Raw genomic sequence first — 57,671 nt, 5'->3', positions numbered from 1 at the left:
GGGATTTGATCGGGTGATCCCAGTTCAGGCCGAAAATCAAATCGCCAAAGGTGACGTCAGCACCGTTGGCAACAAGCGCCTCCGCCATCCCAAACCTGTCTACACCACAAACCATCAGCACTTTCTTGCCCTGAAAATCTATGATCTTATCAGCGGCAAGCCTGTTAATCAAAATCCGTTCCAATGAATTTTTCAGCCCGCTGCCATCGAGCACAGGCGTTTTTCTGACATTTTCTATAAGCCTGGCCGATTCACGAAAAGTATAACGCCGGCCGCCGGCATAGACATAAAGATCGGTCCCGCCTAATCCCAGCGCGTCTACCTGTCCGTCAAGTTCTTCCAGAAGCTGCCGGGCTTTCTGCAAATTCCCGTCAGTTCCCAGCCGTTCTATCACAAAGGTCTGCCCCTTAAGCTGCAAAGTACTTTTAGCATTGCGCTCAGAAGATCCTAAACTTACACTTACGATATGTTTACAGCTGCATTCAGTTGTCTGAGAGGCAATCATTATTCTACTTCTTTCTCTAAAAAACTTGTCCCTGATGACATATCATTTTAGCATATTTAAAGTGTTCCTACAATATTTGCTACTAGATTTCGTATTTTCTTATTTATTTTAACCGCTTTCAAATGCCAAATTTTTCTGCGGCGTCAAGATATTCTGCCAGCAGCTTTTTAAAATCAGCATAAGTTTCTATCTGGTGGAACCTGCCACGGTATTCTGCCGCTTTGGGCATACCTTTCAGATACGCGCCGATATGCCGCCGCATTTCTTTAACGGCCACAAGTTCATTTTTATATGCTATCAGCATTTCCAAATGCCTCAGCGCCAAAGCAAGTTTTTCCTGCAAAGACGGTTCCGGCGGCACGGGCTGACCCGACAAAGCAGCCTGCAGGCTGCGAAACAGCCAGGGATTACCATCGGCGCCGCGTCCCAGCATCAGTCCGTCGCAGCTGGTTTCTTCCAGCATCCGCAGACCGTCGTCTACGGTAAAAATGTCACCGTTGCCGATAACAGGTATCTTTACAGCCGCCTTGACCCTGGCGATGACCTGCCAGTCCGCCTTGCCGTTATAAAATTGTTCCCGCGTCCTGCCGTGTACTGTCACAGCAGCTACGCCGGCTTTTTCCGCCAGCCGGGCGATCTCTTCGGCATTGATATGCCCGGAGTCCCAGCCAGCCCGGATTTTTACAGTGACCGGAACAGTAACGGCATCAGCCATTCGCGCCAGGATCTCGTAGGCCAGCTGCGGATCTTTCATCAAAGCCGAGCCCTCTCCGTTATTGACGACCTTGGGCACCGGACAGCCCATATTAAAGTCGATCGCATCCGCGCCTCTGGCGGCAACTATCCTTGCCGCTTCAGCCAATTCTGCCGGAACAGAACCAAAAAGCTGGATCGCCGTCGGTCTTTCACCCGGATCGATGCGCAGCATATCGAAAGTCTTGACATTTTTATAGAGCAGTCCCTTAGCGCTGACCATTTCCGAAACAGTCATCCCGCAGCCCAGTTCTCTGCAGATAACGCGAAACGGCAGGTCTGTGATCCCGGCCATAGGCGCCAGCAGCAGCGGGACAGCCAAATTTAAAGTACCGATCTGCATAATCCACTCCCAATTTAAAATACTATAGAATAAGACCCGCCAAGCAGCGGGTCTTAGCTTATTTGGAATTTTTCTCGTGAAGGATACGTAGTCCATCCAGTGTAAGGAACGGTTCCACTACGTCGATAGAGTCGGATTCAGCCGCCATCGTATTGGCAAAGCCGCCTGTAGCGACGACAAAAGCCGAGCCGCCCAGTTCTTCCTTCATATGCCTGACTATACCGTCCATCTGGCCGACAAAACCATAGATGACGCCTGCCTGCATCGCGTTGACCGTATTGCGTGAAATAACGTTTTTCGGTTTGATAAGCTCGATACGCGGCAATTTAGCTGTTCTCTGGAACAGGGCCTCGGTAGAAATACCAATACCAGGCGCAATCGCTCCGCCTAAATATTCTCCTGTAGGCAGCAATGCGCAAAAGGTAGTCGCAGTACCGAAGTCAACGATGATCATCGGCATGCCTTTTTTACTGTATTTATCGAAAGCGGCGACAGCGTTGACGATACGGTCAGCGCCGACCTCTCTGGGATTATCATAACGCAGCGAGATACCGCTTTTGATGCCTGGGCCTACCACCATCGGCGTCAGCTCAAAGTAGCGTTCGCACATATGGCAGAGCGGTACGATCAGCGGCGGCACAACACTGGAAATAATGATTGCTTTGATCTGGTCCATGGGCATCCGTGTATAATTGAACATACTGCGTAATAAAATACCATATTCATCGGCAGTTTTGCTGCGATCTGTAGAAAAGCGCCAGTGACAAACCAGTTCTTTATCATCAAAAACACCTGCTACGATATTGGTATTGCCTACATCAATTACTAATAACATTCATGTTCCTCCTCAAGGAGCTTATTTAGTCCGTTCAAGCAGACCTGCCAGGAATAAAGCCTTGCGCACTTTGGCTCCGATAAGAGCCGCGGCCGCCGCCTTCATTATATCAAACGGTAAAAACGGCACAACCGCTAACAGCACGGCCTTGTCCCAACTCATGGGTTTTTGCAGAAAATACTGGAAACTAAGTTTGAAGCCAACAAGCCCTATTGCATAGCAAACGAGCATCCCGACGCACATATACATAAGATTTTTCAGATAACCAGCTTCCAGATCACGCTCAGTAAGATACCCTACCAGCCACGCCGTGACGATAAACGCAACGATAAACCCTCCGGTCGGACCGACCAGCATTACGGCGCCGCCCTGCCCCTGATTGAATACTGGCAGTCCCACACAGCCGAGCAGCATCCACACACACATACTGACAGCGCTCAGGCGGCTGCCCAGCAGCATACCTGCCAACAGCACGACCAAAGGCTGCATCGTAATGGGAACCGGCCCAATCGGAACTATGATATAGGCGCTGATGATCATCATCGTCACAAAAATCCCGGCCAGCAGCATTTCCCTGATCTTCATTACGCATATTCCCCCTGCCTGGCCCGGGCAGGACGAATAGAGACATCTCCGGCGATGACTTTTTCGATTCTGCCATCTGCGCGTTTTACCATCAAAAGACCGTCTTCATCTATATCGACAGCTTCGCCGATATAAGTCTCGTCAGGCGCGATGACCTTGACCTGCTGACCCAGAGTCGCAGAGTAGTGCTTCCATTCTTCCAGCACCGGTTTAAAGCCTTCCTGCAAAACCTTTTCGTATAATTCTTCCATATAGCCCAGCACATCAGTCAGCAGCTCGACCCTGCTGACAGGTTCCCGGGCAACATCGGCCAGCGATACTGCCGTTGCGCGCAGTTCTTCCGGCACCATTTCTTCAGGCACATTGACATTGATACCCGTACCGATAACGATATAGTTGATCTTGCCAAACTCAGCGCTCATTTCCGTCAAAATGCCCACCAGTTTTTTGCCTTCCAGCAAAACGTCGTTGGGCCATTTGATAGAGGCCTGCACGCCCTGATACTTATTGACTGCTTTCACGACAGCGATCGCCGCCAGCAGCGTGCATTTGGATGCTTCCTGAGGCATGAACGGAGGCTTCAAGACCACCGAAAACCATACGCCTCTGGCAAAAGGCGAAAACCAGCCGCGTGACAGACGTCCTTTACCGGAATTCTGCTCCTCCGCGATCACTACCAGCCCGTCCTCGCAGCCTTCGCCGGCGAGACGTTTCGCCAGTTCGTTCGTAGACGTCGTCAATTCACAGTAATGGATATGATGCCCCAGCCATTTGGTTTTCAAATTGGCGACTACCTCAGCAGGCTTCAGTCTGTCAGGCACTTCCTTCAGGATATAGCCTTTTTTAGGCACTGATTCAATAGTATAGCCCTCATTTTTTAAAGCCTGGATATGCTTCCAGACAGCCGTACGCGATACTGCCAGTTCCTGAGAAAGAACCTCGCCCGAAACCGGTTCTGGCATTTTACCGCGCAATATTTCTAAAATGCGTTCCCGCATATCATCACACTCCCACACAATGTTATCCTTAGATTAGCACCGGGTTAACCAAAAGTCAAGTCACAGAAAAACCGTCCCCGGAACACAGGGGACGGTTTTAGATTACAGACTATTGCTCACTGGGAGCTGCAGAAGTTTCTGCAGGCTGCACCTCTGCCGGCTCTGAAATTCCGATCTCAGAAGTATTTTCTTCTTTTGATAAAATTTTACCGTATTTCATCAGCTGATCGATTTCTTCGCCTTCCAAAGTTTCTCTTTCAATAAGTGCATCCGCGATCAAATGCAGTTTATCCATATTTTCATTCAACAGGCTTTCTGTTTTCTGATAAGCCTCATCGATAAATTTACGGATCTCTTTATCGATCTTGGCAGCGACTTCTTCACTGTAGTCCTTGTCTCTGGCAATGTCGCGGCCCAGGAAGACCTGGTCCTGACGATGTCCAAAGGTCATCGGACCCAGTTCAGGGCTCATGCCGTATTCACAGATCATCTGACGCGCAAGCGAAGTAGCACGCTGCAGGTCATTGCTGGCACCGCTGGAAATCTCTTTCAGCACCAGGGCTTCAGCAACGCGTCCGCCTAAAAGCACCTTCAATTCGTCCAGCATTTCACTGCGGGTCGCATAATAACGGTCTTCTTTGGGCAGGCTCAGTGTATAACCGCCGGCACGGCCGCGCGGAATAATCGTTACTTTATGGACCGGATCAGTATTATCAAGCAGCATACCCACCAGGGTATGACCGCCTTCGTGATAAGCAGTCAGACGTTTTTCTTTGTCGCTGATCACACGGCTGCGGCGTTCAGGACCCATGATAACACGCTCAGCCGCTTCTTCCATTTCCGGCATATCGATTTTATTCTTATTTTTACGGGCAGCCATCAAAGCTGCTTCGTTGACCAGATTGCTCAGATCAGCACCTGTAAAGCCAGGCGTTCTGCGGGCAATGACCCCAAGCTCAACTTCAGGGCTGATGGGTTTGCCTTTGACATGGACTTTCAAAATCTCCTGACGCCCTTTGATGTCAGGACGGTCGACGACGATCTGCCTGTCAAAGCGTCCCGGACGCAAAAGTGCCGGGTCAAGGATATCGGGACGGTTGGTCGCGGCGATCATAATGATGCCCTCATTAGCGCCAAAGCCATCCATTTCTACCAGCAGCTGGTTCAGAGTCTGTTCGCGTTCATCGTGACCGCCGCCCAGACCTGCGCCGCGCTGACGGCCCACAGCATCGATCTCATCAATGAAAACGATACAGGGCGCGCTCTTTTTAGCCTGTTCGAACAGGTCGCGGACACGGGAAGCGCCTACGCCGACAAACATTTCTACGAAGTCAGAACCGGAAATACTGAAAAACGGTACGCCGGCTTCACCTGCAACAGCCTTTGCCAGCAGTGTCTTACCTGTACCAGGCGGCCCGTAAAGCAAAACGCCCTTCGGGATCTTGGCGCCAAGATCATTATATTTCTTCGGATGCTTCAGGAACTCGACGACTTCTTCCAATTCCTGCTTGGCCTCATCGGCACCGGCAACATCTTTAAAAGTGATCTTGATATTATCTTCGTCATAACGGCGGGCACGGCTCTTGCCAAAATTCATCACCCGTCCGCCACCGCCCTGGCTTTGCTGCATCAGCATAAACCAGATACCTACGATCAAAAGCATCGGCAGCAGCGAGCTCAGGATCGTCGTCCACCAGGGTGGCTGCGGCGGCAGCTCGGCTTTGATTTCAATATCACGGGCACGTAAAGTCGGGATCAGGCTGTCATCGCTGGGAGCAACAGTTGAAAAATCCTTGCCATCCTTCAGCTTACCGCTGATGACATTATCAACTATCGTTACCTGTTTGACCTCGTCCTGCTGCACGTGCTTCATAAACGCACTATAAGTGATGTCTGTTTTGCTGACTGTGCTGGCCGAATAATAATCGATCATCCAGATCGCCACAATGATGATCAGCAAATAGAACGTCACGTTTTTAAAAAATCTATTCAAGGAATTGCTCCTCCTTCCACTGGATCGTCTACCAAATTACAGTAACGTCATTTTTTTATTATAATATAGATGTGGAAATTCTACAACCATTACTCAATAAAATCATGTACGTGCGTAAACACAGGGCTTTAAAACACCGATATAAGGTAAATTTCGGTAGTTGCCGGCATAATCCAGACCATAACCGACAGCGAACTCATCGGGAATGCAAAAGCCTACATAATCCGCACTTTTACCATTGACGCGTCTGGCGGTCTTGTCACACATCACCGCAGTTTTGACCGAAGCAGGCTTATGCTGCTGCAGCATACAGCAGACAGCTTCCAGGGTCAGCCCTGTATCGATGATGTCATCAACTAAAATCACATGCCGCCCGGCCAGTTTCTCAGAAACGTCCAGCTTGACGCTGACGTTACCGCAGCTGCTGGTACTGTTGCCGTAAGAAGATGCGACCATAAAATCGATCTTAACCGGCATACCCATTGCCAATGTCAGATCAGTAGCAAAATAAGCCGCCCCTTTTAAAAGCGCTATTACCACTACGTCTTTGCCGGCATAATCTTTTTTCAGCTGCGCGCCCAGTTCCCGGACCCGCGCTTTTATTTCTTCCTCGGTCAGCAATATCTTGCCAATATCTTCATGCATGTCCACTACTTGTCATCTCCCGGAGTTAAATATTCAAGATCCAGCGTCAGCCAGGCTGCGCAGTCCTGTTCATGCCATCCTGCTGCCCGCAGTCCCGGCAGCCACAGTACCTGCTGCCCGCAGGCTACCAAAAGCTGGCGTTCCCTCTGCTTTGGGGGCACTTTTTCATCATTAAAATATTTTTTTAATTTTTTACTGCCCGGCGACCCGGCCGGAAAAAATCTGTCGCCTTCCCGCCGCTGCCGCACTTCCAGCTGACCGCACTGCAGCAAATGCCAGGGATATGCTGCGGCGTGACCGGAAGGTCTTGCACTTCCCTCCAGGTAGCCCAGGCTCAAAATACCCTGGGGAAGTTCCAGCCGCAGCACGCCAGCCTGCCGCAGTTCCGCTAAGGAAACAGCATAGCACGGCTCTGTTGCTGCTGCCTGCCGTTCCAAAGCAGTGACCGTAAGCCGCCCATAACTGTAGACAGCACAGGTTTTACCAGGCAGCATGATGCTTTTATTACTATTGCCTTTAGACGCTAACTCGAGCATCTGCCGCGTCTGCTGATATGTCAGCAAACCTTCCGCACCCAGCTTTTTCCACATCAGCCTGACAAGACGCGTCTGCAGCGCCGCAGGCAGCGCAAGCAGCCATGCTGCTTCACAGCAGCAGGAAGTATCATCCTGCTGCACATACCGCTCAAATTTCTCTGCCGCCATTGCATCTAAACAAGCCGCGTCCACGGCAACTGACGCCGCCGTCTGTGCCAAAGCCTGTTTGACATTCGGGTTGAACTCCTGTTCCAGCAACGGCAGCAGCACATGCCGCACCTTATTGCGCGTATAATGCAGATCCATATTACTGCTGTCAGTACGGTAAGACAGCTCCCGCAACGCACAGTATGCTTCCAGAGCCGCACGGCTCACCTGCAAAAACGGCCGCACCACACGGTCATTGCGCGCGCGCATCCCGCTCAGGCCTGCCGCGCCGCTGCCGCGCAGCAGATGCAGCAGCAGAGTTTCTGCCTGATCGTCACGGTGATGCGCCGTGACGATACAGTCAGACTGATATTTCTCAAGACACCCAAATAACGCCTCATAACGTAATTTACGGGCCGCATCCTCTAAAGACAGCTTCCGGGCCGCAGCAAATGCTTTAACGTCTACCCGCAGCACTTCACAGGCAACCTGCCGCGCCCGGCAAAATCCCGCAACAAAGCCGGCATCAGCCAATGCCTCGCCGCCACGCAGACCATGCTCTATGTGGCAAACGACCAGCTGATACCTTTGCTTCTCCCGCAGCAGCAGCAGTGCGTCTGTCAACGCAAGCGAATCGGCCCCGCCGCTGCAGGCAATAATGATCTTGCTGCCGCCAGGCAGATTTTTTTGCACCTGGCGCAGAATTTCAGTAATTTGCCTGTGTTCTTTCATGGTTTCACCTGTTATTTATCAACCAAATAAAAAAGGCACCTCTGGAGGAAGTGCCTTTTTGGACATTATCTGTCGCGGCTGGCGCCACGGCCGCCGCGCTTAGACTCCGTATTGCGTTTCAGATCTAATAATCTGTCATCGCTGTCTTTTAAAAAGCGCGATAGTTTATCTTCAAAGGTAGCCGGAGGCACCACTTTAGGTGCGCGACGATCCTGATTAACCGGACGCTGCGGCTTCGGAGGTGCCGGAGGCGGAGGTGTCAGCTGTTTGATAGACAGACCTATCTTACCGCGTTCGTCGATAGACAACACTTTGACCTTGACCTTATCTTTTTCCTTTAAAAAATCATGCACATCTTTTACATATACATTGGAGACTTCGGAAATATGTATAAGACCAACTTTTCCTTCAGGCAATTGCACAAATGCTCCAAAATTTGTGATGCCGGTAACTTCACCTTCAACGATTGCGCCAACTTCGAGTGACATAAAGCGGATAATCCCCCTTAAAAAATCTTTATACAGTAAGTATTATACCCTTCTTTTAAAATGGGTGTCAACAGCATTATACAAATATATGCGAAAAGATAAAAAATAACAGATGCACCCCGGCAGAAACGCCTGTACATCTGTTATTTTTTCTTTTCCGCAGCTTCTGTTTCCTGCTTTTGCTGTTTTTCCTGTTCGTCAACTATAAACAGCGGCACTTCATTTTTACCTACCATATTATGATCTTCACGTGCCAGTTTTTCGATATATTTCAAATCATCCAACCGTTTGCGTTCCGCCTCCAGATCGGCCTGAACCTTTTTCAATTCGTCAACCCGCTGCTGCGTTGCCGACATTTCCTTGTTGATCTGATAGATCTTATACTCCTGCCGCCCTAAAACACCCAGACAGACGATCAGCAAAATAATCAGTACCCACAAAAAATCATTGGAGCTGCGGCGTTTTTTCCTGCGTACTTCGGCCATTATGAGCTCCTTCCCATTAATTGTTCAGACAAAAATACCGGGCTTTAACGCCCGGCATTCTTGAACCCAAAGATTATTTTTTGTGTTTTTTTGCAGGAGCAGCGTTAACAGCGTCTTTAAAAGCTTTACCAGCTTTGAAAGCAGGAACTGTTGCAGCCGGAATTTTGATGGGTTCGTTGGTACGAGGATTCTTACCAGTACGAGCGTTACGGGTACGAGCTTCGAAAGTACCGAAACCAATCAATTGTACTTTGCCTTTTTTGGCAACTTCACCTTTTACGGTTTCGAGTAAAGCAGCTACTGCTTTCTCTACGTCTTTTTTGGTGAGACCAGCTTTTTCTGCTACTGCAGCAATAAGTTCAGTTTTGTTCACAATAAATCCCCCTTAAATTTTGTATGCGTCAGTTTAGGCGAAAACCGCATAAACACAACGACTAAGGTTGTTCACTAAAACTCTAATTCGCTATCAAAAGCAATATTCCTGCTAACATTTCATCTTTTTTTTATTTTTTTCTTAATTTTTGTGTAAAAAACGCCTTTTTTTAATTATTTTTCTCAAAATCCTTTGCCAGAAGCCAAAAAGCGTCTAATTCGGCCAAAGAAAAATCTTCCCATTTTTTCTTCGAGCTCCGCACTTTTTTCTCCACATAAGCAAATCTTTTAATAAAACGATTATTAGCAGCAGTAAGTGCCGTTTCCGGTTCCAAACCAATATGCCGGGCATAACCGGCCAGAATAAACAGCAGATCGCCAAGCTCATGCTCCATTTCTTTCTGACTGCCGCCGGCTACGGCTTCCTGCAATTCCTGCAGCTCTTCCATAACCTTTTCCCAGACGCCTTCGGTATCCGGCCAGTCAAAGCCTACTTTGGAAGCCTTGCTGTGCAGCTTGTAAGCGCGCATCAACGCCGGCAGTCCCGGAGAAATGCCGTCCAGAACATGGGTCCGATCCTTTTTTTCTTCCAATTTGATGGCTTCCCAGTTTTTGATCACTTCATCGCTGCCTGAAACCTTACGCGAACCGAACACATGCGGATGCCTGCGGGTAAGCTTTGCAGCCACGCCGTCGATGACATCCTGCAGCGAAAACAGATTGGCGTCCTGTGCCATGTGGGCATGAAAAACCACCTGCATCAAAATATCGCCCAACTCTTCTTCCATGCCTTCACAATCATGATTATCGACAGCTTCCAGAAATTCATAAACTTCTTCGATCATATTGCGGCGGATACTGCTGTGAGTCTGTTCACGGTCCCAAGGACAGCCGCCGGGCGCACGCAGTTTGCTCATGACTTCCGTCAACGGCAGCAGATCGGCGTCATAACGAAATTCATCACTGTCGCAATAAAAATCATCATCGTCGTCAAAGCACAGCTCTTTTTCTTCGCGCAAAACATTGACGTGCTGCACAACCGTCTGCTCCTGTGCCGGAATGAACACACTGGTCAGATGATCGATCTGCGGCTGCCGGTCCAGCTCATACAGCTTGATCGGCCGGCACTCTTCATCAGGCAGCCCCAAATTACGCAAAAAATACAGCTGCGCTTCATCGTCAAGCACTTCCATCAAATTGATTTTCACATCGGACGCAACCAGCTGACTATAGACCTGCGTGATCATCAGAGGATATTGACCGGCACTTGCCAGCGCTTCAAAATCGTGGGCGTCTACGATGCGCAGACCGGCAATCGGATCAACAGCCAGATTGACATAAGCCAGATCCAGAAAGCTCATTGCCGGCAGAATTTTTAAAGGCACACCTGCCGCTGCGGCCTGCTCTCTCAGCATCACTACTGTCCGTTCAGCAACTAACGGACTGCCTGGAACAGCGTAAACAACCTCCTGCTCACCGGCAGCCTGCAAAACAGCAGTCACGATCTTTTGATAAACATCTTCAAAAGACGCTTCATTTTCATAAACGGCATCGCAGGACGTAAATTTTACGCCCGCCTGTTCCAGCTCTTTAACCGACGGGTGCACCGCCGTACGCAAAATGACCCTGCTGCCGCTTTGCAGCACCGCCATCGTCTCCAACGATAAATGTCCGGCGCTGCCGGGCCCCAATCCTACAACAGTAATGCCTTTTTTCATCTTACCATCCCTTTACTTGAATCTGGAACCGATCACAGGTAATTTCTGCAATTCTTTTCTGCCGATCGTCCCGCTTGCTATCAAAGTCAATAGATAAACGATGCCAGCTGCAAAAATCGTGACCGCCGTCGCCAAAGTATTGCCCCAATAAACTGTTAAATAATTATATAAAAGCATACTGACCGCCGCCATCAAAACTGCCGCCAGTAAGATTTTTCCCAAAGCATACACCTTAAAAGTAATGCCGCTGCGGATCAAAAAGAAGATATTCAAAGCCGCAGCCAAGCCAAAATTAATATTAGAAGCCCAGGCCGCACCGACGATATTCCACGGCAGCGCCGTCAGATACCAGACAGCGGCGGCTTTGACCACGGCGCTGAGCAGCATGTTCCACATGGGTATCAGCGTCTGTCCCATCCCCTGCAGCATCCCTGTGGTTATCTGATGGATACCCAGCAGGAAGATCGAAGGCGCCAGATTCCTGATCGCTTCGCCTGCCAGCGCCGTACCATACAGCAACTTGGAAATTGGCCCAGCCAAAGCCCACATGCCGGCGGCGGCAGGAAAGGTCAGCAAACAGCATAATTTCATTGCCGTATTGGTTTTCCGGTCGATACTGTTTCTATCGCCAAGCGTAAAAGCTTCCGAAACAGCAGGTACCAGGCTTGCCGTCAGCGAAAGAGTCGGGATCGTCGCCATCATTACCAGCGGCATACCCATGCCTGTCAGATACCCAAACAAAGTCGTTGCCGCTTCGACTGAAAAGCCGGATTCCACCAGACGGTTAGGCACCAGCAGCATATCGATGCTGCTGGTCACTGGCACCATGATATTAGCGCAGGAAACAGGCAGCGCCAGCAACACCAGCCGTCTGGCGATCCTGCCAATGCTCTCCGGAGCTTCAGTAAGCTGCCGGCTGATCTCCTGCTGCCAGCGCGCTTTATTCCTGAAGTAAAAAAAGCTCAGGACGATAAGCCCGGTGATCGAACCCGGTACAGCGCCAAAAGCAGCCCCGGCCGCCGCATATTCCAGACCGTACGGCAGCAGATAATAAGCCAGCACGACCATCGTCACAACACGTACAAACTGCTCCAGGATCTGCGATACTGCCGGCGGCGTCATCATTTGATGTCCCTGAAAATACCCGCGGAAGCTGGCCAGGATCGTAGCAAAAAACACTGCCGGCGTCAAAGCAATCAGCCCATAATACGCCCGCGGATCGCGGATCAGGCCGCTTTCAACCAGCCACCCGGCCGAGCAATACAGCCCGGCGGCAAACACCAGACCCGTAGCGGCCATCAAGCCCAGGGAAACCCTGAACACCCGGCCAGCGCTGGCAAAATCGCCTTTAGCCACTTTTTCGGCTACAATGATCGATATAGCGATCGGGATACCGGCCGAAGACACGGACAACATCAGCAGATAAACGGGATATGCCATCTGATAAAGCCCGATACCTTCGCCGCCCAGCAGTCTGGACAACAGTATTCTGTTGACTGACCCGATGATCTTGACCATCAGCCCCGCCATCGTCAAAATCATGGCGCCGCGCAAAAACTTATCTCTGGTCATACCCTCGTCCTTTCCTTTGATTTCTTCATCTAATTATAATCAACTTTGCCGCCTCTGTATAGTTCAGTCTAAAGCCAGCCGCGGCAGATTTTTTTCCAGCCAGGTCAAACTGTCGGTTTTCAACTTGACTGTGCGGAAAATAAGCTGCGCCTGTGCGCCGCTTTTAAATTGCATATATTGCTGATGCTCGCCGATCAGCTGCATCAAAGCAGCCGGGTCAACAGCAGCGTTCTCGGCAAAGGTAATGCGGATCTCACCCTGTTTGACGCTGATCCCGCGAATATGCAGCAGCCGGCACAAAGCCCGCAGACAGGCAACGCGCCACAAAACCTCTACCTCTTCCGGCGGTTCGCCGAAACGGTCGATGATCTCATCCAGCAAGTCGCCCCTGCCAGCATAATCCAGCCCCGCAAAGCGCCGGTACAGCTCCAGCTTATAACGGGGATCAGCAATATAATCGTCTGGGATATAGCCGTCAACACTGATCTCCAGAACCGGGTCCGGCTCAGGAACACCGTCCTCAACACCGTCCTTCAGCTTGCGGATCGTCCGCTCCAGCATGTCGCAGTAAGCGGCAAAGCCCACACCGGCAATATGCCCATGCTGCTGCGCTCCCAGCAGATTACCGGCGCCGCGGATCTCCAGATCACGCATCGCGATCTTAAAGCCGGCTCCCAGTTCTGTAAAGTCGCGGATCGCCTGTAGCCGTTTTTCAGCGACCTCGCTCAAAGCACGGTTCCGTTTATAGACAAAATAGGCATATGCCAGACGGGAAGAACGCCCTACCCGCCCGCGCATCTGATACAGCTGTGACAGACCGAAATTCTCGGCGCCGTCGATAATGATCGTATTGGCCAGCGGCACATCCAGGCCATTTTCGATGATCGACGTAGACAGCAGCACATCACAGCTGCCTTCATAAAACGCGATCATTGCGTCTTCCAGCATATCCTCCGGCATCTGCCCATGGGCAATGCGGATATTGATGCCAGGCACCAGACTGCGCAGATCGGCGGCAATATTTTCGAGCCCCAGGACCCTGTTATGCACATAATAGATCCTGCCGCCACGGCGCAATTCGCGTTCCAACGCCTCTTTGATCATGCCCGGATTATATTCGGCCACATAGGTTTCTACCGGCAGCCGTTCCTCCGGCGGCGATTCGATCACGCTCATATCACGGCCATTGACCAGCGCCAGATGCAAAGTACGCGGGATCGGCGTCGCTGATAAGGTCAGCACGTCAACGCCGGTCTTCCAGCGTTTGATTTTTTCCTTCTGAGCCACGCCGAAACGCTGCTCTTCGTCGATAACAAGCAGACCCAGATCAGGGAACAGCACATCCGGCTGTAATAAACGGTGTGTCCCGATCAAAACATCTACCTGCCCATTCTCCAGATCATTCAGGATGCGTTTTTGCTCCCTGGGCGTGCAGAAACGGCTTACCATCTCCACCTTGACACCAAAAGGCTGCATCCGTTCTTTAAAAGTCATAAAATGCTGCTGGGCCAAAACAGTAGTCGGCACCATTACCGCTACCTGTTTACCATCCATTACCGCCTTGAAGGCCGCACGGATAGCGACCTCTGTTTTACCATAGCCGACGTCGCCGCACAGCAGCCTGTCCATCGGCTCAGGTTTTTCCATATCCGCCTTGATCTCCGCGATCGCCTTCAGCTGGTCCGGAGTTTCTTCATAAGGAAAGCGTTCTTCAAAGTCGCGCTGCCATTCGGTATCCTCAGCAAAAGCATAGCCGGGCACGATCTTCCGCTGCGCGTACAACCGCAGCAGTTCCTCAGCCAGCTCAGTGATAGCGGCACGGGCCCTGCTCTGCACACGTTTCCAGTCAGCGCCGCCCATCTTGGAAAGCCGCGGCGCCTGCCCTTCGTTGCCCACATATTTATGCAGCATCCCGACCTGCTCTACCGGCACATACAGTTTATCGTCGCCGGCATAAGCCAGCAGCAGATAGTCACGGTGCACGCCATCCACCAGCACGTTCTCGACGCCGATATAGCGGCCGATGCCGTGTACTGCGTGGACTACATAATCGCCCGCCTTGATCTCGGAAAAATACTGCAGCTGCGCACCGCTGTTTTTTGTATGCAGCCGCCGTTTTTTCTGCATCCCGAAAATATCATTTTCTGTCAGCAGCAGCCAGTTTTCATTCCAAAAGCGAAAGCCTGCCGTCAGCTCGCCGCTGATAACAGTGATGCGCCCCGGCTGCAGAAATGCCCCTTCTTTAACAAAAGCCGCGTTCAGATTACGGCTTTGCAGGCTGTCGGCCAGACCGCGCGCTTTTATATCGCTGCTCATCATCACCACAGGCACCTGACCGTCAGCCAGCCAGCCCTGCAGATCGCCTGTCAGCAATTCCAGATTTCTGTTATACGGCGCTACCGAACGCACCGGCACAGTGATATCCTTAAAAAATTGCAGATGACTGTGACCCAATGCGGCCACCACCCAGGCCCTGCTGCGGGCACAAAAGCCTTCCAGCTCGCCAGGCGTCCACAATTCATCCGCATAGCCCGCGCTTTCAGTATGCAGCTTCTGCAAAAGCTCAAACAAGCGCGACGGCTCGTCTATGACCAGCCGCGTCGAAGGTGACAGATAATCCAGCACCGAAGCTGAAAAATCCTCACTGCTGTCGATTTGCAGCGGTACGATCTTCACGGCGCTCAACGCTTCGATGCTGCGCTGATTATCCAGGTCAAAGCTGCGCATCGCGTCGATAGTATCGTCGAACCACTCGATTCGGGCCGGATGCTGACTGTTGATCGGGAAAATATCCAGAATATCACCGCGCAGACAGAACTGCCCGATAGCATCTACCTGCTCGGTGCGTTCATAACCAAGCTCGATCAGCCGTTCCAGCAGCTCCTGCTGCTCCAGCTGCTGCCCCAGCGTTACTACAACGCCGCTGCCCAGCACCTGCTGCGGTACCGGCAGCTTCTGCAAAAGCGCTTCCGCCGTCACAAAAACGATCCCGTGTTCCTCACCCTGCAGTATCCGCAGCGCCGCTACACGTCCGGCCTGCAGCTCACGGTTACGCGAATCGGCCTGCACCCTCGGCAGATCGACCGGATATAACTCCTGCATCAGTAAATCCGAATAGAAGCAGTTCAAGGTCCGGCGGTATTCACGAATATCGTCCCTGCCGCTAAGCAGGAACACCAAAGAGCCCTGTTCCGGCAAAAGCCGGTCCAGAGCTGCTAAAAATACAGTTTTTGCGGCGCCGCTGAGACCAGTCAGCGAACACCCACGCCCCTGCTGCCACAATTCGGCCGCACTGCGGGCTTCCGTTATTGCTCCAATAGCGTCCAATAATTGCAATTTCATCAGTTTACCCTTGAAAACAAAAGGGTTCTAGCCTGAGCTAAAACCCTTGGAGATGTAAAGCTTACAGTTTAACGGCAAAATCCTTGCGGTCAAAGCTGTGTACTGCGTCCACAAAACGCACCGTACCGGTCTTATAACGCATGGAAACAGTATGTGTGCGCACGCCGCCGCCAAAATAACGCAGACCGCTGAGCAGATTGCTTTCGGTGATAGCCGTAGCAGTAAACATGCAGTCATCGCCTTTGACCATATCGTCCAGGCGCAGGACCTGCTGACAATCACAGATGCCCATCTCCAGACAGCGTTTGACCTGTTCGTCATCTTCCGGGCACAAACGCGCCTGCATATCGCCGCCGAGACATTTGATAGCGGCAGCAGCCAGCACGCCTTCAGGAGCGCCGCCCTTGCCGATATACATATGCACGCCTGTACCTTCGATACCGGCATTGACGATAGGATTGACGTCGCCGTCAGTGATCAGCTGGATACGGGCGCCGGCACGGCGGATCTCATCCATGATGCCGTAATGGCGTTCACGGTCCAGCAAAACAACAGTCAGGTCAGAAACCTTACGCTCTAAAGCTTTAGCTACGCGCTCCAGATTTTCACTGACCGGCGCGTCGATATCGATGCAGCCTTTGGCACGGGGACCAACAGCGATCTTATCCATATACATATCAGGAGCGTGCAGCAGGCAGCCCTTCGGTGCGATAGCGATGACCGCGATAGCGCCCGGCTGGCCTTTAGCCACCAGATTCGTACCTTCAACAGGGTCTACGGCAATATCGACTTCGGCACCGCCGCCGCCGACTTTCTCACCGATATAAAGCATCGGCGCTTCATCCATCTCGCCCTCGCCGATAACTACCGTACCGCTGATATTCACAGTATCGAAAGCCTTACGCATAGCGTCTACCGCCAGCTGGTCGGCACCGTTTTTATCACCACGTCCTACACTGCGGCCGCAGGCGATCGCTGCAGCTTCGGTAACACGTACGAATTCCATGGATAATTCTCTGTTCATTCCTCAACCATCTCCTTTATTGATACGAGCATATAAAATCATATTAATTATATCACTTTCTGCCGTAACTTGCAGAGCAAAATAAAAATTACTTCGATTTTAAACCAAATTTATCAGCCCAGCTTGAGCGCCAGCAGTTCAAACAAGATCCGCAGCGGCAGCACAAAAGCGATATACAGCAGCAGCAGGCTGAAAGCCACCGTCGCCAGTGACCGTTTAAAATCGATCAGATATACCACCTGCAAAGCCCTGATCAGCAGATACAGCATCCACAGCTTGGCTGTGATGCAGGCGCCCACCACTACCAGCACACCCGTCAGGCCCAGCTTCGTTCCCAAAAGAGCGACCGGCGTCAGGACCAGAAAGGGCAGCGTAGTATAACCCAGCAGGCAGATCAGCCCGACGGCATCGCCCGCCATGGCTCCTAAAGTTTCCAATATTCCGTGCAGCAAAAAACCGTACATCGACAAAACTACCCCGGCGATGGAAACAGCGGCGGCAATAACGGCAAACCTTACCGAAAGAGCCTGCTCTAAAAACAGCTGGTTCGTCACCACGCCGCAAAACAGCCCCACACTTAAGGTAAAATACCACAGACTGCGCCACATACAGCGCTCCTGCACCAACTGGCGCATCCCGTCCCTGGTCTCAAACAAAACGCTGAAGGTCTTACGCCTCATAAGGCATCACCTCGCCGCCTGCGGCGAAGCTATTCCAGCCGCGTCTTTTTGCAGCAGCATTTCCAAGTGTCCCAGCATCATTTTGGATAACTGAGCGCTGAAAAATACTTCCCAGGGTTTCTGCCGCTTATTCTCTTTGATCTCCGGTATCCCGTCGACGCCGATAGCCTTGCCGGCGGCCCCCAAAGCATCATAATAATTGCCCAGCTCGTCCACCAGGCCCAGGGCCTGAGCCTGCCGCCCGGTATAAACGCGGCCGTCAGCCAAAGACTTTACCTTAGCGACATCCATTTTCCGGCCTTCGGCGATCACACCCACAAATTCCTCAAACATCTGATTGACCATATTCTGCAGAATCTGCTGTTCTTCCGGCGTCATCGGCCTGTCCGAGGACATGATATCCTTGTACTGGCCACTTTTGATCTTGGTCGTATAGATACCGATTTTTTGGAAAAGCTCCTGCGTGTTCATATAAGGCATATAAACGCCGATACTGCCTGTCAAAGTCGATGGATTGGCATAGATAGTATCGCTGTAAGCCGCCAGCCAGTAAGCTGCCGAAGCGGCACTGTCCCCCATCGAGGTGATGATCGGCTTATTGGTAGTTTCTTTGAACCGTTTCAGCTCGCGGCCCACTTCCTCTGCCGCCGTAACACTGCCGCCAGGCGAATCGATCCGCAGCACCAGCGCCTTGACGCTGCTGTCGGCCGCCGCCTCGCGGATCTCGCGCATCAGCCGTCCCGAAGAAGCGCCCGTAGCTTCGCCCCAGATATTCTCACCCGGATCGCCGCTAACGATCGTCCCTTCGATATTGATGACTGCCACCCTGTCTGTCGGCGCAGCAATCACTTTTTCCTCACTATTCTTACCTGATAACAACGATACTACGAAAGACAGTACTGCGATCAGTAAAATCGCACTGATAAAAATTTTTTTCAGCATACCTGCAACTCCTTTTACAAAAAAAGCAGACTGACTCGCAGCCTGCTTTTAGGTTTTCTTTCAGAGTCTTATTTTTGTTCCCGCAAAGCAGCGGCGATGAAATCTCTAAACAACGGATGCGGATTGGTCGGACGAGACTTGAATTCAGGATGGAACTGCGCACCCAGGAACCAGGGATGTCTGTCCTCCGGGATCTCCACGATCTCCACCAGCCGTCCGTTCGGCAAAGTGCCGCCGATACGCAGGCCGCCGGCAACGATCTGCTCGCGCAAAGCATTGTTCACTTCATAACGGTGACGATGGCGCTCGTAGATCAGCTCTTCCTGATACGCCTTTTCAGTCAGGGTACCCGGATAGACTTTGCAGGGATAAAGGCCCAGACGCATCGTGCCGCCTTTATCTTCCACACTTACCTGTTCCGGCATCAGGTCGATAACAGGATACTTGCAGTCAGGCGCGAATTCGGCGCTGTTGGCGTTTTCCATACCGCAGACATTGCGGGCATATTCGATAACGGCACACTGCATACCCAGACAGATACCAAAGAACGGTACTCTGTTTTCGCGGGCATACTGCACCGCCTTGATCTTGCCTTCGATACCACGGTCGCCAAAACCGCCCGGCACCAAAATACCATCGACGCCTTCCATGACCTTCTGCATATCGGTCTCAGGCGCTTCGATATTCTCAGCATTCACCCATTTAATTTTCAGTTCGCTTTCATTAGCCACGGCAGCATGCTTCAAAGCCTCCGTGATACTGATGTAAGCGTCCTGCAGCTCAACATACTTGCCAACTACGGCGATCGTTACTTTGCGGTCATAATGTTTCAGTATCCGCTCTACCATTTCATGCCAGTAAGACATATCTTTGGGCTTATCAGGCATATCCAGCTTTTTGAGCGCGATAGTATCCAGTCCCTGCTCTTCCATCAGCATCGGCACCTGGTAAATGCTGGCCGCTGTCAGGTTCTGGATCACAGCCTCCGGATCAACGTCACAGAACATAGCCATTTTTTCGCACATATCCTTAGAAATAGGACGCTCACTGCGGCAGACGATAATATCAGGAGAAATACCGATGCTGCGCAGTTCTTTAACGCTGTGCTGGGTCGGCTTGGTTTTCAGCTCGCCTGCAGCAGCGATATAAGGAACAAGAGTCACATGGATATACAAAACGTCGTTGCGGTCAACTTCCTTTTTGACCTGACGGATAGCCTCCAGGAACGGTAAGCTCTCGATGTCGCCTACAGTGCCGCCGATCTCGGTAATAACAAAATCAGCGTTGTCATCACGGCCAACACGGTAAACACGCTCTTTGATCTCATTCGTGATATGCGGAATGACCTGTACGGTACGTCCCAGATAATCGCCGCGGCGCTCTTTATTGATAACGGACAGATAGATCTTGCCTGCCGTCACATTCGAGCTCTTAGACAAATTGATATCAATAAAACGCTCATAATGGCCCAGGTCAAGGTCGGTCTCCGCGCCGTCGTCGGTGACGAAAACCTCGCCGTGCTGATACGGGCTCATCGTGCCCGGGTCAACATTGATATAAGGGTCAAATTTCTGGATCGTGACCCTATAGCCGCGGCTTTTCAGCAAACGTCCCAGCGAAGCCGCCGTGATCCCTTTCCCCAGCGAAGAAACTACACCGCCTGTTACAAAAATATATTTCGTCATGATTGTCCTCCCGTTCCTCATAAAATGGCTTTTATCTCAAAAAATTACATTCTTTCCGGTGCCGATACGCCCAAAATGCCCAAAGCATGTTTGATCGTATGGCGGGCAGCCTTCACCAGCTTGATCCGTGCCTGCTGCACTTCCGGGTCTACGCCCAGGATGCGGCACTGATTATAGAAGGAATGGAACAGCCCGGCAAGATCGTGCACATAATGCGCCACACGGTGTACCGCGCGCTCCTGCGCCGCCAGCTCCAGCATCTCCTCATATTCACCCAGCTTCTTGATCAGCTCCAGCTCTGTCGCGTCTGTCAGCAAAGTATAATCGGCAGCTGCCGCTTCAGCAATATTTTCCTCGGCCAGCTGGCGCATGATGCTGCAAATGCGGGCATGCGCATACTGGATATAATAAACAGGATTCTCATTTGATTTTTCCGTAGCCAGGGTCAGGTCAAAATCCAGCTGGCTGTCGATCGAACGCATCGCAAAGAAGAATCTGGCCGCATCCGTGCCCACCTCTTCGATCAGCTCGTTTAAGGTAACGCTCTGTCCGGTACGCTTCGACATCTTGACCAGCTCGCCGTTGCGGTACAGGCTGACCATCTGCAGGATCAACACCTCCAGCTGCTCAGGATCATAACCCAGCGCGCCCACAGCCGCCTTCATTCTGGCGATATATCCATGATGGTCGGCGCCCCAGAGATTGATGACGCGGTCAAAACCGCGGCTGAATTTATTCCAGTGATAAGCAATATCGGCTGCCAGGTAAGTCGGCACACCATTATCACGGATCACGACGCGGTCCTTGTCATCGCCGTAAGCAGTCGCTTTCAGCCACAGGGCCCCGTCCTTTTCATACATATAACCACGCTCGGTCAAAAGCTCGCAGGCTTCCCTGATCTTATTGGCATCATGCAGGGTCTGCTCGCTGAACCAGACGTCAAAAGTAACATTAAAAGCTTCCAGGTCTTCCTTCAACGCTGCCAGCTTTTCTTTAAGGGCGATCGTGCGGAACTCGTGCAGACGTTCCTCTTCGTCCATATGCAGGAATTTATCGCCATAGATCTTGACGATCCGTTTGGCAGTCTCCACGATATCGTAACCATGATAACCGTTTTCCGGGAACTCCACATCCACCCCAAGCTCTTCCAGATAACGGGCATTGACGGAAGCCGCCAGATTATTGATCTGGTTGCCGGCATCATTGATATAATATTCCCTGGTCACATCATAACCGGCCGCCTTCAGCAGGTTCGCCAGCGAACTGCCCACTGCGGCGCCGCGGCCATGGCCAACGTGCAGCGGACCCGTAGGATTGGCGCTCACATATTCCAACTGGATCTTTTCGCCACCCCTGGCAGGCAGATCGCCATAAGCCTCGCCTGCAGCTACGATACCTGCCAGAAGCTCGGCCGTCCAATTTTGTTTCAGATAAAAATTAATGAATCCGGGCCCTGCTATCTCAGCCTTTTCCACATAAGGACAATCCAGATTGTCGATCACCGCCTGAGCCACCAAACGCGGATTGCATTTTAAGCTGCGGGCCGACTGCATGGCAAAATTAGTAGCAAAATCACCAAATTCCTTTTGCGGCGGTACCTCTAATAATACCTCCGGCAGTTCTCCCTCTTTGATCGTACCGGCGGCAATCGCTTTAGCCGCGGCAGCTTTAATGGCAGCAGCCAGTGCTTCCTTCATATTCACGCTTGACATCCTCCTCGATTTCCATCTTCAGCTTCAACCTGCTGTGTGCCTGTCCGTCCAGCTCTAAAGCATATTCCAGTTCGATATGCCAGACCCTGTCACGGCAGTAAACATATAAATACTCAGTCGTCAGCCGCATCGGCAAAGTCAAGTACGGAGTCCGGTAAAGGCTTTCACAGACCAGACCCGCGGCAAACTCCTGCCGGCAGTCCACCGTGCCGCTGCGCAGGATAATGACCCTTTCATGATCCCACTTCAGCGTAGTTTTCGTACCTGCCAGACCAGATGCTGCATCTTCCTCGTAAAAAACATAAAATTTATTATTTTTTTCCGCCAGTCTGCCATAAGCCGTGGTCTCGATATTTTCCGTACCTTCGCTGCTGCGTGACTGGCTGTAAATATGTATTTTCACAGGCTGCATAACAATTTTCACTCCATAAAAAAACGACTGGAGCCTGCTCCCTTTCGCGCGCCAACTTATGTTCGAAACGGAGCAAGCCCCTCAATGCCTGCACCTTCCTTTCAATAAATAAAAGGAACGGTCTACAAAACTTCTTCAAATATTATATATCAGTGACCGTATTCAGTCAAGGAAAGGCTGACTCTTGCACCTGAGGCTAAAAAAAGTGTATAATATTTATACTGTTTTTGTTGAACTAAAGAGGAGGGGTCACGATGCAGCAGGATTGGGGCATCATTTTTGCATTTGGATTATATTTTTTAGCACTGTTCGGCATAGGGATTTTCCATATGAAGAAAGAACAGGATCTGGCCGGCTATGTTTTAGGCGGCCGTAAGGTAGGGCCCTGGGTCTCGGCCATGAGCGCCGAAGCCTCGGATATGAGCGGCTGGATGCTGATGGGACTGCCCGGCTACGCTTATGTGGCAGGCGTCAGCGCCTTCTGGATCGCTATCGGACTGGCCATCGGCACCTGGCTGAACTGGCTGTTTGTAGCCAAAAGGCTGCGTGTTTATACCAAGATCGCCAACGATTCGATCACCTTACCGGATTTTTTTGAAAACCGTTTCCGTGATAAAACAAAAATTCTGCGTATCGTTTCCGCAATTTTTATTTTTATTTTCTTTCTGATCTATACCGCTTCCGGCTTCGTCGCCGGCGGGCGTTTATTCAACACTGTTTTTGGGCTGCCTTATTTTGAGTCGCTGCTCATCACGGCAGGCATCGTCGTTTTTTATACCTTTACCGGCGGCTATATCGCTGTTTGCCGCACCGATTTTTTCCAGGGCTGCCTGATGTTTTTCGCGATCATCATCGTGCCCCTGACCGGCATCTTTAAAGCCGGCGGGCCAGTGACCGCCTTTGAAAAGCTTTATGCTATGAACGCCAACTATTTCAGCTTCTTTACAGACGCCACCGGCGTCACCCTCAGCGCTACGGCGATCATTTCGCTGCTGGCCTGGGGGCTTGGTTACTTCGGTCAGCCGCATATCCTGGTACGCTTTATGGGCATCAGCTCGGCTAAAGAGATACCGCAGGCGACGCGCATCGCCATGGTCTGGGTCATCTTCTCCCTGTTCTTCGCCGTTACCGTCGGCCTGGTCGGCCGGGTACTGCTGGGCGATAAACTGACCGGCGTCAATGCCGAGACCGTCTTTATGGTCCTCAACAACGAATTTTTTGTCTCCTTCCTGGCCGGCATCATCATCTCCGCTATTTTGGGCGCCATCATGAGCACCTCTTCCAGCCAGCTGCTGGTAACTGCTTCGGCGATCTCTACCGACTTCTATCAGGCGCTGCTGCGTAAAAACGCCGGCGAAAAAGAACTGGTCTTCGTCAGCCGTTTAGCCGTAGTTTTAGTAGCCTGCTGCTCGCTGGCGCTGGCCTCTAACCCCAATAACTATATTTTGGAACTGGTCGCCTACGCCTGGGCCGGCTTCGGCGCTTCCTTCGGCCCGCTGGTGCTGTTCAGCCTTTTCTGGCGCCGCACCACTATCAAGGGCGCTATCGCCGGCGTTTTCTGCGGCGGCTGCACCGTCCTCATCTGGAAAGAATTTTTTGCCTCTACCGGCATCTACGAGATCGTGCCCGGCTTCATCGTTTCGGCGCTGGCGATCTTTATCGTCAGCCTGCTGGATAAACAGCCTGATGCCGCCATCGTCAAAGACTTTGACGTAGCCGAGGCCCATATCAAAGATATGTAAAAATCTGACAAGTAAAAAGTAACAGCCCTGACAGATAAATCTGTCAGGGCTGTTTGTATTATAACTGCTTTTTTCAATAAATACTATGCACTACCGCTTGTGACTAAGCGGCGCTCACTTAAAATGTAAATCTTAACCCGGCGTTGAACTGCCATTCCGTACGCAGGTCGCCGCCAAAGGTTTTCAAGGCGTCGAAATACAGGTTGCTGTTTTTGGCAAGGCCCAGATTAGCCCCCAGACCGATCTCATACCAGCTGCCGCTCATATCGGCGCTTTCCACAACAGTGCTTCTGTCGTTGTAATAGGCAGCTCCGCCGCCGTTGCCGCCAAAGTCGTGCAGCAGCGAGGCTTTAAGATATACGTTGCCCTGCCGCCCGTTCATGGTAAATTCTTTACCGCTCAAAACGCCTAAGCGGGTCACAGCGCTGTTGACTGCGTCCTGACTGATCTCCGTACCATTGGACATAGTATAATCGGCACTACCGATACGTCCCAGACTCAGTTCTGCCTGCGGCTCTACGAACCAGCCCCCCTGCAGATCCTGCCTGTAGCCGTATTCAGCGCTGATACCGTAAGCCCAGGTATCGTAATCACCTTTAGCAGTATTGCCGCTTCTGTCTACCAGCTTAAAGTCGTTGGCAAGCTTGCTGCCGCGGGCGATCACGTCCAGATAATGGCCTTTATTGCCCAGCCAGCTGGCATATAAGCCTACGCCCGTGCTGCTCAAATCGCCGCTGCCGCTGTTGTAGCTGGCATTGCTGTCGATACGGTTGACGGCGATGCCGGTATACAGCTTGCCGCCCTTATAATCCTGCACCTTGTCGATACCGCCCTGGAAGGATGTGTAATCCTGATCAAAACTACGGTCATAGGCACTGTCGGCGCTCATTTCGCCCCTGTAGTAACGGGCCCAAACGCCGCCCTCAGCAGCTTCCGGGTCACTGCGCAGGTCGCCCATGCGTCTCATCAGATTGTCGCCTTCGATTCGCCACAGATTGCTGATCGACATCTGCGCGTCAGCGGCCGTCATCACAGCTTCTGAAGCGCCTGCTTCTTCAAAATCTATTTTGGTGATCTTGACATTATTACCGTCTACTTCTATGGTCGGCGTTGCCAAAAATCTGGTCAGCGGATCGTCCATTTCGCTTTCCTTACCAACAAAATTATTCAAGTTCTGGTCAGCATCCAAATTAGTTACCGTCAGCACTGTCACATCGCCCACAAAGCTGTCCAACTTACTGCCGTCAAAGGCTTTATCATAGCCGACAGTGATGTACTGCGTTGCCGTGCCGCTGTCAGCCGCCAACTTGGCAAAGGTAAACTTATCGGCATTAGGAATAACATTCGACAAGTCAGTAGCAACTTTAAAGGTATTGCTGCCCGCCAGCTGCAAAGTGCCGCCGTTAATAGTACGGCCAACGTTTTGGCCTTCAGCCGGGCTGCCAAAACCCAAAGTCGCATTGTTCAGGTAAGTAATAACCGTATCGTCAGGGTTTGTACCATCACTGTTCAAAACAGCGTTATCATTAAAAAGCACTGTCGCGTTATCGGCATAAATGGCGTAGGCTTTACTGCCTTCCAGGGTCGCGGTATTGCCGGCTTTAGCGCCGATAGTGATCGTGCCGCCGTTACCGCCATCAGTCTTGGCGTTCAAAGTGATCACAGCGCCCTTGGCGGCATACACGCCATAAGCCTCGGCTGCTTCACCTTTTTGGCCGTCCTGACCTGCCGTAGCTACACCACTCCCCCCATTGGCGGCAGCCCCCTTCCCGCCAGCACCAGCCTTCGCCTCTGCAATGATCTGGTCCACTGCAATCGCCGTCTGGCTGCCGCTGCCAGTGCCGAAAACACCATAAGCATAAGCATTACCACCGTTGCCGCCATCACCGCCGGTACCGGCAGCCGTAACAGAACCATCTTTATTTACCTCGCCACCAACACCGCCAGCGCCGCCGCTGGCCGCAGCTGTGATTTTGCCGACTGTTAAACCTACACTGCCGCCGCTGTTGCTGACGCCATAAGACGCACCAACTCCACCCTGGCCGCCTTTACCGCCAACGATTCCGGCGCCATCATTATTTACCTTATTCATAGGATTAGAAACCTGAGCATGATAGCTGGAACCGCCAGTTGCCTCTACTGTAATTTCAGCCACCGTTAACCGTTCGGCCAATCCGCCTAAAACATTGATCCCATAAGCGGCGGCAGCCCCACCAACAGCACTGGCACCATTGACAGTGCCATAAGTACTGATTCCGCCGCCACCAAGCCCACCAGTTGCCGTTATTTCCAGCTTCTGTACATCTGCTGCCAGGCTTCCGTCCGTATTCTGCAAACCAACGGCTATCGCCTCGCCGCCAGCCCCGCTTACTCGCTCCGTTACCAATATCTGAGCAGCCTCATCTGTAACTTTGCCTGCAGAATCGGCATTGATGTTACCGCTGCCACCTTGGCCGCCGGTTGCCGCAAGCTTAATACTACCTGTTACGGTGACCTTGCTGCTGCCGCCACGATTATCCACGCCAACGACTAAAGCTTCACCGCCTTTACCCGCAGACGCCTGTACTACTCCTGCGGCTGTCACCTTGCTTGCGTCAGTTACAGTTAATGTCCCTAAGTCACCGCCCTTGCCGCCGGCCGCCACGATGTCCATCCCAGCCACAGTCAGTTCCACTTCGCCGCCGGTGTTACTGATCCCTGCTACATAAAAATCCCCGCCAGTGCCGCCGCTGCCGCTGAGGCTGTTGATAACAGCTCCGCCTTTACCTCCATCGGCCCTATTCTGAAAAGTCGCTATTTCTATATTCCTTATGGTGCCGTCTACCTTACCACTCACGATATGGACGCCAGCAACATTAGTGTTACCACCAGCTCCACCATGGCCTGCCACAGCATTTTCAACGTCAGTACCAGCAGCATTGCCGCCAATTCCACCGCTTATATAATTACTACTACCAGACTGCTTGATACTTATATCCTGCAAAGCTAAATGGGCGATCCCGCCGTTGACATCAACGCCATAGGCTACAGCATTGCCGCCAGCTCCGCCGTCAACAGCATGTGTTAAACCAGACATCACATCCTGTCCCCTCCCTGGTTCGATGCTGTACGATCCTTCGCTCTTTTCGATCTCCAAATTGCCTGTCAGTGTTGCCGTTACCTCGCCGCCAGTAACCCTGATCCCACAAGCCTCAGCATCACCGCCGTCAGAAAATTTTGTGGCCCCCTCAGCAATTTCCTCAATACTCGATAGATAACTAGAACTTTGAGCATTCACTATGATATCAGTACCGCTAAAAATAACCGTGCCGTCATCGACCTGCAGGCCCGCTGCTAACGCCTTGCTGTGTTTAGCACCGTTTATATCTACTGAGCCTTTATACCAATTCGTAAAATTTGATTTAGCGACTACATTTATCTTAGCAGCCGTGATCGTCAGGTCATGTTTAACTGCCAAACCATAGGCCGCAGCAGCACCGGCAACCTGACTTACGCCCTGATAAACGCTGCCGTTACGTCCACCTGTTGCAGTTACTGTTATATTGCCTGTTTCAACGCTGCTGAGACTTTCATCTACCGTTACCCTGGCCACAGCGTCGCCGCCTTTAGCACCTGCCATTACTGTTGGGTTGGAATAATCAATCTCGTCACCGCCCCTGCCTCCGGTCGCTGTAACCACAATAGCATTGCTGATAGTTCCTTCTGTAATCTTACCTGTGATAACAGCATTTTCACCATCGGTAACAGAACCAGTTGAAATGTCATTACCAGCAGCTCCGGTTTCAGTAAAACGACCGCCGCTGCTGGTAATATTTTCCGCTTTCTCTGCGGCGTAAACTTCGTTGACTACAATGTTGATACCGCTGGAATAAACTATCGACATCGCCAGCAGCGTATGTGCTATTTTCTTAGTTAAACTTGCTTTACGAGACATTTGCATCCTTCTTTCTCAAATCCATCATTTTTATTCATATTTTTCTTTTAAAAAATACTTTAATAAGGCTTCGTAATACGATGCCGATTCGGCATATTTGCCCTGCTTGTGCAGCAGCCGCGCCGTCATCATCACCGTCTGCACAGTTTTACCATCCTGCGGTTTCAAATCGCTCCACAGAGATTTTTTGACATACTGCCAGTACAGTTCTTTCGCATTGCTGTCCACATAATAACTGTGCCAGGGCTTCACATAGTCGATATAGTGTACGATCACCGCTTGCAAATCTTCATTCAAAGTTGTGTTGTTGATAACGATACAGTTAAAAATTTTCGGCAATTCCACAAACTCACCGTCGATAACACCGTTGAGCGCATCCTGATCGCCCCAGAGGATCTTCGTGCCGCCGACCTGCTCCAGCCACTGGAACAATTTTGTTGTAAGTTTTTGCTCACGCCATTGTTTTAAGTCCATCAGCAAAACGCCGGAATTGAAATAGCGGCCGTTTTTCAGACCGATACGGTCACAGCTGCGGTCCTCGCCGTAATCGCGCGCTGCCGCCAGCACCTTGCCCTGCAAGTCCAGCTGCCACAAGGGCAGGATATCGCCCTTGCAGATGATGTCCGCATCCATGTAGATGATCCTTGTTATCTCAGGCGGCAGCATATCAGCGAACAGATAGCGGTAATACATGGCCTGCGTGATATGCCCCGGCGGTACGACGAAGGTCATACCCTCGGTACTTGTGATCTGGTAAAAGTGCAGTGTCAGATTACGGTACAGCCTTTCCATCTGCTGTAATTTTTCCATATCCTCCGGCAGCAGCTCGTCGTAGACGATGTGCACGATTAAATCATGCCCGATATTGTTATGCACCAGCGAAGTAATGGTGATGCCGGCAAATTTGCCAAAATTCTTATCAATGCCAAAACCAAGATGTATTTGTTCGGGCACCTTACTCCTCCTCTCTTTATCTAAAATTTTCTTTGGGCTGCTTTGTTTATACCTGACCGCCTCCCTGTCTGGTAAATTTAATATATTCTCCGCAGCTGTTGCTGCGGTTACAGCGTTTTACCTGTGCGACAGCCTTACAAGCTGTAAAAGCTGCCGCACTTCCTCCAGCGTATAGACTTCTGCAGGAGTTTCCTCTTCAGCCTGCTCTTTGCCCCAGTCCAGCGCCGCCTGAGTATCTAAAAATACTTCCAGCGGGCATTCCAGCACATTGGCGATACGCAGCAGCAGCTTCAGGTTGACGTTGACATGGTTACGTTCCAGATTACTCAGATGGGTCTGGCTGACATCTATACGCTGTGCCAGCTCCTGCTGGCTCAGCTGTCTGGCCATGCGCAGAAAGCGGATATTGCCGCCGATACACATCAGGCATTTTTCGTCGTACACCCTTACACCCCCACTCTGCGCTGCCGAAAATATTGTTCTGTCTTTGTCTTACTTTGCTGAAAATCTGATTTTATTTACTAAAACTTCAAAAACATTTGTTAAAATAATATTCGCACCTATTATAGCACACCTGTACCCCCCCACAAGACATACTAACGGATATTTTCGACGCAGTTTGGTTTTGTTTTTGCCCGTACGGTTTGCCAGCCGCCGAAGTTATAAAGAAACCGCACGTTGCTGCGGCTTGCCCGGCAAATGGTTAGGTTTAATTTTTTATTTTCTTTTTCATTGAAAATTTTAATTTTTACTTTTGAATTTAGGTTTTTGTTTCTTTTTATGCAACTTTCTTCCAGAAGCAAGCTGCGCAATCTACAGAGGCTCATTATGCAATCGCCTCTTGCGCTGTCCGTTTTACCATTGCATTATTTGCGGCATTAGCACTTGCAACTAATGCGGTAAAAAGGCAAGAAGCTTGCGCACTATGGCAAGTCCTGTTTTGCTTTGCTCGCTGTCCGGCTTCCAGGCAACTGCTTTTTTTAGGTTCACAGAAATACTTCCCTATTCGGTCAGTATTTCTGCGGGCTTTCGGCAATCCTGTTCCATGCTGCGCATATAACAGTGCCTCAATGCCTTGACCACAATGTGCGCTCAAAACCCTGCATCGTACAAATTACTGCTGAATTTCATGAGTACGGTATCTACATACTGATGGTATCAATGCGGATTGACTACAGCAGTAGAACGTACGAGACAGAGGGTTTTACAGCGCATTGGGAAGATTTGGCAGATGAGCGAAACGCAGCTGCAAGCAGGCGCAGGGTATGTCTGAGGTATCGGCAGGCTATGCAAAGCATAGCCTTTTAATTTTTCCCTGTGATACCGAGTTGCCCGGAGCGCGTACAGCGAGTGAAGCACAATCCAAATCTTAACAGCGCTGAAGTTCTTTGCGCCGCTTGCTTTCAAGAAAGTGGCATAAATAAAAAAGAAACCCCCTGTGTGGCTGCATCAAATACAGTCTCACAGGGGTTTGAAATTACTTGACAGGTACGATATAATAGTAAAAGAGATAGCTGATGCGGGAACGTCAGCTCTCCCCTGAAATTTAATAATTTGACGGGAAGCTGCGTAGCCACTTGGTTATGCGGCTTTTCTCATTCTATCGTAAACGGTAAAACGATAGGAGAAGCACTATTAAAGTTGAAAAGCCTATCATCAATGATAACGCTTCGAAAACTGTCATAGTTTATCACCCCCACTCTTTTGGGAGTGGGAAAACCGACACACCAGCTATCTCTCGCCTTAGTATAGCACTTTACATTCAAGTTTACAAACAATAGTTCACTTTTTATTCATGCACAAAATATTTTCGCCCGGTCAGTTATGGCCGGGTTTATTTTTTATAAAAAAAATTAGCCCCTGAAAGGGGCTAAAACTTTTTGCGCCATTTTTCCCTATTTACTTTTGCTCAAAACAGGCGTACACTAGCTACTGTTGTGCACGACGACTGACAGTATAACCGGTTATCATAAAACCAAGGGACTTGATCACCATAAATAAATTTGACAATCTCAACAATATCGATACAGACGAAACCCAGGCAGAACGCTTACAGCGGCTGATAACTGCCGCCCAAAACAACGATAAGGCCGCACTTTTGCAGTTATGCGAAGATTTTAAGCCGCTGCTGCAAAGCGAGGCCCGCCGTGAAATGTTTTATAAGTCGCTGGGACGCGACGCCGAAAGTATTGCCGTGCTGGCTTTTATCGAGCTGGTATTTAAATATAAGGGCGCCGATTACCTGAACTGGCCCGGCTATGCCCGCTGCAAGGTGCATTTCGCGCTGTTCGACGCTATGGATAAGCAGGGCAGGATCTGGGAGCACGAAACGCAGATCGATACGGGCAGCGAGGCCGGCATCGACCTGCTGGACAGCGGCTATAACGAAGCCTGTGCCCTGGACGAGCTGGCACAGCTTTTGCTGTCGCTGGACCTGCAGGAAGCACTGGCGCAGCTGAACGAACAGCAGCGCAGAATACTGCTATTGTTGTTCATAGATGACCTGAAACCTGCCGAAGCGGCCAGACGTTTGCACTGCACGGTGCGCAATATCACCAAGCACCGCCTGAAAGCGCTGGACAGGCTGCGGGAACTGCTGTAAAAGCTGATACTGAATAAAAAACAAAACAGTCCCTCAAAAGTTACTTACTCTAACTTTCAAGGGACTGTTATTTTTCTAAAATTATTGTTTTCTGTTTATTTCCTGAAGCGCAGACTGCTTTTCAGCATCGTTACCACATCCCCCGACAGCAGCAGCCCGGTCAGTGTCAGCAGCATACCGCAGGCGATGACCGTTGTGATCTGTTCATCCAGTACAAGGACCGAGGTAATAACTGTAACTACCGGCGCCAGATAAATATAGGCGCTGGTTTTAATCGCGCCCAGCAGCTTGACCGCCATATTCCAAGTCACAAAGCACATTGCAGACGCGCCGACGCCCAGAAACAGCAGATTGAACAGGTTGACCGAATCGGCCAACCGTTCAAAGCCCCAGCGAAAATCCATGAACAGCAGCGCCGGCAGCATAAATACCAGACCATACATAAAGGTATGCCGCGTACTTTGGATAGCATTATAACCAAAGGCGCTGATTTTTTTGGACAGCACTGCATAGACGGCCCAGGTCGCTGCCGCGGCCAGCGCCAGCAGATCACCTAAGGGATTGATCTGCAGCTGCGTCGCGCTGTTGAAGCTGATCATGGCGATACCGGCAATAGCCAGCACGAAACCGACGATAAATTTTTTCTGCAGAGCTTCGCCGGCCAAAAAACGGCAGGCCAGCAATGCAGTAAAAAAAGGCGCTGTTGCCGTAATAACGCCTACGTTGGAAGCAGGAGCGTACACCAGCGCGATATTCTCAAACAAATAATACAGCGTGATACCGCTGAGCCCGGCTCCGGCAAAGATCCATTCCTGTTTTTTATCGGTCACCCGCAGGCGGTGCGGATAGATCAGAAACAAAACGATCAGACCCATGATAAAACGGAAAAACAAGATCTCTATCGGCGTAAAGCTGCGCAGCAATACTTTGGTAGAAATAAAGGTCGTGCCCCAGAGCAGGATCGTCACCAGAGCAAAAAGATGTCCCATCAAAATTTTATTCCGCATAGCTTCTCCTGTTATTTTACTCTAAAAATCGTACGGTATTGGCCCGGCGTCAGGCCAATGACTTCTTTAAAAAACTTACTGAAATGGCTTTGGTCAGTAAACCCGGTCATCAATGCCACCTCAGCCGGCTCCAGCCCCTGCCCCAGCAGCTCTTTGGCTTTGCCGATCCTGATCGTTTCCAGATAACGGTAGGGCGTGATGCCTTCCGTTTTGGTAAACAGCCGCAGCAGGGAATATTTGTTCATTGCCGCCACGTCAGCCAGCTCTTCCAGCGTTACCTTGTCCGTATAATGTTCCAGCAGATACTCCGTTACCTTCTGTACCGGCGGCGCTTTGGTCGCGGCAGACATTTTACTGATACCTGCGGCAACAAGCTGTTCCAGCAAAAAGTACAGGGCTTCTTCCTTAGCCAGGTCCTCCTGCTCCTGCATGATCATTTGATGCAGCTCGCGCAGCAGCGCAGCCGTTCGCTCGTCTCCGCGCAGAACAGGGCTGGTAAACAGCGGCAGTTCACTGCTGCCCGTCAGTTCCAGCATGGCCTGGCGCATGATCTCCGGCTTGATGTTCAGGCAGCGCAGATCCAGCAGGTCATTATCCATGGGTTCGCAGTTGTGCGGGGCGCGGGGATTGAACAGCAGCACATCACCGGCAGTGATATAATAATCCACATTGTCATAACACATATGGCGCAGGCCGCTTTTCTCCACCAGCCCGATCACGTAATATTCGTGGAAATGCTGCGGAAATCTTTGCAGTATCCCCTGAAACCAATAGGCTTCCAGCCGCAGTTTCTTATCGTATTTTACAAAGCGTTTTTCGTTTTTCACAGCAGACTCCTTTAGTTTATCATAGCAAAAAGCCGCCGCGTTATCTTGTATGATATTGACCGCCATTATAAAAGAACCTGCGTAAAACGCAGGTTCTGGCAATCAACGCATATTTTCGATAAAATCTTCAAAATTATTGATGAGGATCGGATGGCCTGTGACTTTCAAATCACGCAGGTGCGTGCCATAGGATTCATAAATATTTTCAGACAGGTCCATTTTCAGGCCTTCTTTGATATATTCTTCGATCATTTTGACGATAAAACGGTTGATCTCGCCTGTGCCGGCTTTGACATTGAGCGGAATGATGCGTTCTTCAGGCTCATAGCTTTCGACCGTCACGTCCCAACCACCGGGAATAGGCGGCAGACGCTTTGCCAGGATCATATATTCGGGTGAAAACCCTACATAAGCTTCCAGCTTATTCTGCAATTTTGCTTTAGTAACGGGATAACCGTTAGCGTTGCCCCATTTTACTATTTCATCACAAACTTCATTATTGTGGATAACACTGGAAAATGTAGTTTTTGCTAAAACTTCAGCCATCATCATACCTCCAACATCGTAAAATCTAATTACTATTGTACTTTATCTTGGCAAGAAATTCAACTTATTCGCCTGATGCCGGGTAATTTTATCACTGAAGGCAAAAAAAGACACCGGCAAAGCCGGTGCCTGTAAATACTGCCATTCAGATCTGTCCCAAAGCTTTTAAAATCGACTGGGCGATAATCGCGCTGCCGATATAGGTGCCTGTAAAAACTACACAGGCCACAACGACGATGCGCCAGCCGCTTTTGGCAAAAGCGTCAAGGTCTTTGCCGATGGCGATACCGGCATAAGCAAGGATAGGTGTGCACAGCTGCAGAAAGCCTACTTTTTTAACAGCTTCGTTGATCACGTCGCTGCCGGGCATGGCCGGATAGGTAAGAATGCAGCCTAAGGTTACGATATAAGCAACAGCGGGGATACGTCCCGGCAAAAATTTAGCCAGAATAACGCCTGCGATCGCCAGGAAGATCAAAAAAAGCAGTCCGGGGATCGCTTCCACGATAGTATATTTAGTACCGATAGCGTTGGCGACAAGAGACATGGCGCCGACGATAAATAAAACGATCAGTGTATCTTTGATTTTCATTTTGCAGCATCCTTTCCTGTCGGCTCAACACCGTATTTTAAACGATAGATCTTTTTATACAGCCATTCTGTCAGCGGCAGGGCCAGCCAGATGCACATGTACAGACCATCCAGGCCGGAAAGCATGTTGCTGGCGGCGCCGAAGGCCGCGATCTGGTCGGCCATCTGCGGATACATAACGCTTAAAGAGCCTACGGCAGCGGTCATCATGCTGGCAGAACCAACGCCGGCCGCCATTGCCAACGCATAAGGATGGAAGGGCAGATAGGCAGCGGCAAAGCTGGCCATGATGCCGAAGAAGATCGTACCAAAAACAGTACCGGCGATATAAACGCCCATAACGCCGCGGCCTTCGGCAGAATCAAGGCCATAGCGTTCGCCGATCAGGGCTACGTTAGGCTCACGGGCAATAGAATGCGCCGCGCCGATAGTTTCGCGTTTGAGTCCCAGGTAAATAGCCACAGGCACACCGATAAAAACAGTGCCCAGATTACCAAATTCCTGCAGGATCAGAGCCGGAGAGGCGGCCAGGATCTTGGGCAGCGTCGGGCCGACCAGAGTTCCGTAACGGGCCATCAGCAGCATCAGGGTGATACCGATCAGCGAGCTGGCATCCAGCATATCTTTTTGATTGACGACCTTTAAGAATTTAGGCGCCATGAAAATACCCATGATCAGGGCATACAGCATCGGCAGCAGCACGATAGTGCCTACGCCGATCTTGAAAGAAACGTTACCGATCATTTCCGCAATGATGATCAATGCTAAAACGATGGCATGAACTTTAATGTTTTTCACAAAATCCACCTTCCCTTTTCCATCATTTTCCTGTTACAGCTTCTGGTTACTGAAAATATTTATCAAGCTTGGCGATGTAGGCTTCTTTGGTCAGCAGCGGGTGGTGCTCCGCTTTGATCTGACGCGCCAGTTTGGCATCGTCGGCCAGAAGGTCGATGATCATCATCGCAAAAGCCTTAGCAGGCAATAATACGGCTTTCTTGAAATCAACTACATGAAAATCTGCCGTATGCAAAAATCCGTCCACACCGCCAATGAAGGGGTGGATGACCGGCAGCAGATGCGATACGTCGCCCATATCTGTCGAAGCGCTGAAATGTCCGGCGTCTTTAACAGCTACATTGGGGTCGGCAATTTTGGCATTAGCTACAAACAGCTCGTTCAGACTGTTATTGCAGGCCAGCGGCAGCTGCCCCGGCATGGTGGCGATGACTGTCTGCGCCCCGACGGCGTCGCCGCCGGCTTTGAGCGCCGCATCGACCTTTGTATGGGTAGCTTCGATCGCTTCCATGGTCTTGGCGCGGACATAGGTCTCGATCCTGACGTCGGCAGGAACGGAGTTGACCAGATTGCCGCCTTTAGTGATGATAGGATGGACGCGGACTACGTCGGCCTCACGAAAGGTCTCGCGCAGCGCGTTGATACCCATCAGTCCCAGCATGGCGGCATTGAGGGCGTTGATGCCCTGGTCAGGCGCATCGGCAGCATGGGCAGTTTTGCCGACATACTGAATAGTTTTACCGATGAAGCCATTGCTGCTTTCACCAATGGAGACAGTAGCTTCCGGCATATTTTTATCGGCGTGCATCTGCATCGCCATGTCGATATCGTCAAAAGCGCCTTCATAGATCAGCTGGCCTTTGCCTGTAAGAAAGTGCAGCTTGCCTTCTTTGATCAGTTTGCTGCGGTAAGCAAGCTCTACATATTCTTCCGCAGGAACACCAAAGAACACGGCGTCGCCGGCCAATTCGTTCAAAACGCCGGACTGCGTGATGCCGCAGGCAGCGGCAGCCATCGTCGCGATCTGCAGATTGTGGCCGCAGGCATGGGCCGCACCGGTCAGAGGATCGGCTTTACAGCTGTCCGGACAGCCGATAGCGTCAAGCTCTCCCAGCACCGCTACAGTAGGGCCGGGACGGCCGCTGACAGCACGGGCTTTGACCCCGGTAAGCGCCAGTCCGGTCTGAGGCTCAAGACCTAACTGCTGCAGGAAGGCCGTGACCTTCGCCGCTGTTTTGGTTTCCTTGAATCCAAGTTCCGGTTCGCTTTCGATATCCTGCGCTAAAGCTTCGATTTTATCAGCCCAGGCGTCAATAGCGGCGCATACTTTGGTTTTCAGCATTTCTTTATCCGTAATAAACACCTCGCTTTGAAATAGTATACACTTTATTCCTGTAAATCGCTTTTAATTATAGCACAAATGCTTTTAACGGTACAGGCTTAATTCCTGACATTTTTGTTTGCTTATGAACTTTTATTTCTTTAAAGTTTACCACAAGTTGCAAAAATTTACAATTTCATCATATTTTGTATACTTTATTCATGTTTTTAACTTTTGCGGCAGCGTTCACCGCAGTAATAATTTGCATTGAAAAATGCCCTGTGCTAAAATATATAAGTTAAGAAGTCATTCTAAAACTGTTTACGAAAGGAGTCTGTCATGTTCGACCAAATCAAAACCGACATTGATGCAGTTATGCACCGCGATCCTGCAGCCAAAACCAGGCTGGAGGCAGCACTCTGTTATCCCGGTCTGCATGCTATCTGGCTCCACCGTTTAGCACATAAATTTTATTTAAAGGGCTGGGTACTGATCCCCCGCCTGCTCAATACTTTTTCCCGGTTCGTGACCGGCATCGACATCCATCCCGGCGCCAAGCTTGGCCCCGGACTTTTTATCGATCACGGCATGGGGCTCGTTATCGGCGAGACCGCTGAGCTGGGCTGCAATGTTACTCTCTATCAGGGCGTGACCCTGGGAGGCACCGGCAAGGAAAAAGGCAAGCGTCACCCGACGATCGGCGATAACGTCGTCGTTTCCAGCGGCGCCAAAGTCCTGGGTTCCTTCAGCGTCGGCTCCAATTCCAAGATCGGCGCCGGTTCGGTAGTATTGAAGGAAGTACCGCCCAATTCGGTAGTAGTGGGCGTGCCCGGCCGTATCGTCACCAAAGACGGCGTCCGTGTCGCCGCCAGCGATATGAGCAGCCCTGACAGCATGATCGACCTGAACCACAACCAGCTGCCCGATCCCGTCGCCGACTATGAAGACCGTCTGGCCGATTACATGGTCCGTATGGACAGCCGTCTGGAAGAGCTGGAAGAAATCATCAAAAAGCATCGCGAGCAAAATGAAAAGCGAGGTAACAACGAATGAGCAGAACAATGACCATGTCCGAGGCTATCAACGAAGCGCGCCGCTGCCTGAATTGTGCGCGGCCTACCTGCCGCACCGGCTGCCCGATCGCCAATAATATCCCGCAGTTTATCCGCGCGCTCAGCGAGGGCAATATCGGGCTGGCCTACGAGACTATCGCCGAACGCAGCAATCTGCCCGCTATCTGCGGCCGCGTCTGCCCGCATGAACGACAATGCGAGGCCCACTGCGTTTTGACTAAAAACAAACATGGGATCGAGATCGGCAGTCTGGAAATGTTCATTGCCGATTTCGCCCACGAAAATAACCTGAAACCACTGCCGCCCTCTACCGGCAAACGCGGTAAGGTAGCCGTTATCGGCAGCGGCCCGGCAGGCCTTACTGTAGCCGGCGATCTGGCGAAAATGAATTTCGCCGTCACTATTTTTGAGGGCCAGTCTGAACCGGGCGGTATCCTGCTGTTCGGTATCCCGGAGTTCCGGCTGCAAAAAGACGTGGTCCGCCGCGAGATCACGGAGCTGCTGCATTTGGGCGTAGAGATCAAAACCAATATGCTGGTCGGCCCTGACTTTACTGTTGACGATTTGTTTGAGCAGGGTTATGACGCCGTTTTTATGGGTACCGGTACTTCACTGCCCCGCACTTTAGATATTCCCGGCAAGGAACTGTCAGGCATTCTGACCGCCACGTATTTCCTGCGGATGGTGGTCTTATCAGATTCAGGCAAATTAGACGAGAGCGAGACGCTGCTGCATGATGGTGACAACGTCGTCGTCATCGGCGCCGGCAACGTAGCTATGGACGCCGCACGTACAGCAGTGCGCCGCGGTGCCGAGAATGTCACGATCGTCTATCATAAAACCGAAGCCGAAATTTCCAGCTTCCCGTCCGAATATGAAGCGGCCGTTAAAGAAGGCGTGCAGTTCAACTTCCTGAAACAGCCGATCGCTTATCTGAACAAAAAGCAGATGCGGGCTTTGAACAATATCCGCCGTAAACCGGCCGAAGCTGATGAAACGGAATTAGCCGGCCTTTTAGTGCAAAATATCACCAAAACCGACGATGGTCAATTTGTGACCGAGGGCGGTCAGGAAGTTATTCCCTGCGACTGCGTGATCCTGGCTATTGGTCAGCGCCCCGCAGCCCGCATCGTTTCCACTACCAAAGGGATCCAGGTCGACGACCGCGGCTTTGTTATCACCCGTGAACGGCCGTACGGCATGACGACCCGCGCCGGTGTTTTCAGCAGCGGCGACGTGGTACATGGCCCGGCAACCGTAGTTTTGGCAATGAAGGAATCTAAAAAGGTAGCTGCTGGTATCGCCCAGTATATCGATGCCAAAAAATTGCTGGAAGACTGCTGTGAAGATTAAGTAATAATTACAGCCCCTGCTGAAATCAGCAGGGGCTTTGCTTTGCTCATAAAAAACTCCTGCCGCAAAAAGCGGCAGGAGTTTACTTTTAATATTTTACTTGCGGCAAGGTGGCAAAGCCTTTCGCCAGATCCTCGTCTGTTGGGATATAATCTACCATATTCCCCTGGTTATAGGCCTGATAAGCAGCCAGGTCAAAATAACCCGTGCCGGTCAGTCCGAAAACGATGACTTTTTTCTCGCCGGTCTCACGGCATTTGATCGCTTCGTCCATAGCTACACGGATCGCATGCGAGCTTTCCGGGGCCGGCAGGGTGCCTTCACAGCGGCAGAACATCGTAGCGGCTTCAAACACTTTGGTCTGCTCCACGCTGCGTGCTTCCAGCATACCGTCATGATACAGCTTGGAGACGATCGGCGACATCCCGTGATAGCGCAGGCCGCCGGAATGGTTCGGCGACGGCATGAAGCCGCTGCCCAAAGTATACATCCGCATCAGCGGCGTGGTTTGTCCGGTATCGCCGAAGTCAAAGGCATATCTACCGCGGGTCAGCGACGGGCAGGAGGCCGGTTCAACAGCAATGAAATGAATGTTGTTCTTACCTTCCAGCTTATCGGCCATAAAGGGCGTGATCAGACCGCCCAGGTTAGAGCCGCCGCCGGCACAGCCGATGACGATGTCAGGCTGGACGCCGTATTTATCAAGTCCGAGCTTGGTTTCCAGACCGATAATGCTTTGATGCAGCACTACGTGATTGAGTACGCTGCCCAGGACGTAACGGCAGTTATCGGTTTTCATCGATACTTCCATCGCCTCGGAAATGGCGCAGCCCAGGGAACCGCCTGTACCGGGGTTTTCTGCCAGGATTTTGCGGCCTACTTCCGTCGTATCGGAAGGCGAGGGAATAACGCGGGCGCCATAGGTTTCCATAACGGCCTTACGGTAAGGCTTCTGCTCTGCAGATACCTTGACCATATACACAGAAAGGTCGATGCCGAAATAACCGCAGGCCATGGCCAGGGCAGTGCCCCATTGCCCGGCGCCGGTTTCCGTCGTCAGATGGGTCAGACCCTGCTTTTGAGCATAATAGACCTGCGCTACAGCCGAATTGAGCTTATGCGAGCCGGAGGTATTGGTGCCTTCAAATTTGTAGTAGATCTCTGCGGGCGTACCCAGCGCTTTTTCCAGATTATAGGCTCTGGTCAGCGGCGACGGCCGGTACATTTTGTAAAAATCACGGATCGCTTCCGGGATCTCAATAAATTTATTGGTATTATCAAGTTCCTGCTCGATCAGTTCGTCACAGAAAACAGGCCGCAGATCGTCTGCGCTGCAGGGCTTAAAGGTCACCGGGTTGATAAACGGGTCCGGTGCTTCCTGCATATAAGGGCGGATATTCTGCCAATATTTTGGCAGTTCATCTTCAGATAAATTGATTTTATACGGTATTTTTGCCATAGGTCGCCGTCCTTTCTATTCTGCTTTAGCAGCTTTCAGCGCTGCATAGGCTTCTTTGAGCAGTAAAACAGTCAGTACCAGCAAAACGGTAGAAATGCCGGATACGATGTAGTTATTCAGATTAGCCGCGATCATCTGCACCAGGGCCACAATAGTGGTGACCAGCATAAACGCCATGGGGTACATAATGAAGCCGGCGCTTTTTTTCAGCGAACGGATGACCCAGACGCCCATTGCCAAAAGCGCGATCGCCGCAACCAGCTGGTTAGTGGCGCCGAAAACAGGCCAGATCATCTGCCAGGCAGCAACTTTGCCGGTCTTGACGAAAATAAGCGCTAAAGCCACGCCAACGCTGACAGCGGTCGCCAGATATTTATTCAGGCTCATGCCCGTGAATTCCTGCAGCTGATAACGCGCTAAACGGGTAGCGGTATCCAGCGAGGTAAGAATGAAGGAGTTGAGCGCCAAAAGGCCCAGAGCCGTGCCGACGCGCGGAGCGATACCCAGCAGCGAAGCAAATTGTCCCAGACCGTGACCGTAGACGACAGTCGGGCCGCCTTTCAGCATTTCACCGCTCATCATGATAGTGCCGAGGGCAATAACGCCGACCACGCCTTCCAGCAGCATGGCGCCATAGCCAACAGGAACAGCGTCAGTTTCGCGTTTCAGCTGTTTGGAGGTGGTGCCGGAAGCAACCAGAGAATGGAAGCCGGAAATAGCGCCGCAGGCTACTGTGATAAACAGCAGCGGCCAGAGCCAGTCGCCGGAAGCGGTAACAAAGCCTTTGAACGCAGGCAGTTTTACTTCGTAGCTGGCGCCGCCGAAGATCATGCCTACACCGCCAATAAATACGGAAAAATATAACATATACGAGGCCAGATAATCGCGCGGTTGTAAAAGCAGCCAGACAGGCAATACCGAAGCGGCAAAAATATACACGATCAACGCCATACGCCAGGTATCAAGGCTCAGGGCAAAGGTCGACTGCACCCAGGAGCTTTCGATGCCAAAGAGCAGCGAACCGAACAAGATCGGCAGCATGATGACCGTACTGACTTTCAAAGACATACCATAGTGGTAAATAGCGACGCCGAAAACCATCGCCAGAAAAATATACAGGGTAGCAGCAAAAGCAACTGCCGGGTCAGCGGCAAAGGTCTGAGCCGCCAATTCTAAAAATACGGCAATGACCAGCGTCAAGCTGAGCCAGGTAAAGGCCAGGAACAATTTGTGGCCGCGGGCGCCGATCCATTGGCGAACAACCTCGCCGATAGACATGCCTTTATGACGGATAGACGCTACCAAAGCGCCCATATCGTGTACGCCGCCGAAGAAGATGCAGCCGACGATGATCCAAAGTAAGGTAGGCAGCCAGCCGAGTGCCGCTGCGGCTGCGATCGGGCCTACAACAGGGCCGGCGCCGGCGATAGAAGCAAAATGATGGCCCATCAGCACAGCCGGATGGGCAGGACAGTAATCGATATCGTCCTGTAATTCCGTAGCCGGAGTTTTACGGTTTGGGTCTAGATCGTAAAAACGGCTTTGAAAGCCGCCGTAAAATTTATAAGCGACAGCAAAACAAAGAATAGTGATTACAAAAATGGTCAGTAACATAAAATATCCCCTTTGCGAACTTATTGCAGAGCTTCTCTGCCGCAGCGCCGTTGCTGCGTTAAATAGATCAAATCCTCAAAACGCTTTTCCTCATCCCCTTCCCGATATTGCAGCACTTCCAGCCAGCCGCGTATGCCAAGCCAGAAAGCTTTTTTCATCAATTTAGTTTCCGGGCAGTCCAGCAGCAGGAACCGGTGCGTCATAACATCCTCCCGGCTCTGCCAGTGTTCCCGCAGCCAGCGCACTGACTTTTCGCCAGCGTGGCTGATAACTATATAATCATCCGCATAATAGCGGGCAATCTCACCTGCCAGGCAGTCTTTGACGAACGCGGTCTGACGGTACCAGCCCTTCATCCCGCCGTCTGCCCAGGGCACAAAACCATAGTCTTTTAAAACCTCTTCCCACTCTTTCATCCGGTTCTCCCGTTTACAAGTTTTCTTTGCGCCAGGCGTTGAGCGCCCCGCAGAAATCTTCCCACAGCTGGGGCAGCATTTCTACCGCCGCCTCTGCCTTAGCCCGCTCCCAGCCGGCAAACAGCCCTGCTTCGTAGCGCAGCTGCACATTAGCGGCGTCTTCAAGAAAACACTGCACTAACCGGGCATTGATAAAATCATCATGTAAAAAGCCCAGCATATCCTGCAGCCTTTTCAGCCGCCGCAGCAGGTTACTGTCACGCGGCACCTCGGGCAGGGTCTGCAGCGCGTAACGGAAGCGTTTGACTTTGATCCTGATCTGATGCAGCTCCAGCATATTATGAAAATCAGGATATTTTTTATCCAGAGTTTCCAGCTTTTCGCTCCATTCATTCAGACGCCGGCTGATGAATTTACGCAGCTTTTTATCGGCCAGATTAGGCGCCAGCGGCCTTTCGTGCAGCCAGATATTGAATTGCGCCAGTGTTTTCGTGACGCTGCTCAGGTCAGCTTTCTGCAGGCAGGCAGCGGCTTCTTCACGGCGCAGCTTCTGCAGCAGTTCTTCCACCTGGGTCGGCGCTGTCAGTTTACCGCCGGAAGCAGCTGCCTGTGACCTGATCTTTTCACAGGTCATCAGGGCCACGTCCAGCTCCCGCAGCCGGGAAAGCAGTTCTCCCTGCTGCCGCAGCGTGTTTTGCCAGGCAACGGCGCTGCTTCTTTGCAGTACCGGCTTAAAAAAGCTTAAGGTCGAGCGCAGCCGACGCAGTTTTACCCGCAGCTGTCTGATAAAAACTTTTTCTTCCGGCTGCTGCAGAAATTGCTGCCAGGCTTTACTGACAACATAGATCTGCCAGGGCAGATGACAAACAGCCATTGCCCTCAGGCTGCCATTTTTATAAGCAGGCAGCTTCCTGAAATCATAGGTGCCCAGCTCCTGTGCCAGACGCTGTTTCAAGTTCGACTCGGCTATGATCAGCGACATACGGCAGCAAAGTTTTTCAACTACCGTCTGCAGCTTAGGCAGCTCCCTGCTCGTATAAACAACGATCATTTCACGAAGGGGAAGCAGCCTGGCTTCCATGATGATAATTCCTTCTCTGGCAATAAGCCGCAGCTCGCTGTTTTTCGCCGGCGGCTGCAGTTCGGTCTCACGGCAGCGCAGCACGGCTTCTGCCCCGTCCACTTCAAACCGCTGCTCACGTTCTTCCGTTCTGCCGGCCTTCCAGCCGGTGATGATCCGCAAACGCTCTGCCAGATCAACTTCATTGATACCGGATACATCCTGCAGACATAATCTTTTTTTCACTGCTTCCCCTCCTTTCCTACAAATCGTTCAAGGCTCAGTCTTTTATTTTTACCTGGGCGGGCAAAGGCGCTCCAGCCAGACCTGCCAAAATATTAGCCGCCGCCAGTTTCGCCATGGCGTCGCGGGTCTCTGCCGTTGAAGCGGCAATGTGCGGCGTTACCGTGATATTGGGCAGCGCCAGCAGCGGATGGTCACCCGGCAATGGTTCCGGTTCGACTACGTCCAGTGCGGCATAAGCGATCTGCCCGCTCTGCAGGGCTTCATAAAGAGCCTGCGTATCGACGACCTTGCCGCGGGAAATATTGATAAATCGCGCCGTTGGCTTCATTTTGGCAAAAGCTTCCCGATCAAACATTCCTGCCGTTGCCGGCGTTAAATTGACCGTTACCAGAACAAAATCCGCAGTTTGCAGCAGTTCGTCAAAGCCGGCATAGCTTACGCCCAGCTCGGCTTCATCCGCGCGCCGGTGCCGGTTATGATAAATGACCTGCATTTTGCTGGCCTGCGCCCTGGGAACTACCGCACTGCCAATATCGCCCAAACCAACGATGCCCAGTGTTTTACCGGCCAGGTCAACGCCGAAGCCAAGGCCCTTACGTTCGCCCCATTTGCCGCTGGCCACATGCTGCCAGCCACGGGCAATACTTCTGGCGCTGTCTAAGATCAGACCGTAGGCAAGATCGGCAACGGCGTCTACCAGTACGCCCGGCGTATTGCCTACGGCGATGCCACGTGCACTGCAGGCGGCGATATCGATATTGTCGTAGCCGACAGAAGCCTGAGCAATAACTTTCAGCTTTGGCGCTTTAGCAAGCAAAGCCTCATCGACCTTGATGTTGCCGATAGAATAAAGCCCTTCCGCTTCTGCAAGCCAGCTTTCAAACTGCTGCTGCGGCACTCTGCCGCCCTGCTGCCAGGCCAGCAGGTTAGTCTGCTCATTCAAAATATCATAGGCTATCTGCCGCAGTTTACCGCTGGCAGCCACAGTCATTTTTTTCAGATCGGTCATTACTGTCACCTCTCTTTAAAAATTTAACGTTTGGGAATGATTTCCAGCCAGTAGTTATCGGGATCAGTAATAAAATAAATGCCCATCGCCGGATTTTCGTAGACGATGCAGCCCATTTCCTGATGTTTTTTGTGGGCAGCGTCATAATCTTCGGCTTCAAACGCCAGATGAAATTCATTCTCTCCCAGATTATACGGCTCCTTACGGTCGCGCAGCCAGGTCAGTTCCAACTGATGCGAAGTCTGCCCGTCGCCTAAATACACCAAAACAAAGCTGCCGTCACCGGCTACTTTGCGGCGGACCTCTTTTAAGCCCAAAGCTTCCTCATAAAATTTCAGGCTTTTGTCCAGGTCAAGTACGTTAAAATTGTTGTGTAAAAATTTGAATGACATTTTTTACCCTCCTTATAATATTGTACTGTTTCAATTATTCAAAAAAATCTGCTTAAAGAGCAGCAGCGCCAGTGCAAATGAAGCTACGATCTTACCGAGCATGGCAACAAACTGTGTCTGCGCCGCTTTCCAGGCCAGAGCGAAAGCATTGTCCTTATTTCTGGTGCGCATAAATTCGTAGCCGAAAGCAACGATATATGAACCAATAGCGCCGCCTAAAACAGAACCAAGCACAGGGAAAAAGCCTGTGCCGATAACAGCGCCGATAAAAGTACCAACAGCAATCAGAAATACCGCTCCCCACGATACCTTATGCCGCCTTATCCCAAAAAACGATACGATAAATTCCCAAATCTCACCAAACGCATAAACCAGTACCAGCGCCGATAAGAGACGGCCATCAAAGTACCTGGCTTCATCAAAGAAAGCATAACCTATGCCTGCAGCCAACATTACCGTATTGCCCGGCAGGTCGAGCAGGGTCAGCAACGGACCAATAATCACGATCAATGCTCCGAGTGCCCACTCTACTAAAAATTCCACACAAAGTCCTCCTTAACGAAGATTAAGATATATTATAACATATTTGAATAAAATAGTTAGATAATTGTATGACTCTTATGTGAATTATTGTTTTTTGTTTACGCAAATGTTACAATATCTACAAATATCTTTCAAAGGAGTAACTATAATGGATCTGGAGGCTCTTTTAATTCTTCTGCAGCCCTGGCTCAGACCTTTTCTGGCGTTTGCCTTTTTTACGTTTGTACGTTATTTTTACCGGGCTGTATTATTGCGCGTACTGCACCGCTTCAATGACAAAGCTTCATTTGAATATGGCGAAGACCTGCTGAATGCTTTTGAAAGGCCGGTACACTTTTTCTTATTTATTTTTGCCATCTATGCGGCACTCAATTGCTCGCCCCTGACCTTTATTGCCGATCATCCGTCTATTGATCAGCTTCTGCGCAGTTTTTTCATCATCTGCTTTATCTGGGGGCTTTACAACCTCAGCGACACTACGCACGGCATTGCTATGAAGCTGCTGCTTAAAGCAGGCGTAGAATTTGATCTGGCCCTGTCCAATATCATTTCCACTACCCTGCGCATCCTGCTCATCATTCTGGGCTTTGTCATGATTGCCAAAGAATGGAATTATGATATTACCGGTTTTATAGCCAGCCTGAGTATCGGCTCTCTGGCTGTAGCATTGGCTGCCAAAGATTCTCTGGCCAATGTGTTCGGCAGTCTGGTCATCATTATCGATAAGCCCTTTGTGATCGGGGACTGGATCTCGGCCAACGGTATTGAAGGCACTGTAGAAAAAATCACCTTCCGCAGTACCTGTCTGCGTACTTTTCCCCAGGAGCTGGTCTACATCCCCAACTCACTGCTTTCCAACACAGCTATCACCAATTTCAGCAAGCGTGAAAAAAGACGGCTGGATTTCATTTTGGGATTAACTTACGACACGACCTATCAGCAGATGGAGACCTTTGTCAACCGTTTGCGTGAATATCTTAAGCATCATGACGGCGTTTATGACGACGGCATCACTGTCAATTTTCAGGATTTCGGCGGCAGCAGCCTGGACATCAGGGTAGTCTGCTATACTAAGGCCAGCGCCTATGCGACCTATATGGACGTGCGGCAGCAGATCAATCTGGATATTATGAAAATGCTGGAAGAAGAAAAGCTTGGCTGCGCGTTCCCCAGCACCAGCGTTTATTTTGAAACGCCGCTGGTCCAAAAGCAAACCATCACTGAAACGGCTGCTTCGGAAACTAAAGCACAAGTTTAAAACGCAGATTTAAAGCACAAAAAACGCTCCTTTTTTAAGGAGCGTTTTTTTATGACCGAATTTTATTCCCACAAATCGACAAGAGCAAATTGATCGACATCGACCAGGCCTTTATCGCTGAGTCTCAGACGGGGTATGACCGGTAATGCCAAAAAGGAGAGGCAGTTGAAAGCGTTGACGTTCTCAGGCACGCCCAGCTCTGCCGCCCAGAAGTGCAGCTGCTGCAGCTTGTGCTGTACAAATTCAGTATTCTGATCGCTCATCAACCCGGCCAGAGGCAGCGGCAGCAAGGCTTTGACCTCGCCGTCAGCCACTACCGCCAAGCCGCCGCCGACTTCCTGCAGTGCCACTGCGGCTGCCAGCATATCCCGGTCATCGGCGCCGACTACGATCAGATTATGCGAGTCGTGCGCTACCGTCGAGGCCAGGGCACCCCGCTTTAAGCCAAAGCCGTGCACCAGGCCGACGCCTGTATTGCCATTACCGCCATGCCGTTCCCAAACTGCCAGTTTCAGAATGTCGCGCCTGGTATCGCTCACAACAAAACCAGCCTGTACTTCCGGCAGCATATAGTCTGCTTCTGTCAAGATCTGTTCAGGTACGATGCGGATCACGCGGGCCTTTTTACCGGGCCTTGCCGGAATTTGCAGCTGCTGTTTATGTACGTTCTCCAGCCGCATGGTATTGGCAGGGGCAGATAAAAGCGGCGTCGACTGCCACAGCAGTTTTTGCTTATTGACGATCACAGCCCCGTTTTTTATGACCAGCTGCGGCTGAAAGTTTACCAGATTATCAAAAACACAGATGTCTGCCTTATAACCGGGCGCCAAAGCGCCTCTGTCATACAAGCGGAACCTTTCGGCAGTATTCAACGTCGCCATTTGCAGTAACTGCTCTACAGCATAACCATGTGCAGCGCCGATCTCGATCAGATAATTGATACTGCCTTCGCTTACCAGCTCGTCTAAATGCCGGTCATCCGTGGCCAGGCAGCAGCGGCGGCAGTTGAGCGGCGTCACCGCCGGCAGCAGGTCCAGCAGATTATGCGCCCCGGAAGCTTCCCGCAGCATCAGATAGGCTCCCCGGCGCAGCTTTTCCAGCGCTTCGTCAGCCGTTGTCGCTTCATGGTCCGAAGTGATACCGGCCGCCAGATACGCATTGAGCGCTTTGCCACTGACACCCGGAGCGTGGCCGTCACACAAGGCACAGCCGGTCAAGGCCAGTTTATCCAGCACAGCGTCTGCGCCGCAGATCGTACCGGGATAATTCATCATCTCACCCAGCCCGAGTACTCTCTCATGATTGACAAGCGGCTCCAGCTTTGCCGCCGTCAGTACGGCGCCGCCGGTTTCCATATCAGTGGCAGGCACACACGAAGGCAGCATGAAGAAAACGTCTAAAGGCATATCTTCCGTTTCTGCCAGCATCAGCTCTATCCCCGCACAGCCAAGCACATTGGCGATTTCATGAGGATCGGCAAAAATCGTCGTCACACCATTCAAAAGTAAAATTTTAGCCAGCTCACGCGGGGCGACCATCGTGCTTTCGATATGCAGATGCGCGTCCATCAATCCCGGAGTTACGTACTTACCGATGACGTCGATTTCTTTTTGGCCGCTGTAAATACCAATACCGGCAATCGTTGTGCCGGCGATCGCTACATCGCCGGTTTCCCATTCGCCAGTGAAGCTGTTGAAAACAAAACCGCCCTTCAAGACGATGTCAGCCGGCGCTTCGCCTCTGGCTACAGCCAGCACGGCGGCCAGATCTGTCTTTTTCATCATGATCCACAACCTTTGCTAAAAGTTTTCTGCTTTTATTGTCGGTTATACCTGCTAAAAACGCAAGCTTTATTTAAATAAAAAACAGCAGCTGCCATGACAAGACAGCTGCTGCCTGAATCCATCCCCATTTACTTTTTTACAATTTTACAGCTCATTGTATATAAATCTCGACAGCTTCCAGCTGTCTGCTTTCCCCGACGGTACCGGCGACCTGGCCGTTACTGCACCAGCCGGACCAGCCTTTACCATGCATAAAGACGCGATAAAAGACCGTATAGCCTTCGCAGCCGACCAGATGCATTTTTACAGCTTCAGCACGCCTGGATTCTCCTGTAGTACCGCCCACAGCGCCGTCAGAGACTTCCGGCAGCCAGCCTTTACCAGCGACATGCACGCAATATCTGATACCTGCACCCTGAGGCGCATCCGGCAATCGTACCTGTAGGGCTTCCATTCTTTTACCGGAGTCTGGTTTGCCGGCAGTAGCACCGTCAGCTGCCTCAGGCAGCCAGCCAAAGTCCTGCATATGCACTTTGTAAACAATATGCAGCTGCTTTTCTTTGAGCATTTCACCCAAATTACCAATTTTACCAAAATCTTTCATACTTATTACCTCCTTTATTTTGGGTTATCCTGATTATAACCGTACTGCAATCCCCTATGGTGGTAAAAAACAACAGGCGCCACTATAATAAGTGACGCCTGTTGTCAAGGGGAAAGGGTATCTATATGAACGGTAGCTGACCGTTATTTTTTCAAAACAGTAACGTAATATTTACCGTCTTTTACTTCTACACCATGGGAGTCATGTTCAAAAGCAGGGAATCGTCTGTCAAAGCCTTCCAGGGCTTTCAAGTAGCCAAGTGCAGGACCGTCGGCAGGGCCGGCATTTTCACCAGGCATGATCAGAGGAATTCCAGGCGGATAAGGAACGATGCCTGTAGCTAAGGTACGTTCAGCAACGCCGTCCAGATCTACTTTTTCAACATTATCAAGTACCAGCTGCTCATAAGCTGCGGACGGGCTCATATCAGGATGCGGCAGGACTGCGAAGCCTTCGGACATGAACTCGGTAGTTTTGAGTTCCTTCATGGCTGCAAACATTTCCTCGCACAGATCGCGCAGGCCCATACCGGCATAACGCTGCGGAGCTGCTTTCACAACGTCCGGCAATACTTCTTCCAGAGAGGTGTTGTTATCGTAGTCTTCTTTGAATTTGATCAGTGTATCGATCAAGGTGCCCCATTTACCTTTGGTAATACCAATGGAGAACAGCATCAAAACAGTGAAGTCGGTTGTTTTTTCAGGAATGATGCCGTTAGCAGTGAGGTAAGCGGACAGAATGGAAGCAGGAACGCCCATTTCACCAAGCCCGTCAGGACCGATGCCCGGAGTGGAAATAGATACTTTGATCGGGTCTAACATGCAGTATCCGTCTTCGATATCGCCAAAGCCGTGCCATGCATCATTAGGATGCAGGACCCAGCACTCCGGCTCGGTTGCCAGATATTCGGGGTCAGCCAGACGGAAGGCGATTTTTTTACCTTCAGCGTCTTTGACAAAATCCGGCTGCCAGCAGTTGAAGAACCATTCGCCCTGATCGGCAAAATCAGCATTCAGTTTAGCCATCAGCTGACGGAAGGCTACTGCTTCATGGATCGATTCGTCAGTCAGTGCTTTACCGCCTTTGCCGTCCATCATAGCCGCCGTAATATCGTTGGAAGCGATGATCGGATAGTTCGGGGAGGTAGATGCCTGCATCATAAAGGATTCATTGAAACGGCTGTGGTCAACATTCTTTTTACCTTCTCGGATGTGAATGAAGGAAGCCTGAGAAAGTGCAGCCAGTAATTTATGGGTGGATTGAGTTGCAAAAACCGTCATGTCGGTAGGTTTGTGGTCGGCAGGATTGCCGTACATGGCAAAGCGGTCTTTATAGATCGGATTGAAGCGGGCATAGCCATACCAGGCTTCATCAAAATGCATACGGTCAACGCTTTGGCCAAGCAATTCTTCAACACGACGAGCATTGTAACACAAACCATCATAGGTAGAGTTGGTAACGATAGCATGTACTGGGGTTGCGTCTATATCTTTAGTAATCAAGGAGTTTTCAGCAATAGTTTTCTTGATCGCTTCTGCCTGCAAAGCTTGCGGCGGAATAGGACCGATAATACCATAGAAGTTACGCAGAGGCATCATATAGTTAGGGATAGCGCCGCTCATGGTCATAGCCTGTTCAATGGATTTGTGACAGTTACGGTCACACAGCGCAACCTGATTACGGGTTACACAGGCCATAAAAATTACTCTGTTGGAAGTAGAGGAGCCGTTGGTGATATGGTAGGTGCGGTGAGCGCCGAAGACTTTAGCGGCGTATTTCTCACTGGCACCGATCGGACCGGAATGGTCAAGCAAAGAACCAAGTTCGCCAACGGAGATCGACAAGTCGCTGCGGAACAGGTTTTCACCAAAGAAGTCAAAAAATGCGCGTCCTGCCGGAGCTTTCATGAAGGCGGTACCGCCGGTATGGCCCGGAGTATGCCAGGAATATTCATGCACCTGGGAGAATTTAGCCAAAGCTTTGAACATTGGCGGCAGCAGATTTTTCATATAGGTGTCGATCGCTGCTTCGATACGGCCGGCAATAAAGTTGGCAGTGTCTTCATACAGCCAGATAAAATCGCTGGTCTCTTTCAATACTTCCAGTGGGATATCGGCAACATCAGCACGATCGGCAAACAGGAAGACCGGCACGTTTTCAGCGCGGCTGCGCAATTTATTTAAAACATCTTTGGCCGCCTGATGAGTATTGTCTTCTGCCAGATCCCAATCCAGCAGGATTGCCTGGATCATCGGATCGGCAACGATCATCATTTCGGCGTCAAATGCAGTGGTAGCCGTCAGGACTTCGATCTCGTGCTCGCCTAAAACTTTGCTCAGTTTTTCGAGAGCGCTTTCATCCAAGGTATTATGATCGCAGAGATCATGTACCAGCAAAATTCTTTTGCCTTTTGTTTTGGAAATAATCATTTTTTTCACTCCTTAATTAAATTAGTTAGTTATCTATGCTGACAGACTGAGTAGTAGTAGAACCTACCTTATCCGGAGCTTGTGTAGTGGTAGTTATGTTAGTACGGTGTTTGAGTTCCATATTCTTATCGATACCGACGGAATACCAGAAGGTACCTATCAATGTAAGGATAGTGATGACCAGGGAAGTATAACGGACCCATTTCGGTGAGAAACCGCCAGGAGTTTCGTGATTTTCTTCCAGCTCGTGTTTTCTGGTAACTGCGCCGGAGAAGAAGACGATCGTGGCAATAACGAAGATCAGTGACCAACGCGTCTGGTTGCCGTTGGAGGTTACCAGTGCCGCCATACTGTACACGGCCGCGATCAAACCGATGATGCACGATTTATTGTAATCTTTCGGCGATAACTTGCCGTAGCCTAAAACTTTAATGGAGATACTGGAATAAATGTAAGGCAGCAGCGTCAGGATAACCGCAATAGACGCTATTTTACCAAACTGCTGGCTTGCAGACGGCGACATGGTCGCCAGGACCTGCACGGTCATAATGGCAGCTACGATAGCCAGGCCTGCAGAAGGTACGCCTTTAGAGTTAGTACGGGCAAAAACATTACCGAACAAACCATCATCAGCGGCTGCTTTAGCGCTTTGTCCTACCAGCAGCGTCCAGCCTGCCAGTGAACCCAGGCAGCCTAAAGCGGCACAGATAGCTACGCCGTTACCGGCCATTTCACCAAAGGCGATTCTTGCGGCGTCAGCAAAAGGCGCTGACGAGCTTATAAGCGCATGGTTCGGAATCATACCCATAATAACAGAGGAACTTAAAACATAGCAGACAGCGGCCAGGATTACGCCGCCAATAGTAGCGATAGGAACGTTCTTTTTAGGATTTTTAACAACGCCGGCAGATACGGAAGCACTTTCGACGCCGATAAAAGCCCACAAAGTAAAGTTCAAGGTCATGCCGATAGCGCTGACGGTACTTTTACCTGTTACATTCCAGGCATCCATATAAGTTTTGCCATCAAACCAGAACCAGCCTAAAATTGCAGTACCGATAATAGGGATCAATGCCAAAGTAGTCGTTACTGATTGGATACGGCCTACAAGCTTAGGACCGATCATGTTTGCGTAAGCGAAGAGCCAGATAACGAAGATCTGCGCTAATGCGAAAACAAATGGATTTTTTAAAACCGGGAAGAAACTAATCAGGTAACCGATACCTACAACCGCCAGACCAACGTTACCAATAACGTTTGCCAACCAGTAAATGAGGTTTGTCTGATACCCCATGTAATCACCGAAGGCCTGACGCGTATAAGCGTAAGGACCGCCGGCGGCAGGATCAATAGAAGATAACTTTGCAAAGGTAAGCGCTAACGCGATAGCGCCTATACAGGTAACTATCCAGCCAAATACTGCAACGCCTCCTATTGCTGCCAGATTCGCAGGCAACATGAATACGCCGGAACCCATCATATTACCGGCAACCATCAATGTTGCGGCAACGACACCTATTTTATTACTGTCGTCGTTTTGATTCATAATAAAACCTCTCCTTTCGATTATTTGCCGTCAGCAGCGGATGGGTATCTTGGCTTTCGGCAAATCATACACAAAGTCAGCTTTGCAGCATTTTTCTTTATGCGGTTTCTTGCTTCGGATACATCATAACTCCATCGCAGACAAAATATCCACGCACGAAATTTACAATTACTTTTTAATATGTTTTTAAAAAAAAGTCAGTCTTGACAGCGCTCAGCTGCTGACGAAAACCAACGCTTTCATGGGTATCAGCCGCCGCAGTGACTGCTTATTGATAAAAATTTTCCACAGCATTTTTTCTTGCGGAGCAATTCAGTTATTTTTTCGCTTTGCTTAATTTACTAAAGTTCTTTACATACAAAAATAATCTGCATGCTAATACACTTTCATTTATGCTGTATGCAAACTTCGCCGCTTTTTAATATTGTAAATAAAGTAAATAAGCACTATCCGTACAGCTTAAAAAATCAAAAATCCTTGCAATACAACGGCAAGGATTTTTGATTTATAGGAGGATTGTAAGATAAAGCAATTCAGACTAGGAAACTCTTTTTTACTTAAATAGCATACACTTTTTTACCCATAAAATATGTGGCTTCAACTTTAGCTGTACCAATATCTTCCGGAATAATCTGCAAGATATTTTTATCTATAACTATCAAATCTGCAAATTTTCCTTCTTCTAAAGAACCACTGATATCATCAATAAAATTTGCATATGCCTGATTAATCGTAAAAGAATCAATCATATCTTCTAAACTTGCACATTCTTCCGGCCACAAAGGTTGATGGAATTTGGGGTCGTCATAATTAAAAATCCAAGGATGATAATTATCAGGCGCGATCCGCGTAACACCAATTTCTATACCTACAAACGGATTAGGCACTGCTGTAATAGGATAATCACTGGCGTTTGCAACCTTGACTCCCGCTTTAAAGAAACAATTTAAAGGAAAAGTATGCTCAGCTCTTTTCCAACCAATATAGCTGCCGTTAACGAAATAAGTTTCATCAATCTGAGCCCAATACGAGTTGGTCATGGCCACTGTGCCTAACTCTTTAAACCGATCTACATCCTGCGGATCTACTAAGAAAATATGCGTAATACAATGTCTGGCGTCGCGAACTCCATTTTTTTGACGGGCATAGGCAATGGCATCAAGAGTTTGCTTAACAGCGGCATCCCCAGCACAATGCACATGTATCCCCATCCCGGCTTTATCAATTGCAGCTACAACCTTGTTCATATTTTCAGCATTCCATATCTGGTCACCACACCAGCCTTCTTGTCGCCCAGCCGCCGCTGTGTATGGTTCCAGCAAATAAGCGGTTACGCTTTCCAACACTCCATCCATAAATAATTTTACTGCATTAATCTTGAATAAATCTCCATTATTGTCGTTATCTCGTGCTGCAACTAATGCTGCAACCTGACTCTCATCCTGATTAGGATCTGCCCAATATGCACCTCTAAAGCGCATCTGAAGTTTACCTTCAGCATCTAATTCTTTTAAAGCCTTGATAGAATTGCTGCCAGCCATTAACCATGGATCATAAGCACCGGTAAAACCATATTGGTGCGCCATTTTCTGAAAATTTAAAATGCCCTCTTTATATTCTTCTATCGAAAAATCCGGTAAAGCATTCAAAATAAGATCCTGGGCTGTTTCACGGAAGCAACCGCTTGGAGTTCCATCTGCAGCTCGTTCAATACGTCCATTTTTAGGATCAGGCGTAGCTTCAGTAATACCAGCCAGTTCGATTGCTTTGGAATTAGCCCACAATGAATGTAAAGTCTCAGCCTGTACAACGATAGGTATCTCCGTTGAAGCTTTATCCAGTGCTTCTTTAAGCGGCCCGGCTCCGGGGAAACATGCTTCCAGATAACCTTGCCCGCGTAATACTTTCAGTTCTGGTCTTTCTGCAATAAAACTCCGGCAGGCTTCTACATACTCTGACTCTGTATTCATCCCCGCCAAATTAATACCTACAACCGTGGCTGTCGCTTTAGTATAGTGAGTATGCCCTTCAAAAAATGATGGTAGAACAAATTTTCCCTGTAAATCCACAATCTCTGTTGTTTCTGTTATAAATTGATCAACACCGACATTATCACCTATATATACTATTTTCCCCTCTGCTACAGCCAACGCTTCCGCCATTGTTCTTTCATTATCCGCTGTATAAATAACTCCATTTTTTAATATCAGATCAGTTTTCATGATTTACCACCTTTCCTCTACTTTTATTTTTAATGACTGCCATCTAACGGTAAAAGTTGAAACATTACCAATTATTCAGCTTCAATATCATCTGTCGGCCAGCTATCAATATCACGACAATCAGCCTTCTTTCTATATTTAGCCATACAGCTGCGTGTAATCACTTCTCCTACCGCCAGAGTGAGTACGATACCAATCAGTACGAACATACTTTGTTTTAAGTTAAATGGCGTCCCCGGTACCCAAATAAACAGAAACATTGTTGCAAGAATAATGAACTCGCCAATACGGACCATCAAAACTGCAAACCAGGCAGGGCCAGGAAATGTGTATGGCCGAACTGTAATTTTATCTGTGCGGCGCAGTTTTAAAAACGCTTCAAAATTCAACAAATATGGGATCAAAAGCAAAAAGCTGGTACAAGAAAAGATGGACCAGAACATTTCTTCAGCCGAACCAGACATAAAGCTTGCAACTAAAGTCATAGCCGACGCAACGAAACCTGCAATAACCAAACTTCCTATCGGCGATCCATTTTTATGCGTTTTAGCAAATATCTGCGGTAGCTCGCCCGTTAAAGCTGTTTCAGCCGATACACGGCAAACAGTAAGAATCCACATCATTCCCTGGCAGAACAGCACCGTAACAAAAATAGCCCCTATACCATAAACCAGCATATTCATGATAAAGCTGTCGCCGAAACCAATGCGAAAACAATCTACCAGCCCCTGGATAATACTGATGTCGCCAATAGGAATTATTGCTAACATGGCCAGTACAGTTACTATATACAGACCTGATACCAGCAAGCAATTTTTTAAAGCCGCTCTGGGGACATCACGTCCTGGATTTTCCATCGAAGAACCTGCTGCTGACATAGATTCAAAACCTAAAAAATTATAAATCAAAGCAGGGATAAAAATAATCGATTGACCAAAAGTTGGGATAAATCCACTCAATGTGATGGGATTTGCAAATTCAAAATCATTTCTTATCAAATATAGGATCGCGGCGATCACTAGCCCGATACCTAAAAACAATTTAGCGATAGCACTGAAATTGATGATTTTCTGTGAATTATCCATTGGTCTGGTAGCAACAAATACCATCAACCAAATAACAGCAATATTAAAACATGTTGCCATAGTATTTGATATTTCCAAACGAAAAACCTGACAGAAAACTGTAACGACAAGCGTTGCAACTGATGATATCCAAATAGCGTTGCAGGACCAGTAAATCCAGCTGATACGTGCTCCCCACAAATTTCCGAAGGCACGTTTGATCCAGGCGTAAAAACCTCCGTTTTCAGGATATGCGGAACCAAGTTCCGCAACAGTCAAACTGCCGGGGAAGAAAAACAGTGCCCCAACAATGATTATCCATGTTACTGCAGCAGCACCCATAGTGGCGACCGAAGCAATAGTATCGACAAAAAAGATGGCACAAACCAACCCTAAAAGCATATCCAGCTGACTAAGCTTACTATTTTCCTGTCCTGTTGTTACTGGCTTTTTCTTATCACTCATTTTGCTTCCTCCCTAAAGGTTATTCCCAGCTACACCGATTTTAATAAGATATTTATCACCCCCATTCTTTTTTAGCCATCTATGCACACTCAAGCAGCTGCAAGGCTCAGCCGCCTGTTTGCCATCTCATTTACCGGTGTCGCTTGTTAGTACTATTATCTCCTGAATCATTTCTACTCTCTATAAAAGCGTCAGAATCGGTAAAAATCAGTCTATTATTGGGAAAAAAAAACACCGGATAACTTAAAAGTTATGAAGTGGTCAATACTTAGTAGACATAAAAATTCTGTTAAGCCGTCAGTTCAGTT

At 50.1% G+C, this 57,671-nt stretch carries 47 protein-coding genes and 1 pseudogene (1 of these 48 running past the window's edge); 5 read left to right on the top strand and 43 right to left on the bottom strand.

The window, feature by feature from the left end; all coding sequences use genetic code 11:
* From Q4G98_RS10190 to Q4G98_RS10095, 20 genes are all read right to left on the bottom strand, one after another.
* On the bottom strand, positions 1–394 hold the 5' end (the start) of the coding sequence (locus tag Q4G98_RS10190; RefSeq protein ID WP_301961960.1) for a quinate 5-dehydrogenase. 443 nt of this gene lie to the left of the window's left edge; only the first 394 of its 837 coding nucleotides appear in the window; its start codon is at positions 392–394; its stop codon lies beyond the left edge, outside the window.
* A gap of 229 nt (positions 395–623) precedes the next feature.
* The gene (gene dusB / locus Q4G98_RS10185; protein ID WP_177561198.1) at positions 624–1,601 is read right to left on the bottom strand and encodes a tRNA dihydrouridine synthase DusB; all 978 of its coding nucleotides are present in this window, start codon (positions 1,599–1,601) and stop codon (positions 624–626) included.
* Between the two features lie 58 nt (positions 1,602–1,659).
* Positions 1,660–2,436: a type III pantothenate kinase gene (locus Q4G98_RS10180; RefSeq protein ID WP_177561199.1), complete on the bottom strand. Its 777-nt coding sequence runs from the start codon at positions 2,434–2,436 to the stop codon at positions 1,660–1,662.
* A 21-nt stretch (positions 2,437–2,457) separates the two neighbouring features.
* On the bottom strand, positions 2,458–3,021 hold the full coding sequence (locus Q4G98_RS10175) for a biotin transporter BioY (protein ID WP_177561200.1): 564 nt from the start codon (positions 3,019–3,021) through the stop codon (positions 2,458–2,460).
* Positions 3,021–4,019 carry a biotin--[acetyl-CoA-carboxylase] ligase gene (locus Q4G98_RS10170; protein WP_177561201.1) on the bottom strand — a complete coding sequence of 333 codons (999 nt, stop codon included), beginning with the start codon at positions 4,017–4,019 and terminating at the stop codon, positions 3,021–3,023. The genes Q4G98_RS10175 and Q4G98_RS10170 overlap by 1 nt, the downstream gene beginning before the upstream one ends.
* A 109-nt stretch (positions 4,020–4,128) precedes the next feature.
* The gene (gene ftsH, locus Q4G98_RS10165) at positions 4,129–6,012 is read right to left on the bottom strand and encodes an ATP-dependent zinc metalloprotease FtsH (RefSeq protein ID WP_177561202.1); all 1,884 of its coding nucleotides are present in this window, start codon (positions 6,010–6,012) and stop codon (positions 4,129–4,131) included.
* Positions 6,013–6,114: 102 nt separating this feature from the next.
* A complete protein-coding gene (gene hpt, locus Q4G98_RS10160; RefSeq protein WP_177561204.1) occupies positions 6,115–6,657 on the bottom strand; it encodes a hypoxanthine phosphoribosyltransferase in 543 nt (180 codons plus the stop codon).
* 5 nt (positions 6,658–6,662) lie between these two features.
* Complete coding sequence (gene tilS, locus Q4G98_RS10155) at positions 6,663–8,072, bottom strand: tRNA lysidine(34) synthetase TilS (protein WP_298565646.1); 1,410 nt, start codon at positions 8,070–8,072, stop codon at positions 6,663–6,665.
* Between the two features lie 65 nt (positions 8,073–8,137).
* Positions 8,138–8,560, bottom strand: coding sequence for a S1 domain-containing RNA-binding protein (locus Q4G98_RS10150; RefSeq protein WP_177560637.1), 423 nt, complete (start codon positions 8,558–8,560; stop codon positions 8,138–8,140).
* A gap of 143 nt (positions 8,561–8,703) precedes the next feature.
* Positions 8,704–9,045 (bottom strand): septum formation initiator family protein, encoded by a 342-nt coding sequence (locus tag Q4G98_RS10145; RefSeq protein ID WP_177560638.1) that lies wholly within the window; start codon positions 9,043–9,045, stop codon positions 8,704–8,706.
* Between the two features lie 73 nt (positions 9,046–9,118).
* On the bottom strand, positions 9,119–9,418 hold the full coding sequence (locus tag Q4G98_RS10140; protein ID WP_021718024.1) for an HU family DNA-binding protein: 300 nt from the start codon (positions 9,416–9,418) through the stop codon (positions 9,119–9,121).
* Positions 9,419–9,587: 169 nt separating this feature from the next.
* Positions 9,588–11,135, bottom strand: coding sequence for a nucleoside triphosphate pyrophosphohydrolase (mazG, locus tag Q4G98_RS10135; protein WP_177560639.1), 1,548 nt, complete (start codon positions 11,133–11,135; stop codon positions 9,588–9,590).
* Between the two features lie 12 nt (positions 11,136–11,147).
* Entirely contained in the window at positions 11,148–12,707 is a 1,560-nt protein-coding gene (locus Q4G98_RS10130; RefSeq protein WP_177560640.1) for a polysaccharide biosynthesis protein, read from the bottom strand.
* Positions 12,708–12,770: 63 nt separating this feature from the next.
* Positions 12,771–16,049, bottom strand: a complete 3,279-nt coding sequence (mfd, locus tag Q4G98_RS10125) for a transcription-repair coupling factor (RefSeq protein WP_177560641.1) — start codon at positions 16,047–16,049, stop codon at positions 12,771–12,773.
* Between the two features lie 61 nt (positions 16,050–16,110).
* Complete coding sequence (gene glpX, locus Q4G98_RS10120; RefSeq protein ID WP_177560642.1) at positions 16,111–17,073, bottom strand: class II fructose-bisphosphatase; 963 nt, start codon at positions 17,071–17,073, stop codon at positions 16,111–16,113.
* A 113-nt stretch (positions 17,074–17,186) separates the two neighbouring features.
* Positions 17,187–17,753, bottom strand: a complete 567-nt coding sequence (locus Q4G98_RS10115) for a YIP1 family protein (protein ID WP_177560643.1) — start codon at positions 17,751–17,753, stop codon at positions 17,187–17,189.
* A 6-nt stretch (positions 17,754–17,759) separates the two neighbouring features.
* Positions 17,760–18,695: a signal peptide peptidase SppA gene (gene sppA / locus Q4G98_RS10110; RefSeq protein ID WP_177560644.1), complete on the bottom strand. Its 936-nt coding sequence runs from the start codon at positions 18,693–18,695 to the stop codon at positions 17,760–17,762.
* A gap of 68 nt (positions 18,696–18,763) precedes the next feature.
* Complete coding sequence (locus Q4G98_RS10105) at positions 18,764–20,380, bottom strand: CTP synthase (RefSeq protein WP_177560645.1); 1,617 nt, start codon at positions 20,378–20,380, stop codon at positions 18,764–18,766.
* 44 nt (positions 20,381–20,424) lie between these two features.
* Positions 20,425–22,083 (bottom strand): arginine--tRNA ligase, encoded by a 1,659-nt coding sequence (argS, locus tag Q4G98_RS10100; RefSeq protein ID WP_366917026.1) that lies wholly within the window; start codon positions 22,081–22,083, stop codon positions 20,425–20,427.
* Positions 22,049–22,504 carry a DUF1934 domain-containing protein gene (locus Q4G98_RS10095; protein WP_177560647.1) on the bottom strand — a complete coding sequence of 152 codons (456 nt, stop codon included), beginning with the start codon at positions 22,502–22,504 and terminating at the stop codon, positions 22,049–22,051. Before Q4G98_RS10095 ends, argS begins: the two co-directional genes overlap by 35 nt.
* A gap of 254 nt (positions 22,505–22,758) precedes the next feature.
* Here Q4G98_RS10095 and putP point away from each other — a divergent pair, with 254 nt between their 5' ends.
* The gene (gene putP / locus Q4G98_RS10090; RefSeq protein ID WP_293719639.1) at positions 22,759–24,246 is read left to right on the top strand and encodes a sodium/proline symporter PutP; all 1,488 of its coding nucleotides are present in this window, start codon (positions 22,759–22,761) and stop codon (positions 24,244–24,246) included.
* A 118-nt stretch (positions 24,247–24,364) separates the two neighbouring features.
* Here putP and Q4G98_RS10085 read toward each other — a convergent pair whose 3' ends face one another.
* The 4 genes from Q4G98_RS10085 to Q4G98_RS12430 form a co-directional block, all read right to left on the bottom strand.
* On the bottom strand, positions 24,365–28,180 hold the full coding sequence (locus Q4G98_RS10085) for an autotransporter outer membrane beta-barrel domain-containing protein (RefSeq protein ID WP_301961959.1): 3,816 nt from the start codon (positions 28,178–28,180) through the stop codon (positions 24,365–24,367).
* A gap of 30 nt (positions 28,181–28,210) precedes the next feature.
* Complete coding sequence (locus Q4G98_RS10080) at positions 28,211–29,134, bottom strand: glycosyltransferase family 8 protein (protein WP_301961958.1); 924 nt, start codon at positions 29,132–29,134, stop codon at positions 28,211–28,213.
* 117 nt (positions 29,135–29,251) lie between these two features.
* Positions 29,252–29,578, bottom strand: coding sequence for a helix-turn-helix domain-containing protein (locus Q4G98_RS10075; protein ID WP_301961957.1), 327 nt, complete (start codon positions 29,576–29,578; stop codon positions 29,252–29,254).
* A 1,156-nt stretch (positions 29,579–30,734) separates the two neighbouring features.
* Positions 30,735–30,818 carry a putative holin-like toxin gene (locus Q4G98_RS12430; RefSeq protein ID WP_366916959.1) on the bottom strand — a complete coding sequence of 28 codons (84 nt, stop codon included), beginning with the start codon at positions 30,816–30,818 and terminating at the stop codon, positions 30,735–30,737.
* Positions 30,819–31,118: 300 nt separating this feature from the next.
* Between Q4G98_RS12430 and Q4G98_RS10070 the strand changes: the two genes are divergently transcribed.
* Positions 31,119–31,736 carry a sigma-70 family RNA polymerase sigma factor gene (locus Q4G98_RS10070; RefSeq protein ID WP_301961956.1) on the top strand — a complete coding sequence of 206 codons (618 nt, stop codon included), beginning with the start codon at positions 31,119–31,121 and terminating at the stop codon, positions 31,734–31,736.
* 95 nt (positions 31,737–31,831) lie between these two features.
* Here Q4G98_RS10070 and Q4G98_RS10065 read toward each other — a convergent pair whose 3' ends face one another.
* The 6 genes from Q4G98_RS10065 to Q4G98_RS10040 form a co-directional block, all read right to left on the bottom strand.
* Entirely contained in the window at positions 31,832–32,743 is a 912-nt protein-coding gene (locus tag Q4G98_RS10065; RefSeq protein ID WP_301961955.1) for a DMT family transporter, read from the bottom strand.
* A gap of 11 nt (positions 32,744–32,754) precedes the next feature.
* Positions 32,755–33,570 carry an AraC family transcriptional regulator gene (locus Q4G98_RS10060; protein WP_298563414.1) on the bottom strand — a complete coding sequence of 272 codons (816 nt, stop codon included), beginning with the start codon at positions 33,568–33,570 and terminating at the stop codon, positions 32,755–32,757.
* A 102-nt stretch (positions 33,571–33,672) separates the two neighbouring features.
* Complete coding sequence (locus Q4G98_RS10055) at positions 33,673–34,122, bottom strand: hypothetical protein (protein ID WP_177561074.1); 450 nt, start codon at positions 34,120–34,122, stop codon at positions 33,673–33,675.
* Positions 34,123–34,261: 139 nt separating this feature from the next.
* Positions 34,262–34,708, bottom strand: coding sequence for a DUF340 domain-containing protein (locus tag Q4G98_RS10050; RefSeq protein ID WP_177561075.1), 447 nt, complete (start codon positions 34,706–34,708; stop codon positions 34,262–34,264).
* Positions 34,705–35,505, bottom strand: a complete 801-nt coding sequence (locus tag Q4G98_RS10045) for a DUF3100 domain-containing protein (protein ID WP_177561076.1) — start codon at positions 35,503–35,505, stop codon at positions 34,705–34,707. Before Q4G98_RS10045 ends, Q4G98_RS10050 begins: the two co-directional genes overlap by 4 nt.
* A gap of 46 nt (positions 35,506–35,551) precedes the next feature.
* Positions 35,552–36,847: an amidohydrolase gene (locus tag Q4G98_RS10040; RefSeq protein WP_298563411.1), complete on the bottom strand. Its 1,296-nt coding sequence runs from the start codon at positions 36,845–36,847 to the stop codon at positions 35,552–35,554.
* A 312-nt stretch (positions 36,848–37,159) separates the two neighbouring features.
* On the opposite strand from Q4G98_RS10040, the pseudogene cysE reads away from it, so the two are divergent.
* Positions 37,160–37,879 (top strand): annotated as a pseudogene (gene cysE / locus Q4G98_RS10035) (serine O-acetyltransferase); the annotation flags it as partial.
* Entirely contained in the window at positions 37,876–39,252 is a 1,377-nt protein-coding gene (locus tag Q4G98_RS10030; RefSeq protein ID WP_293717666.1) for an NAD(P)-dependent oxidoreductase, read from the top strand. The pseudogene cysE and the gene Q4G98_RS10030, both read left to right, overlap by 4 nt.
* 88 nt (positions 39,253–39,340) lie before the next feature.
* Here Q4G98_RS10030 and Q4G98_RS10025 read toward each other — a convergent pair whose 3' ends face one another.
* From Q4G98_RS10025 to Q4G98_RS09995, 7 genes are read right to left on the bottom strand one after another with little or no spacing between them, the layout of a single operon-like run.
* Positions 39,341–40,711: a TrpB-like pyridoxal phosphate-dependent enzyme gene (locus Q4G98_RS10025; RefSeq protein ID WP_298563409.1), complete on the bottom strand. Its 1,371-nt coding sequence runs from the start codon at positions 40,709–40,711 to the stop codon at positions 39,341–39,343.
* A 15-nt stretch (positions 40,712–40,726) separates the two neighbouring features.
* Complete coding sequence (locus Q4G98_RS10020) at positions 40,727–42,325, bottom strand: carbon starvation protein A (protein ID WP_298563407.1); 1,599 nt, start codon at positions 42,323–42,325, stop codon at positions 40,727–40,729.
* A gap of 20 nt (positions 42,326–42,345) precedes the next feature.
* Positions 42,346–42,741 carry a hypothetical protein gene (locus tag Q4G98_RS10015; protein ID WP_177561081.1) on the bottom strand — a complete coding sequence of 132 codons (396 nt, stop codon included), beginning with the start codon at positions 42,739–42,741 and terminating at the stop codon, positions 42,346–42,348.
* Between the two features lie 13 nt (positions 42,742–42,754).
* Entirely contained in the window at positions 42,755–44,047 is a 1,293-nt protein-coding gene (locus Q4G98_RS10010; protein ID WP_298563405.1) for a CHAD domain-containing protein, read from the bottom strand.
* Positions 44,048–44,081: 34 nt separating this feature from the next.
* Complete coding sequence (locus tag Q4G98_RS10005) at positions 44,082–45,056, bottom strand: D-glycerate dehydrogenase (RefSeq protein WP_298563403.1); 975 nt, start codon at positions 45,054–45,056, stop codon at positions 44,082–44,084.
* Positions 45,057–45,079: 23 nt separating this feature from the next.
* Positions 45,080–45,448 (bottom strand): VOC family protein, encoded by a 369-nt coding sequence (locus tag Q4G98_RS10000; protein ID WP_293717654.1) that lies wholly within the window; start codon positions 45,446–45,448, stop codon positions 45,080–45,082.
* A gap of 30 nt (positions 45,449–45,478) precedes the next feature.
* Positions 45,479–45,991, bottom strand: a complete 513-nt coding sequence (locus Q4G98_RS09995) for a DUF456 domain-containing protein (protein ID WP_177561084.1) — start codon at positions 45,989–45,991, stop codon at positions 45,479–45,481.
* A 148-nt stretch (positions 45,992–46,139) separates the two neighbouring features.
* On the opposite strand from Q4G98_RS09995, the gene Q4G98_RS09990 reads away from it, so the two are divergent.
* Complete coding sequence (locus tag Q4G98_RS09990) at positions 46,140–47,249, top strand: mechanosensitive ion channel family protein (RefSeq protein ID WP_298563401.1); 1,110 nt, start codon at positions 46,140–46,142, stop codon at positions 47,247–47,249.
* A gap of 62 nt (positions 47,250–47,311) precedes the next feature.
* On the opposite strand, the gene ade is transcribed toward Q4G98_RS09990, so the two are convergent.
* The 6 genes from ade to Q4G98_RS09960 all read right to left on the bottom strand — a co-directional run bounded on the left by ade (position 47,312) and on the right by Q4G98_RS09960 (position 57,363).
* Positions 47,312–49,033 carry an adenine deaminase gene (gene ade / locus Q4G98_RS09985; RefSeq protein WP_301961954.1) on the bottom strand — a complete coding sequence of 574 codons (1,722 nt, stop codon included), beginning with the start codon at positions 49,031–49,033 and terminating at the stop codon, positions 47,312–47,314.
* 151 nt (positions 49,034–49,184) lie between these two features.
* Positions 49,185–49,637, bottom strand: a complete 453-nt coding sequence (locus tag Q4G98_RS09980; RefSeq protein ID WP_298562598.1) for a hypothetical protein — start codon at positions 49,635–49,637, stop codon at positions 49,185–49,187.
* Positions 49,638–49,780: 143 nt separating this feature from the next.
* Positions 49,781–52,066, bottom strand: coding sequence for an Orn/Lys/Arg decarboxylase N-terminal domain-containing protein (locus Q4G98_RS09975; protein WP_298562596.1), 2,286 nt, complete (start codon positions 52,064–52,066; stop codon positions 49,781–49,783).
* Between the two features lie 25 nt (positions 52,067–52,091).
* Positions 52,092–53,612 carry an arginine/agmatine antiporter gene (adiC, locus tag Q4G98_RS09970; protein ID WP_177561088.1) on the bottom strand — a complete coding sequence of 507 codons (1,521 nt, stop codon included), beginning with the start codon at positions 53,610–53,612 and terminating at the stop codon, positions 52,092–52,094.
* Between the two features lie 557 nt (positions 53,613–54,169).
* Entirely contained in the window at positions 54,170–55,834 is a 1,665-nt protein-coding gene (locus Q4G98_RS09965; protein WP_177561089.1) for an amidohydrolase, read from the bottom strand.
* A gap of 71 nt (positions 55,835–55,905) precedes the next feature.
* Positions 55,906–57,363 (bottom strand): APC family permease, encoded by a 1,458-nt coding sequence (locus tag Q4G98_RS09960; RefSeq protein WP_177561090.1) that lies wholly within the window; start codon positions 57,361–57,363, stop codon positions 55,906–55,908.
* Positions 57,364–57,671 lie beyond the last annotated feature (308 nt).

It is taken from the genome of uncultured Phascolarctobacterium sp. (assembly GCF_958349595.1).
Lineage (GTDB): Bacteria > Bacillota > Negativicutes > Acidaminococcales > Acidaminococcaceae > Phascolarctobacterium.
This window is presented reverse-complemented; position numbering and strand designations above follow the sequence as displayed.

Excerpts from the sequence above, each read along its gene's own strand:
- dusB (WP_177561198.1), bottom strand. The coding sequence starts at position 1,601 with ATGCAGATCGGTACTTTAAATTTGGCTGTCCCGCTGCTGCTGGCGCCT.
- Q4G98_RS10180 (WP_177561199.1), bottom strand. The coding sequence starts at position 2,436 with ATGTTATTAGTAATTGATGTAGGCAATACCAATATCGTAGCAGGTGTT.
- Q4G98_RS10175 (WP_177561200.1), bottom strand. The coding sequence starts at position 3,021 with ATGAAGATCAGGGAAATGCTGCTGGCCGGGATTTTTGTGACGATGATG.
- Q4G98_RS10170 (WP_177561201.1), bottom strand. The coding sequence starts at position 4,019 with ATGCGGGAACGCATTTTAGAAATATTGCGCGGTAAAATGCCAGAACCG.
- hpt (WP_177561204.1), bottom strand. The coding sequence starts at position 6,657 with ATGCATGAAGATATTGGCAAGATATTGCTGACCGAGGAAGAAATAAAA.
- tilS (WP_298565646.1), bottom strand. The coding sequence starts at position 8,072 with ATGAAAGAACACAGGCAAATTACTGAAATTCTGCGCCAGGTGCAAAAA.
- Q4G98_RS10150 (WP_177560637.1), bottom strand. The coding sequence starts at position 8,560 with ATGTCACTCGAAGTTGGCGCAATCGTTGAAGGTGAAGTTACCGGCATC.
- Q4G98_RS10145 (WP_177560638.1), bottom strand. The coding sequence starts at position 9,045 with ATGGCCGAAGTACGCAGGAAAAAACGCCGCAGCTCCAATGATTTTTTG.
- mazG (WP_177560639.1), bottom strand. The coding sequence starts at position 11,135 with ATGAAAAAAGGCATTACTGTTGTAGGATTGGGGCCCGGCAGCGCCGGA.
- Q4G98_RS10130 (WP_177560640.1), bottom strand. The coding sequence starts at position 12,707 with ATGACCAGAGATAAGTTTTTGCGCGGCGCCATGATTTTGACGATGGCG.
- mfd (WP_177560641.1), bottom strand. The coding sequence starts at position 16,049 with ATGAAATTGCAATTATTGGACGCTATTGGAGCAATAACGGAAGCCCGC.
- glpX (WP_177560642.1), bottom strand. The coding sequence starts at position 17,073 with ATGAACAGAGAATTATCCATGGAATTCGTACGTGTTACCGAAGCTGCA.
- Q4G98_RS10115 (WP_177560643.1), bottom strand. The coding sequence starts at position 17,753 with ATGAGGCGTAAGACCTTCAGCGTTTTGTTTGAGACCAGGGACGGGATG.
- sppA (WP_177560644.1), bottom strand. The coding sequence starts at position 18,695 with ATGCTGAAAAAAATTTTTATCAGTGCGATTTTACTGATCGCAGTACTG.
- Q4G98_RS10105 (WP_177560645.1), bottom strand. The coding sequence starts at position 20,380 with ATGACGAAATATATTTTTGTAACAGGCGGTGTAGTTTCTTCGCTGGGG.
- Q4G98_RS10095 (WP_177560647.1), bottom strand. The coding sequence starts at position 22,504 with ATGCAGCCTGTGAAAATACATATTTACAGCCAGTCACGCAGCAGCGAA.
- putP (WP_293719639.1), top strand. The coding sequence starts at position 22,759 with ATGCAGCAGGATTGGGGCATCATTTTTGCATTTGGATTATATTTTTTA.
- Q4G98_RS10085 (WP_301961959.1), bottom strand. The coding sequence starts at position 28,180 with ATGTCTCGTAAAGCAAGTTTAACTAAGAAAATAGCACATACGCTGCTG.
- Q4G98_RS12430 (WP_366916959.1), bottom strand. The coding sequence starts at position 30,818 with ATGACAGTTTTCGAAGCGTTATCATTGATGATAGGCTTTTCAACTTTA.
- Q4G98_RS10065 (WP_301961955.1), bottom strand. The coding sequence starts at position 32,743 with ATGCGGAATAAAATTTTGATGGGACATCTTTTTGCTCTGGTGACGATC.
- Q4G98_RS10055 (WP_177561074.1), bottom strand. The coding sequence starts at position 34,122 with ATGATGATGGCTGAAGTTTTAGCAAAAACTACATTTTCCAGTGTTATC.
- Q4G98_RS10050 (WP_177561075.1), bottom strand. The coding sequence starts at position 34,708 with ATGAAAATCAAAGATACACTGATCGTTTTATTTATCGTCGGCGCCATG.
- Q4G98_RS10040 (WP_298563411.1), bottom strand. The coding sequence starts at position 36,847 with ATGCTGAAAACCAAAGTATGCGCCGCTATTGACGCCTGGGCTGATAAA.
- Q4G98_RS10030 (WP_293717666.1), top strand. The coding sequence starts at position 37,876 with ATGAGCAGAACAATGACCATGTCCGAGGCTATCAACGAAGCGCGCCGC.
- Q4G98_RS10025 (WP_298563409.1), bottom strand. The coding sequence starts at position 40,711 with ATGGCAAAAATACCGTATAAAATCAATTTATCTGAAGATGAACTGCCA.
- Q4G98_RS10020 (WP_298563407.1), bottom strand. The coding sequence starts at position 42,325 with ATGTTACTGACCATTTTTGTAATCACTATTCTTTGTTTTGCTGTCGCT.
- Q4G98_RS10015 (WP_177561081.1), bottom strand. The coding sequence starts at position 42,741 with ATGAAAGAGTGGGAAGAGGTTTTAAAAGACTATGGTTTTGTGCCCTGG.
- Q4G98_RS10005 (WP_298563403.1), bottom strand. The coding sequence starts at position 45,056 with ATGACCGATCTGAAAAAAATGACTGTGGCTGCCAGCGGTAAACTGCGG.
- Q4G98_RS10000 (WP_293717654.1), bottom strand. The coding sequence starts at position 45,448 with ATGTCATTCAAATTTTTACACAACAATTTTAACGTACTTGACCTGGAC.
- Q4G98_RS09990 (WP_298563401.1), top strand. The coding sequence starts at position 46,140 with ATGGATCTGGAGGCTCTTTTAATTCTTCTGCAGCCCTGGCTCAGACCT.
- ade (WP_301961954.1), bottom strand. The coding sequence starts at position 49,033 with ATGATGAAAAAGACAGATCTGGCCGCCGTGCTGGCTGTAGCCAGAGGC.
- Q4G98_RS09980 (WP_298562598.1), bottom strand. The coding sequence starts at position 49,637 with ATGAAAGATTTTGGTAAAATTGGTAATTTGGGTGAAATGCTCAAAGAA.
- Q4G98_RS09975 (WP_298562596.1), bottom strand. The coding sequence starts at position 52,066 with ATGATTATTTCCAAAACAAAAGGCAAAAGAATTTTGCTGGTACATGAT.
- adiC (WP_177561088.1), bottom strand. The coding sequence starts at position 53,612 with ATGAATCAAAACGACGACAGTAATAAAATAGGTGTCGTTGCCGCAACA.
- Q4G98_RS09965 (WP_177561089.1), bottom strand. The coding sequence starts at position 55,834 with ATGAAAACTGATCTGATATTAAAAAATGGAGTTATTTATACAGCGGAT.
- Q4G98_RS09960 (WP_177561090.1), bottom strand. The coding sequence starts at position 57,363 with ATGAGTGATAAGAAAAAGCCAGTAACAACAGGACAGGAAAATAGTAAG.